Annotated in this window: 55 protein-coding genes (2 of these 55 cut by a window edge); 13 read left to right on the top strand and 42 right to left on the bottom strand. The window is 53.2% G+C overall.

The features are described 5' to 3' along the window. Both pseB and pseC read left to right on the top strand, forming a co-directional pair. Positions 1 to 370, top strand: the final stretch of a protein-coding gene (gene pseB / locus AB5Y73_RS04260) for a UDP-N-acetylglucosamine 4,6-dehydratase (inverting) (protein ID WP_040067219.1). Its footprint begins 635 nt before the window's first position; 370 of the gene's 1,005 nt are visible here — the last part of the coding sequence; its start codon lies beyond the left edge, outside the window; it ends in the stop codon at positions 368 to 370. Next, complete coding sequence (gene pseC / locus AB5Y73_RS04255) at positions 367 to 1,506, top strand: UDP-4-amino-4,6-dideoxy-N-acetyl-beta-L-altrosamine transaminase (protein WP_118853666.1); 1,140 nt, start codon at positions 367 to 369, stop codon at positions 1,504 to 1,506. Before pseB ends, pseC begins: the two co-directional genes overlap by 4 nt. 605 nt (positions 1,507 to 2,111) lie before the next feature. Here pseC and AB5Y73_RS04250 read toward each other — a convergent pair. The 13 genes from AB5Y73_RS04250 to AB5Y73_RS04190 all read right to left on the bottom strand — a co-directional run bounded on the left by AB5Y73_RS04250 (position 2,112) and on the right by AB5Y73_RS04190 (position 18,100). Beyond that, on the bottom strand, positions 2,112 to 4,475 hold the full coding sequence (locus AB5Y73_RS04250) for a carbamoyltransferase C-terminal domain-containing protein (protein WP_052447146.1): 2,364 nt from the start codon (positions 4,473 to 4,475) through the stop codon (positions 2,112 to 2,114). Between the two features lie 97 nt (positions 4,476 to 4,572). Next, a complete protein-coding gene (locus tag AB5Y73_RS04245; protein WP_052447145.1) occupies positions 4,573 to 5,757 on the bottom strand; it encodes a hypothetical protein in 1,185 nt (394 codons plus the stop codon). Positions 5,758 to 5,769: 12 nt separating this feature from the next. Next, on the bottom strand, positions 5,770 to 7,035 hold the full coding sequence (locus tag AB5Y73_RS04240; RefSeq protein WP_236292696.1) for a hypothetical protein: 1,266 nt from the start codon (positions 7,033 to 7,035) through the stop codon (positions 5,770 to 5,772). 25 nt (positions 7,036 to 7,060) lie between these two features. Then, positions 7,061 to 8,257 (bottom strand): radical SAM protein, encoded by a 1,197-nt coding sequence (locus AB5Y73_RS04235; protein ID WP_040067213.1) that lies wholly within the window; start codon positions 8,255 to 8,257, stop codon positions 7,061 to 7,063. A 121-nt stretch (positions 8,258 to 8,378) separates the two neighbouring features. Then, positions 8,379 to 10,652: an HAD family hydrolase gene (locus AB5Y73_RS04230; RefSeq protein WP_337464700.1), complete on the bottom strand. Its 2,274-nt coding sequence runs from the start codon at positions 10,650 to 10,652 to the stop codon at positions 8,379 to 8,381. Between the two features lie 5 nt (positions 10,653 to 10,657). Further along, entirely contained in the window at positions 10,658 to 11,827 is a 1,170-nt protein-coding gene (gene glf / locus AB5Y73_RS04225) for a UDP-galactopyranose mutase (RefSeq protein WP_118853662.1), read from the bottom strand. Beyond that, entirely contained in the window at positions 11,824 to 12,777 is a 954-nt protein-coding gene (locus AB5Y73_RS04220; RefSeq protein WP_040067209.1) for a glycosyltransferase, read from the bottom strand. The genes glf and AB5Y73_RS04220 overlap by 4 nt, the downstream gene beginning before the upstream one ends. A gap of 168 nt (positions 12,778 to 12,945) precedes the next feature. After that, a complete protein-coding gene (locus tag AB5Y73_RS04215) occupies positions 12,946 to 14,151 on the bottom strand; it encodes an acyl-CoA reductase (RefSeq protein ID WP_118853661.1) in 1,206 nt (401 codons plus the stop codon). After that, positions 14,130 to 15,185, bottom strand: a complete 1,056-nt coding sequence (locus AB5Y73_RS04210) for an acyl-protein synthetase (RefSeq protein WP_040067207.1) — start codon at positions 15,183 to 15,185, stop codon at positions 14,130 to 14,132. The genes AB5Y73_RS04215 and AB5Y73_RS04210 overlap by 22 nt, the downstream gene beginning before the upstream one ends. After that, the gene (locus AB5Y73_RS04205; protein ID WP_080764925.1) at positions 15,182 to 16,540 is read right to left on the bottom strand and encodes an AMP-binding protein; all 1,359 of its coding nucleotides are present in this window, start codon (positions 16,538 to 16,540) and stop codon (positions 15,182 to 15,184) included. Before AB5Y73_RS04205 ends, AB5Y73_RS04210 begins: the two co-directional genes overlap by 4 nt. Beyond that, positions 16,537 to 17,286, bottom strand: a complete 750-nt coding sequence (locus AB5Y73_RS04200) for an SDR family NAD(P)-dependent oxidoreductase (protein ID WP_040067205.1) — start codon at positions 17,284 to 17,286, stop codon at positions 16,537 to 16,539. The genes AB5Y73_RS04205 and AB5Y73_RS04200 overlap by 4 nt, the downstream gene beginning before the upstream one ends. Further along, complete coding sequence (locus AB5Y73_RS04195) at positions 17,286 to 17,519, bottom strand: acyl carrier protein (RefSeq protein WP_088869658.1); 234 nt, start codon at positions 17,517 to 17,519, stop codon at positions 17,286 to 17,288. The genes AB5Y73_RS04200 and AB5Y73_RS04195 overlap by 1 nt, the downstream gene beginning before the upstream one ends. After that, complete coding sequence (locus AB5Y73_RS04190) at positions 17,516 to 18,100, bottom strand: GNAT family N-acetyltransferase (protein WP_040067202.1); 585 nt, start codon at positions 18,098 to 18,100, stop codon at positions 17,516 to 17,518. Before AB5Y73_RS04190 ends, AB5Y73_RS04195 begins: the two co-directional genes overlap by 4 nt. A gap of 106 nt (positions 18,101 to 18,206) precedes the next feature. Here AB5Y73_RS04190 and pseF point away from each other — a divergent pair, with 106 nt between their 5' ends. Genes pseF through AB5Y73_RS04165 form a run of 5 tightly spaced genes read left to right on the top strand, consistent with a single transcriptional unit; the run spans position 18,207 to position 22,719 of the window. After that, complete coding sequence (pseF, locus tag AB5Y73_RS04185) at positions 18,207 to 18,902, top strand: pseudaminic acid cytidylyltransferase (RefSeq protein ID WP_118853660.1); 696 nt, start codon at positions 18,207 to 18,209, stop codon at positions 18,900 to 18,902. Further along, a complete protein-coding gene (gene pseG, locus AB5Y73_RS04180) occupies positions 18,892 to 20,148 on the top strand; it encodes a UDP-2,4-diacetamido-2,4,6-trideoxy-beta-L-altropyranose hydrolase (RefSeq protein WP_118853659.1) in 1,257 nt (418 codons plus the stop codon). The genes pseF and pseG overlap by 11 nt, the downstream gene beginning before the upstream one ends. A 6-nt stretch (positions 20,149 to 20,154) precedes the next feature. Beyond that, positions 20,155 to 21,201, top strand: a complete 1,047-nt coding sequence (gene pseI / locus AB5Y73_RS04175; protein WP_118853658.1) for a pseudaminic acid synthase — start codon at positions 20,155 to 20,157, stop codon at positions 21,199 to 21,201. Continuing rightward, positions 21,194 to 22,486, top strand: coding sequence for a motility associated factor glycosyltransferase family protein (locus AB5Y73_RS04170; RefSeq protein ID WP_236095715.1), 1,293 nt, complete (start codon positions 21,194 to 21,196; stop codon positions 22,484 to 22,486). The genes pseI and AB5Y73_RS04170 overlap by 8 nt, the downstream gene beginning before the upstream one ends. Further along, a complete protein-coding gene (locus AB5Y73_RS04165) occupies positions 22,483 to 22,719 on the top strand; it encodes a hypothetical protein (RefSeq protein ID WP_236095714.1) in 237 nt (78 codons plus the stop codon). Before AB5Y73_RS04170 ends, AB5Y73_RS04165 begins: the two co-directional genes overlap by 4 nt. Here the strand turns inward: AB5Y73_RS04165 and AB5Y73_RS04160 are convergent. From AB5Y73_RS04160 to flaB, 11 genes are all read right to left on the bottom strand, one after another. Next, positions 22,716 to 24,044, bottom strand: coding sequence for a DUF4910 domain-containing protein (locus AB5Y73_RS04160; protein ID WP_337927040.1), 1,329 nt, complete (start codon positions 24,042 to 24,044; stop codon positions 22,716 to 22,718). The genes AB5Y73_RS04165 and AB5Y73_RS04160 overlap by 4 nt on opposite strands. Continuing rightward, on the bottom strand, positions 24,028 to 24,435 hold the full coding sequence (locus tag AB5Y73_RS04155; RefSeq protein ID WP_236095712.1) for a VOC family protein: 408 nt from the start codon (positions 24,433 to 24,435) through the stop codon (positions 24,028 to 24,030). Before AB5Y73_RS04155 ends, AB5Y73_RS04160 begins: the two co-directional genes overlap by 17 nt. Next, the gene (locus AB5Y73_RS04150) at positions 24,432 to 25,187 is read right to left on the bottom strand and encodes an AAC(3) family N-acetyltransferase (RefSeq protein WP_279499550.1); all 756 of its coding nucleotides are present in this window, start codon (positions 25,185 to 25,187) and stop codon (positions 24,432 to 24,434) included. Before AB5Y73_RS04150 ends, AB5Y73_RS04155 begins: the two co-directional genes overlap by 4 nt. Further along, a complete protein-coding gene (locus AB5Y73_RS04145) occupies positions 25,184 to 25,417 on the bottom strand; it encodes an acyl carrier protein (RefSeq protein ID WP_236095710.1) in 234 nt (77 codons plus the stop codon). The genes AB5Y73_RS04150 and AB5Y73_RS04145 overlap by 4 nt, the downstream gene beginning before the upstream one ends. After that, on the bottom strand, positions 25,410 to 27,035 hold the full coding sequence (locus AB5Y73_RS04140; protein ID WP_236095709.1) for an HAD family hydrolase: 1,626 nt from the start codon (positions 27,033 to 27,035) through the stop codon (positions 25,410 to 25,412). Before AB5Y73_RS04140 ends, AB5Y73_RS04145 begins: the two co-directional genes overlap by 8 nt. An 83-nt stretch (positions 27,036 to 27,118) precedes the next feature. Continuing rightward, positions 27,119 to 29,200, bottom strand: coding sequence for a 6-hydroxymethylpterin diphosphokinase MptE-like protein (locus AB5Y73_RS04135; RefSeq protein WP_236095708.1), 2,082 nt, complete (start codon positions 29,198 to 29,200; stop codon positions 27,119 to 27,121). 6 nt (positions 29,201 to 29,206) lie between these two features. Beyond that, entirely contained in the window at positions 29,207 to 29,506 is a 300-nt protein-coding gene (locus AB5Y73_RS04130; protein WP_236095707.1) for a hypothetical protein, read from the bottom strand. Next, positions 29,503 to 29,925: a flagellar export chaperone FliS gene (gene fliS, locus AB5Y73_RS04125; protein WP_236095706.1), complete on the bottom strand. Its 423-nt coding sequence runs from the start codon at positions 29,923 to 29,925 to the stop codon at positions 29,503 to 29,505. The genes AB5Y73_RS04130 and fliS overlap by 4 nt, the downstream gene beginning before the upstream one ends. A gap of 25 nt (positions 29,926 to 29,950) precedes the next feature. Continuing rightward, positions 29,951 to 31,360 carry a flagellar filament capping protein FliD gene (gene fliD / locus AB5Y73_RS04120; protein WP_236095705.1) on the bottom strand — a complete coding sequence of 470 codons (1,410 nt, stop codon included), beginning with the start codon at positions 31,358 to 31,360 and terminating at the stop codon, positions 29,951 to 29,953. Between the two features lie 27 nt (positions 31,361 to 31,387). After that, complete coding sequence (locus tag AB5Y73_RS04115; protein ID WP_019446041.1) at positions 31,388 to 31,828, bottom strand: flagellar protein FlaG; 441 nt, start codon at positions 31,826 to 31,828, stop codon at positions 31,388 to 31,390. A 33-nt stretch (positions 31,829 to 31,861) separates the two neighbouring features. Further along, a complete protein-coding gene (flaB, locus tag AB5Y73_RS04110) occupies positions 31,862 to 32,773 on the bottom strand; it encodes a flagellin (protein ID WP_236095704.1) in 912 nt (303 codons plus the stop codon). A 146-nt stretch (positions 32,774 to 32,919) separates the two neighbouring features. Between flaB and AB5Y73_RS04105 the strand changes: the two genes are divergently transcribed. After that, positions 32,920 to 33,126: a hypothetical protein gene (locus AB5Y73_RS04105; RefSeq protein ID WP_139400544.1), complete on the top strand. Its 207-nt coding sequence runs from the start codon at positions 32,920 to 32,922 to the stop codon at positions 33,124 to 33,126. A 230-nt stretch (positions 33,127 to 33,356) separates the two neighbouring features. On the opposite strand, the gene flaA is transcribed toward AB5Y73_RS04105, so the two are convergent. Next, the gene (gene flaA / locus AB5Y73_RS04100; protein ID WP_201912628.1) at positions 33,357 to 34,271 is read right to left on the bottom strand and encodes a flagellin; all 915 of its coding nucleotides are present in this window, start codon (positions 34,269 to 34,271) and stop codon (positions 33,357 to 33,359) included. A 372-nt stretch (positions 34,272 to 34,643) separates the two neighbouring features. Here flaA and AB5Y73_RS04095 point away from each other — a divergent pair, with 372 nt between their 5' ends. Both AB5Y73_RS04095 and AB5Y73_RS04090 read left to right on the top strand, forming a co-directional pair. After that, complete coding sequence (locus AB5Y73_RS04095; RefSeq protein ID WP_005333975.1) at positions 34,644 to 35,276, top strand: trimeric intracellular cation channel family protein; 633 nt, start codon at positions 34,644 to 34,646, stop codon at positions 35,274 to 35,276. A 100-nt stretch (positions 35,277 to 35,376) separates the two neighbouring features. Next, positions 35,377 to 35,769 carry a hypothetical protein gene (locus AB5Y73_RS04090; protein ID WP_005333978.1) on the top strand — a complete coding sequence of 131 codons (393 nt, stop codon included), beginning with the start codon at positions 35,377 to 35,379 and terminating at the stop codon, positions 35,767 to 35,769. Positions 35,770 to 35,845: 76 nt separating this feature from the next. On the opposite strand, the gene thiI is transcribed toward AB5Y73_RS04090, so the two are convergent. Continuing rightward, the gene (gene thiI / locus AB5Y73_RS04085; RefSeq protein WP_118853645.1) at positions 35,846 to 37,294 is read right to left on the bottom strand and encodes a tRNA uracil 4-sulfurtransferase ThiI; all 1,449 of its coding nucleotides are present in this window, start codon (positions 37,292 to 37,294) and stop codon (positions 35,846 to 35,848) included. 945 nt (positions 37,295 to 38,239) lie between these two features. Between thiI and AB5Y73_RS04080 the strand changes: the two genes are divergently transcribed. Continuing rightward, entirely contained in the window at positions 38,240 to 38,602 is a 363-nt protein-coding gene (locus AB5Y73_RS04080; RefSeq protein WP_368147314.1) for a helix-turn-helix domain-containing protein, read from the top strand. A gap of 375 nt (positions 38,603 to 38,977) precedes the next feature. Here AB5Y73_RS04080 and AB5Y73_RS04075 read toward each other — a convergent pair whose 3' ends face one another. From AB5Y73_RS04075 to AB5Y73_RS04060, 4 genes are all read right to left on the bottom strand, one after another. After that, complete coding sequence (locus tag AB5Y73_RS04075; RefSeq protein ID WP_256689441.1) at positions 38,978 to 39,109, bottom strand: hypothetical protein; 132 nt, start codon at positions 39,107 to 39,109, stop codon at positions 38,978 to 38,980. Continuing rightward, on the bottom strand, positions 39,106 to 39,354 hold the full coding sequence (locus AB5Y73_RS04070) for a hypothetical protein (protein WP_106843047.1): 249 nt from the start codon (positions 39,352 to 39,354) through the stop codon (positions 39,106 to 39,108). Before AB5Y73_RS04070 ends, AB5Y73_RS04075 begins: the two co-directional genes overlap by 4 nt. Next, a complete protein-coding gene (locus tag AB5Y73_RS04065; protein WP_106843048.1) occupies positions 39,351 to 40,184 on the bottom strand; it encodes a phage antirepressor protein in 834 nt (277 codons plus the stop codon). Before AB5Y73_RS04065 ends, AB5Y73_RS04070 begins: the two co-directional genes overlap by 4 nt. Before the next feature lie 82 nt (positions 40,185 to 40,266). Further along, positions 40,267 to 40,434 carry a hypothetical protein gene (locus AB5Y73_RS04060; protein WP_368147312.1) on the bottom strand — a complete coding sequence of 56 codons (168 nt, stop codon included), beginning with the start codon at positions 40,432 to 40,434 and terminating at the stop codon, positions 40,267 to 40,269. A gap of 182 nt (positions 40,435 to 40,616) precedes the next feature. Here AB5Y73_RS04060 and AB5Y73_RS04055 point away from each other — a divergent pair, with 182 nt between their 5' ends. Together AB5Y73_RS04055 and AB5Y73_RS04050 are read left to right on the top strand one after the other, a co-directional pair. Continuing rightward, positions 40,617 to 40,934 carry an Arc family DNA-binding protein gene (locus tag AB5Y73_RS04055; protein ID WP_279499539.1) on the top strand — a complete coding sequence of 106 codons (318 nt, stop codon included), beginning with the start codon at positions 40,617 to 40,619 and terminating at the stop codon, positions 40,932 to 40,934. A gap of 75 nt (positions 40,935 to 41,009) precedes the next feature. Beyond that, a complete protein-coding gene (locus AB5Y73_RS04050; protein WP_368147311.1) occupies positions 41,010 to 41,504 on the top strand; it encodes a hypothetical protein in 495 nt (164 codons plus the stop codon). A gap of 131 nt (positions 41,505 to 41,635) precedes the next feature. Here AB5Y73_RS04050 and AB5Y73_RS04045 read toward each other — a convergent pair whose 3' ends face one another. The 12 genes from AB5Y73_RS04045 to AB5Y73_RS03990 form a co-directional block, all read right to left on the bottom strand. After that, entirely contained in the window at positions 41,636 to 41,839 is a 204-nt protein-coding gene (locus tag AB5Y73_RS04045; protein WP_069556139.1) for a hypothetical protein, read from the bottom strand. A 73-nt stretch (positions 41,840 to 41,912) separates the two neighbouring features. Then, complete coding sequence (locus tag AB5Y73_RS04040; RefSeq protein ID WP_368147310.1) at positions 41,913 to 48,215, bottom strand: LPD38 domain-containing protein; 6,303 nt, start codon at positions 48,213 to 48,215, stop codon at positions 41,913 to 41,915. A 134-nt stretch (positions 48,216 to 48,349) separates the two neighbouring features. Beyond that, positions 48,350 to 49,750, bottom strand: coding sequence for a hypothetical protein (locus AB5Y73_RS04035; protein ID WP_279499535.1), 1,401 nt, complete (start codon positions 49,748 to 49,750; stop codon positions 48,350 to 48,352). Between the two features lie 11 nt (positions 49,751 to 49,761). Then, positions 49,762 to 50,019 carry a bacteriocin gene (locus AB5Y73_RS04030; RefSeq protein ID WP_279499534.1) on the bottom strand — a complete coding sequence of 86 codons (258 nt, stop codon included), beginning with the start codon at positions 50,017 to 50,019 and terminating at the stop codon, positions 49,762 to 49,764. After that, the gene (locus tag AB5Y73_RS04025) at positions 50,019 to 50,393 is read right to left on the bottom strand and encodes a hypothetical protein (RefSeq protein ID WP_279499533.1); all 375 of its coding nucleotides are present in this window, start codon (positions 50,391 to 50,393) and stop codon (positions 50,019 to 50,021) included. Before AB5Y73_RS04025 ends, AB5Y73_RS04030 begins: the two co-directional genes overlap by 1 nt. Before the next feature lie 10 nt (positions 50,394 to 50,403). Further along, complete coding sequence (locus AB5Y73_RS04020; RefSeq protein ID WP_368147309.1) at positions 50,404 to 51,045, bottom strand: hypothetical protein; 642 nt, start codon at positions 51,043 to 51,045, stop codon at positions 50,404 to 50,406. 8 nt (positions 51,046 to 51,053) lie between these two features. Further along, positions 51,054 to 51,425: a hypothetical protein gene (locus AB5Y73_RS04015; protein WP_279499531.1), complete on the bottom strand. Its 372-nt coding sequence runs from the start codon at positions 51,423 to 51,425 to the stop codon at positions 51,054 to 51,056. Next, complete coding sequence (locus AB5Y73_RS04010) at positions 51,404 to 51,817, bottom strand: tail fiber assembly protein (RefSeq protein WP_279499530.1); 414 nt, start codon at positions 51,815 to 51,817, stop codon at positions 51,404 to 51,406. Before AB5Y73_RS04010 ends, AB5Y73_RS04015 begins: the two co-directional genes overlap by 22 nt. After that, positions 51,814 to 53,295, bottom strand: a complete 1,482-nt coding sequence (locus tag AB5Y73_RS04005; RefSeq protein WP_279499529.1) for a DUF1983 domain-containing protein — start codon at positions 53,293 to 53,295, stop codon at positions 51,814 to 51,816. Before AB5Y73_RS04005 ends, AB5Y73_RS04010 begins: the two co-directional genes overlap by 4 nt. Beyond that, on the bottom strand, positions 53,292 to 54,902 hold the full coding sequence (locus AB5Y73_RS04000; RefSeq protein ID WP_368147306.1) for a hypothetical protein: 1,611 nt from the start codon (positions 54,900 to 54,902) through the stop codon (positions 53,292 to 53,294). The genes AB5Y73_RS04005 and AB5Y73_RS04000 overlap by 4 nt, the downstream gene beginning before the upstream one ends. Positions 54,903 to 54,982: 80 nt before the next feature. Next, positions 54,983 to 55,369, bottom strand: a complete 387-nt coding sequence (locus AB5Y73_RS03995) for a hypothetical protein (RefSeq protein WP_279499526.1) — start codon at positions 55,367 to 55,369, stop codon at positions 54,983 to 54,985. A gap of 820 nt (positions 55,370 to 56,189) precedes the next feature. Then, positions 56,190 to 57,671, bottom strand: partial view of a hypothetical protein gene (locus AB5Y73_RS03990; RefSeq protein WP_368147305.1) — the 3' portion only. It continues 48 nt past the right edge of the window; only the last 1,482 of its 1,530 coding nucleotides appear in the window; the start codon falls outside the window, past its right edge; its stop codon occupies positions 56,190 to 56,192.

The raw sequence follows: 57,671 nt of genomic DNA, 5'->3' as shown, positions 1-57,671 counted from the left end.
TGATAATTTTGGACGGATGAAGGGGGGGGAAATATTCGTTCCCAAATTGCCATCTGTTCGCATCACAGATTTGGCCAGTGCGATGGCACCGAACCTGCCACACAAGATCATCGGCATTCGTCCGGGAGAGAAGCTCCATGAAGTGATGTGCCCTGCCGATGACTCTTATCACACCTTTGAATTTGATGACTTCTTCGTGATCGGCCCAACAATCAACTTCAATAATCGCAACAACGACTTCTCCAAGACAGCTGCGGGCGAAAAAGGAAAGATGGTCGAGCAGGGATTTGAATACAACTCTCAAAGCAACCCTGACTTTTTCTCCATTGAACAGCTACAGAAGATGAACCAGAGCAAGGTAGCAGAATGATCCCCTACGGCCATCAATCTATCAGCCAGGCAGATATCGATGCTGTCGTGGAAGTTCTCAAGTCCGACTTCCTGACCCAAGGGCCGGTCGTTCCCCGCTTCGAGCAAGCGGTTGCCGACTACTGTGGAGCTAAATTCGGGGTGGCAGTCAATTCAGGTACTGCAGCACTCCATATCGCCTGTCTGGCGCTGGGCGTTGGCCCCGGCGACTGGGTCTGGACATCCCCCATCAGCTTCGTTGCATCCGCCAACTGTGCTCTCTATTGCGGTGCACAAGTCGACTTCGTCGACATTGAGCCAGATACCGGCAACATGTGCGCTGTGGAGCTGGAGAGGAAACTGATTGCTGCCAAGGCGGAAGGAAAACTCCCCAAGGTGGTCATACCGGTGCACTTTGCCGGCCTCCCCTGCGATATGAAAGAGATCCATCGGTTGGGGCAAGAGTATGGCTTTCGGATCATCGAGGATGCCTGTCACGCCTTGGGGGCTCGCTATCACAATGAACCCACCGGCAACGGCCGCTACAGCGACATCACCGTCTTCAGCTTCCACCCGGTGAAGATCATCACCACCGGCGAAGGGGGTATGGCGATGACCAACGACCCTGCACTTGCCAAGACCATGCGGCTGCTTCGCAGCCACGGCATCACCCGGGAACCGGAAGACTTTATCAACGAACCGGACGGCCCTTGGTACTACGAGCAGCAGATGCTGGGTTTCAACTACCGGATGACCGATATCCAAGCTGCGTTGGGGTTGAGCCAGATGGAGAATCTGGAGAACTGGATAGCCAAACGTGGCGAGATTGCCCGTCGTTACTTCGAAATATTGTCCCCTGAACGCTTGCCCCGTTATTTTAGTACTGAGCGGCGCAGTGCATTTCACCTGTATGTACACCATGTAGCCCCCGAACAGCGCAGTGACATGTTCCAGCGACTACGCGATCATGGCATTGGGGCCAACGTGCACTACATCCCTATTTATCACCACCCAATGCACCAGACTGTAGGTTGTGTACGATATTTCGCTCAAGCGGAAAGGTTTTATACCGGAGCCATCACCCTGCCGTTATACCCAACATTGCCAATCCTTAGTCATCATAAAATTTTTGAATCTCTTTCCAATGAATGCTCTTGATGTTCTCAGACCCACCAGATTGCTATGCTAGAAAAATTGAGGATAAATCTTTAGTGAGACATTTTGGAAGCGATATTCACATGAACCAGACCACTATTGAAAGTGGCAGCGGCAGACTCCCCTCATTAATCACATCAGCCGCCCAATAGGCGTTATCCAACCCATAAGGACTGTTCAATTTACTTGCTGGCGAATAAACCTATGAGCTTGTTCATGAACATTACGCCAGCCAAGATATCTCGCGCAATTGGGCGTTGTAAATCTGCCAACTAAGCTTCAGCCCAATGAGTTGCTTGAAACGTGTCGGAGGATAATAAAGTTTGTATAAAAATTCCGCCAAAATCAGACGGGTAATGATCCGAAATTCTGATCGTTTTTCATGAAGAAAAACGCAGAGGTGGTTGAAAATTTAATAATAAAGTTTGATAAAACTATGCGTTCATACAGGCCCCTTTCCACGTCAAAGAGGGGCCTGCTTATCTCTCGTTTCGATTATTTGGCAGCAGACAGGTTTTCAGATACCTGCTGGCACTGTTCGGCAAGCTCACGAATTATGTTTTCGTTGTAAGAATCCAAATCCCCCAACTCCGCCGACATATCGCACGTCACTTCACAGATGAGGTCATCATCGTAATAATGTCTGAAATACCAAACATCACGATCTGTTCTGTCGGCAACAACTTTTTTATCCTAGCTTTAAGCTCCGACTCAAAGGCCTCAGATGCAATAATAAAATGGCGTTCACCTTCGGCAATAGCTTGTTCGAGGGTTTTTACCGGTACTGAGAATCCTTGCATAGATTCAGCCTGTTTATCCACCAAACAACTAATCTGCATGCGGTTACGCAATGCATTTAGAAATACAATGCCGATCTCACCTGCACCAACAATACAGAATGCAGGATAAGGCATCGCCACCAGATGCCGATGGAGTACCGATGCCATACGACGCCATTTCATACGCCGCTCTTGTGCGTCGAGATCAGATTCTGACGCACTGACAGACCCCGTGTCAGAAGACCAAAACAACTGCCGACACCAACTCTGCTGGCAATAACGCTGTTTGCGTAATTCCAAGAATGCCGAGCGGGATAGTTTAATCCTAGCGGAAAGGTTATCAGTTTTACTAACCAGATAATCGCCTATGGCCAAATAATCAATATCAGTGTACAAAAAACACTCTATTGCATCTTGGGGTGATTCTACGATCGTTTCACCATTAACATTGAACGAGGTATTTATTACGACAGGTACACCAGTTATTTTTTTAAACTCTTCTATAATGTCATAAAATCCGGGGTTTTTGCTCTTATGAACGGCTTGCACTCTCGCAGTACCATCATTATGCACGACAGCAGGAATAATATCTTGCTTATCTGCCTTAACCTGCGGAATGATCAGCATAAATTCAGCATCATCCTCAGCATAGAAATAATCTTTTATATCCTCAGCCAAACAGGCAGGAGCAAAAGGTCTGAATCGTTCACGATGCTTTATTCTTGAATTAATAACATCCTTCATTTCCTGGTGTAGTGGACTCGCCATGATACTTCTATGCCCTAATGCTCTAGGTCCAAACTCAGATCGGCCTTCATATCTAGCAACAACTTTCCCTTCCGATAGTAAGGTCGCAATTTTAGCAGATATATTTTTCTCTCGAGTATAAATCAACCCTTTATCATCCAGAGCTAGCCTTATCTCTTCATCTGAACGTTCCACACCAAGGAACATATTTTGCAATCGACCAAACTTCGGATTTTCAGACTTGGAAGCCACCACACTGAATGCAGCACCAATAGCCGTCCCATCATCAGATGAAGCAGGCTGAATATAAATACTAGAAAAACCTGCCTCTTTCAAAATACGAGAATTCATTAAGCCATTAAGGCCGACACCACCAGCGATACAAATTTTGTCGACATGAGGATAGATACGCTTTAGATATTTGGCCATATAGACCCCACAGTCTTCAACGAATGCCTGTAGGCTTGCGGCAATATCAAAATGCCGTTGTTCGAACTCGTCATCGTGATGACGCCGCCCACCCAATAACTGTTCAAGAAGTGGTGTAAATGCGTACCATTGTTCTCCGGGAGCGCCAGGCACCTCATCTCTAGACATCAGATCTCCAGGAATAAATTCAAAGACTCCATCCTCTGTCACTCTGCCCAATTTTTTAAAAAGCGGCAGATACTTGCGTTCGCCATAAGCAGCCATTCCCATTACTTTATATTCGTCACCAAACCAATCAAAACCTAAATATTGGGTCACCATGCTATAAAGAAGACCGATACTGTTAGGCCAGCAACTTTTCGAGATAACTGAAATATCATGGCCACACCCTAAACCTAGGGTAACCGTATCATGCTCACCGTAACCATCAATCGTCATGATAGCAGACTCTGAATAACCAGAGCAGAAGAAAGCGCTGGCCGCATGACAGGTATGATGAGCCACTGGAATGACTTGGCATGCCGGAAACATAGCCGCAATATTATTAAGTATTTGTCGCGTATAAAGATAACGATTCAGAGACCACTTTATATATCGAAGCAGGTCTTGTGATACATCGCTATGAATCCCTAGGCGAATAATTAACTCTTGCAAAAAATTAAGCGGGTACATCCCTTGCCGACATACCCGCATTTCAGGCAATACAGCCAAAATATTATCCTTAAGCAGGGATGACTGTTCACGAACACAACAGCTGTCAATGTAGTTGAATAACTTATCGGTTACATATAGCTCAGGATCATGATTTAATGCTATATATCTCAAATCCCCAAGCGCATGCTGTTTGATCAAATCTATAATTGTATTGATAGACATGATAGGAAAAGCCCCATCATGCTTTATATTGGAAAAACGCTCCTCGGTTAAGCAATACAGAACGTCACCATCCATATTGACCAGCGATACGGCTGAATCATGCCCAAAATAATTAATACCAAGAACAAGTTCTTTCATCATTATAGTCCCCTAATAATATGGGTTTTATTTATGCCAGATCGCTGGTGTAAAAATGGCGCACCAGAATTCACGATGCACCAAGGTTACTTTACGCCAATTATAAAATAATGCCCATTCGCGGATCAGGCACGTGACCACACATCATTCGGTATCCATCCGTCAGGAAATATCTTGGTGGATGGTAATACTCCAGCAGTTCATCGGTTACCAAGAATTGTTCATCGATTTTATCCTTTCTCACAAAGATGGCATTGGTGCCATTGAGATTACAGCCAACCAGTTGATAATTTTTTTTGTCACCCAATTCAGCCAGTGCAGCCAGACTGGCCCCTTGATAATCTGTCAAATTCCAGATGTGATTCTTGTTATATTCTATTGACCATTTCATGGGAGGAGGGAATTTGGCGTTATACTCAATTACAACAACCCAAGGTTGCACAATATCAATTTTTTCCCAGACATAGTAATCATTACCATCAATATCAATACATAGCATGCCTATGTCACCATTGAAATGGTTACCAATCAATTGGTTGATATTATCTTTGTCGATGAACTGATGTTCAAAATATAACATTCCATCAGCAATTTGTTTGGCAAAACGCTCTTTTATCAAGGCAGCATTAGTATTACTTCCTTCAATCCATAAACCTTGCCAGCCTTGTTTTAAAAGTAATAATGAATTATTTTCCAAGCCATCACCGACACCAAACTCGACAAATGTATGTGGCAAGGTGGCCCCCAATCTACGAAATACCTCAGCTAACATACCGTCTTCATCATGCTGTGAGTAACATTTATAGCCAAAGGGCTCTAAGCGTCGTTTATCCTTGTATTTGTCATCAGCCAACAATGCACGAATCTCTGATGAACATAACAAGGCATTGACTTTATCAATATACGCTGCCGTTCTATCTTCCTTCCCGGCTTCAAAAAACTCTGACAAATCAACTAATTTTATATTCTTTGCTAAACAGTCAGCGAAAAAATCACTCATGATTTCATTATGGTATGAGAGCGAACAGATCAGAATGTATTCAGGCTTAGCTTGAAAAATGGATGCTCGGCTATACGTAGTGACATTAAGTACGGCATCGAAACCATCGCTGCATGATTTATCTGCAATGCCGATTAGATTACATTCTTTAAATACATTCTTTTGTATCAACTCTTTAGTCATGGCCCCTGCTGGATACAATAAAACTCGGTCTTGCGAACGAATTAGCTCCGGCAATAAACTGAATATTTTTTTGTATACACAATCATGAATAAAAGATGTCATATATACTCCGTGTTATTTTGTCTTTATCAGGGTATGCATTTCACGAATCAGCTCATCACAAACATGTTCTTGTGTAGCGGAAATACGTCTGTGCTGCCAGTTTGGATAATCCAGATGCCAATTCTCGCCATCATTGGGTACCCAAACAACGGTTTTGACACCATAACCTGCTGCTATATGTGCACTGGCTGAACGCGGTGTCATGACCAGTGCTGCATGACGGATAATTTTTAGCATATTCATTTCATCACCGATATAAGAGGCAATTGCTCCTGCAGTGACAAGTTCCTGATTGAATCGTAGCTTATCTTCGTCTGAGACATTATCTGTCGAGTTATTGGTAATATAATTCCCTGTCAAAACAACAGGTAAAGGGGCGCTCTTTATGATTCTTTTTATATTATCCAAGGAAAGATTCGGACTTGCCCAATTAGCCGTAGGCTGTAATGCAATATAACTATCGGGCATTAATCCGGCACAAGGTGGTACCGCGGGCAACTCCAGCCCAGGATTAGAATAAAAATTAATACCTAAACCAAGGTAATAACAGCCTAAATAATTTGCTGCTGGCGATGAATCCTTTTCTCTATGAAACAGCGCATAATTTTCCGGCAAAGGATAGGCCCCAGAGCCCAACTTCAAAAGTTCATCACTATAGGCTGAAACAATTTCAGGTAAGGTATTGTAATAAACCGACAGATTGGGATTACGGCGTGCAAATTCACGAGCAGCACTCAGTGCACACAATTTATCACCTAACCCCCAACCTGTCTCAATTACAATTTCGACGGCCATCACATCTGTATCGGTAATTGTTGCTGGCACATCGATACAACCAGGTCGTAATTGGCTTATTTTCCTGCAGTCCAGAAATTCAGCTAATTCCTGCCTAAATGCAGTATGCTCATAACCTTCACAAAGATCAACCAATTCAAAATTTAACGCCTCTGCGACTGTACGCAGGGCTACCACAATTTCATTGTGGTAGCGGGTATTGGCTACGACAACAATATCCGGTTTCAACTCGGTGAGACTGTCATAGCTATAAGCAAAAATACCATTACCTGTTTTGCCAATTTTTTTATTATTTTTATCCAAGGCACCAAGGACTGTGAAATGACAGAAATAGCCACGATACACCAGATTAAATACCAGTTCACAATGTGGTGCAAATACAATACGTTTACCCTGATTTTTTAATGGTGCAAGATATTTTTGATAGTTATCAAGCACCACAGAGGGAATAGGAGCAAGATAGCTCTGCATACAAAAAGGCATAAAGTACTCCTGCTATCATACCAGATTATAGAAATTCACCGAGAACTACTATCTCAATATTTTCTTCACGCCAATGTTTCTGTTGGAAGTATATTTCCGTACTGTAGGCTGGAGAGAAAATTAGTATCGCATCCGGCTTGATCCTTTCAATTTCTGAGTACGGGAGGACTGGAATATTAACAGGGGGTACTTTCCCTTCCGGATTAATATCGCAAAAAGCCGCTACATTCAGGTTCCGTAGTTGTGTTTTTTCGTACAAATCAAACATGGCCTTGCTGGCGGCAGCAAGCACAACCGTCTTCCCCTCTTCAATCCAACGTAAAGCATGGGCATTGACCTGTTCTCTCAACCCCATAATATTATCGCTGATAGGACCAGTGCATTTATCACACAGCGACAACACTCCTTCTTCGCCCTTATATAATTGTTGCTGCATTTTTTTATGTCGCTCACCCAGCCAGATATCAGCTAGTGATTCATCACGCACATCACCTATAATCTGCTCTCCGTCAGCATCCCAACAGCAGGGTACACACTCGCCAGTCCATAACACACACAGCTCCGAACGAATCTTAAAGCAAGTCCGTTTATGATTAAATTCGTCATCCAATGCTACAATAGTAATATCTCCACCTTTAGGATGCTTGTCCGTACGTTTTTCTATAAATCGAACATTATCATGTTGGCCAAAGTGGTCCATCATAATGGTCAAATCTTCATCCATATTATGCGCAGTACGTAAAAACTGTATCGTAATTACGGTATCAGAATTCCTGCGGTCACGTTCGGCGATGAACTTTTCAATATTACCTTTTACTTTTTCAAAATGATTATTGTTTCTTATTTTTTTATAAGCATCTGGATCCATAGTGTCAATACAACATAGTACATTTCCACCATACTCCAACAATATATCAATCTTGTCATCATTCAATAAAATTGCATTAGTAGAAACATTTCCTGGGCCATAACCATGGGCCTTGAAATATTGTAGAGCATCACGCAATTTAGGATAAATTAAGGTATCCCCAAAATGATGTAACCAATGGATCGGCATTTTATATTCACGGGATTGATCGACAACTTTTTTGAAAAGATCCAAGTCCATGTGTCCTATAGGTCTATTCAGACCTGCTGAACGCGCGCACATGGTACAATCTATATTGCAATAATTAGTCAGTTCAACCTGAAACAACCCAGGTGCCTTAATTGAATTAGTCATTTTAACTCCTTTTAGTGCACGACTAAAACAGTCATAACACTATAATAATTTGATATTATGAATACGAAAACATCACTATTTTCAATTCATTGATTCACTTTTTTATAAAACACCGACATTACTATCTGAAGACAATAATATTAGTGCCAGCGGTTTTATCATTGTACTGCAGCCGGATCTCGGCACTTATTTCGCTTGCAAAGGCCCGTGACGCGACCGTAAAACAGTCCACATCCCGTCTTTTGGCCTCTGCCAACGTGATTACTTGATGTTCACCCAATCGAATACAACTATTCAAGGCCCGACGATCAATCACGCAGCAAATATTGATACCATGTGCAGTAAGGAACTCATACACTTTCAATCCCAATTCACCAGCACCATATAACGCCGTTTTGGTAATACCTGACTGTCGTAACTTCTGTAACAACAACGGTGCAACCTTCTCATCATCCTGATAGGTAGCCAACTCACCGCACTGCTGTAATTGGTCAGGGAAAGCCAGAGCTACCAGTCCAGGATACCAAACCGTATTACGTAGAATCGGATCTGTGCCATCCAATAACAACTGATATGCCTGCTCACCGCTGCATACTCGTTCTTTAAGCCCGATCACGCGGCTATGTGGCAACAGTGGCAGGCTGCATCCCGGCGCCATTGGCAACGATAAATTGGCCAACTCACGCGCTTCATGCCACATAGGATAAAGAATCAGACGATAGAGAATTCCCACCAGATAGTGACGCTCGGCGAGTGACGGCCCTTCCTCCATCCAGCCAGCTGCAGATGCTTGCTCACCCCATCTCAGCAGGATGCCAACAAACGCCTCGCGCGATTGCCGACCGAGGATCGCATCATCAGATTGTGCAACTGGTTTGGTCGTGATCTGGCCATCATTCGTTATCTGATAGCATCGGGTCGAGCTGAGCGCACCATTGAGCAAGATCTCGCTTATTTCAGGATAGGCAGCTAATTGCTGAGCCCATGCTTGGCATGATGCGGGCTGAAATATCTGCAGTTTTTGGCTTAGCGCTACCCGGCTCGCACGCTGACTGGCATAGAACATGAAATAGGTGACATCATCTAGCCCTACCAGCTGATGGAGATTTTGCAACAGGCTGCCACCACATCCCCAATCGAGTATGGCGATCTCAGGGGCGTTTGTTACCCCCTGTTGCACCAGGTATTGCAGCAGCCACTGCCGCTGTTGCTGCAAGTGGGCAACGATCTGCGGCTGGACAGTCTCCAACCAGCTCAGCACCTCAAGCCAGAGTGGAGTTTGTACCAGCGCAGACAAGGTACAGAGCCGGTGCTGGAACCACACCGGTGAACACTCAAGCCCCAAATCCTCAAGCAATTCGGCCAGTGTATAGCCGCGACGCTGACAGAGAGGATGCAACAGCTCCAGCGACCACTCTCGGCTGGGTAGAAAGCTGGAACGACGGGAGACCGCCAGCGTCTTGACAGTTAGCGTGTGTCCGGGAATTTGTGCCACGAGACGTGCGATAACATCACCTTCGCGCAGCAGACAGAACAGCGTGGTGATCCCCTGTTGCTGACAACGCACAATGAGCCAGCGTGCAAAAGCGTAGAGAACCGGCGCATAGACATGACTGGCTATTCCAGAACTGGCCGAGCCATCACTCAGCCAGCGCCATTGCCGCCGCAACCGCTCCAATCCAGGGATGGCAAGAGGAAACAGACGCTGCTCGTACTTCAATTGCGCGAGGTAATCATCCCCTAACCCAACATAACAGGCGCTTAACCCGGAGGCCTTTGCCATCTGCAGGTCGGTAATTTTGTCGTCCCCAATGTGCAAAACCGATGCGGGCGACCATTGCTGCTCGGCCAGCAGGCGCTGATACAGACCCCCATCCTGTTTGCTGGCACGATATTCGCCAGAAACATAGATCCTATGCAGCAACAGCTGCGGAGCCTTGGTACTGAAGAAGCGCTGCAACAGGCTGGCAGGCAGATACATATCGGAAAGCAGCACGATCGGTAGGCCGCGCTGTTGCTGGCTGGCCAGCCAATCGACCAGTACCGGATTAAGCCACCAGTTGTCGTATTCCAGCTGCTGCTCCAGCTGGGCCAACTGCTCCCCCTGCGCGCTGGACCAGCAAGCATAGATGTGCTCTAGCCGCACCTCTCTGTGACCTTCTCGCTGCATCATCTGACGCCGCGCCATTGATTCAGCCTCTTTACGATATTCAACAAAGGCTTCGGGATCGTCATTGCACAGAATACCCAACTGGTAAGCTTGTAATGCCAGCTGTTGCCAGAATTGCTCGACGGTTCCGGCATGACGGAAGATCAAGGTATCAAATACATCACATGAAATGGCACGGATCGGCTGCGCTTGCAGAGCTCCATCCAATTTCGATAGATAATTCATCACGCTTATCTCCCTGTCATCGGCTTAGCCAGGTGTCGAAAGTGTTGCAGCGCATTCTCGACGGCATCATCCATATCAAAATAGCGATACTCGGCCAGGCGGCCCAAAGCTATCAGTTGCGGGAACTGTGCCAATTCATCGCGGCAAGCCTGATAATGCTGCTTAGCTGAGTCGGTAAACAGCGGGTAGTAAGGCTCTCCCCCCTGCTCAGGCTTATAGTCACAGGGATATTCGTACACGATACTGGTGCCGGGATGCTGTTGCCCGCTGAAATGCTTGAATTCGGTTATCCGAGTGAAGGTTTCTTCATTCGGATAATTGACGGTGGTGACAGGTTGAAATTGCTCTTGCGCCAGATGGCGATGTTCAAAACGCAGCGAGCGGTATGGCAGGCAATTCCCTTCTGCCGACATCAACTGATCCAGCATACCGGTATAGATCAGTGGACCGTCGAAAGGCACACCATCCAACATCACCTGCTTCTGCTGCCAATCCAATCTGACACGCTGCACCATGGGGGTAGACAGCCGCACGTCAATCAGCGGGTGTGCGAGCATGCGCTCAAACATGGCGGTATAACCTTCAGTCGGCACCGCCTGCCAGGAATCGGTGAAGTAGCGATCATCCCGACCCACCACCACAGGCACTCGCGCCGTCACCTCGGGGGAGATCTGCTCGGGCGATACCCCCCACTGTTTACTGGTGTAGTTGACGAAGGCTTTCTGATAGATGAAATCTGCCAATTCACCCAGCAGGGGATGCGCCTCTTTGCGCAGTTCCAGAATAGGCACTCTGGCACCATCACCAAACCGGGTACGCAGGGCCTCAATCATGGCGGCGGCTTTGTCGGTCTGAAAGCAACGTTCGATGCTGGTCAGGTTGAACGGGATCGGCACCAGCTGCCCGTCGATGCGTGACAACACACGATGCTCATAAGGCAGCCACTCGGTAAACTGCGAGAGGTAATCCCAGACTTCCTTGTTATCGGTATGGAAGAGGTGCGGTCCATAGCGATGGATCAACACCCCATGCTCGTCATACTCGTCAAAGCAGTTGCCACCGATATGATCGCGCTGCTCCAGCACAAGTACCTTCCAACCGAGCTGGCTGGCCATTCGTTCAGCCATGACGGTACCGGATAGGCCAGCACCGATGACAATCGCCTGATAGCTCATTGAGAAACCCCGAAAAGCAGTTGAGCCACAATGTTGGGTCGAGCACGATTCTCCCAGGCCAATTGATGCCGCTCATCGAAGAACCAGCCATCCACCACGGATTCATTGATGAAGCATTCGAAACGCGCTACATCACCCTGTTTGAGAAAATAGAGTGCCGTCGCGAAACGGTAGTGCGCCTTGCCTGCCGCGATAACCGATTCGGATATCCCAAATGGACGCGCGTTGTCACAGGCTCTGAGTTGATCAGCCAGCACCTGGTCACGCCGTTCTGACGAACGCTTGGTTTGTCCCCCAAAGCTGTGAGAGTGGATCCGGTAACGGCCATATACCACTGGAATAAAATCGACACTGCCCTTGCCATAAAGAGCATTGAGAATATGCCAGGGGTGATCGAGGATAATTCGACACCCTTCGTCGACCGCCTCCTGTAAATGGCCATGACGGCGGAATGCAATCGAGCTGGCATTCGGGAAACAACCATAGCGGATCAAATGCTCGGCTTGTGCTTGCTGCGGGATATAACGAGCGTTGTAGTAATCGCGCGAATAGTGAGAAGTCACTTCGTTACTATCAGAATCAAACACCTCAGCTTCGTGGTAGCAAAGCGTGCAGCTAGTGTGCGAATCAAGATAATCGGCCTGGCTCTGCAGCTTGCCCGGCAGAGCCAGATCATCCCCGTCGACATAGGCGATGTATTCACCGGTAGCCTCTCTCAGCAAGCGTTTCTGGGTCTTGGCCAACCCCATATTCTGCGAGTTCTGTAGTGCCTTGAGTTGCGGCCACTGCCGTGCCAGCCGCTGCATGATGGACCAGGAGTCATCGCTCGAGCCGTCATCAATGGCAATGACCTCAAAATCGAAATTGGTTTGCTGTTCCAGCAAACTAAGCAGACAGGGCTCGATAAAGCGCCCGAGGTTATACACCGGCACCAGTACGCTGACTTTCATAGAGAATCCAGAAGTAGAGTAAAAAAGAAGCGAATTGGAGAAAATGGACAAGGCTACCGCACGGTCTCTGTCAACCCTTCCTGCCCTTCATGGCAATTTTTACTGCAAGAGCCGTGCCTGACCAAGCTAATTCATTGATATGACTTGATTTATGTGACCTGGCATCCACTATTCAATGCGAGTAAGCTGACGGCTGCAGGCCACCAGCATGTCGATGCCGTCCCAGAGCCATTCGAATGCCAGCGCCTGTCCCGGACTTGCCACCCTATCGATACGGCAGCAAGGCGACAGCTGTAGCGCATACTCAAGCCGCATTTTATCTGGCCCAACCCAGACACAGGTCTGCATATCCCAAGGTTGTAACAGCAACTCATCAAGAGTATCGGCAACGAATTCTGCAACTGTACCTCCTCCGATGTGTTCAAGCCGCAAAGAGGCGGTGGGAGTCAATAAGGTGACGCCAGCAAAGGTCTCCTGCTGCATCTGACCATCGAGAGCGGCATTTTGTTGACAATTGATGAGGCGTTCCATCATCAGGGCAGGGCTGCCTGCAAAGGGGGCAAAGACGGCTTCGAGCAAACGACGTCGCAACACACTATCGGGAGTGCCCAACCAGCAAATCGTGGTGGGCGAGGCGCAGGCTTGCTGATTGAAGCGAGTAAAGTCTTGTTGCAAAGCCGCAACCAATTGCCGCCATGCGGCAGCATCCAGGTTGGCGAGCCATTGGCTATCCAACACCGCCATGGAGCGGCGATCCGGAAACACGATTTCCTGAGCGCGGGGTGAAAGCGGAATAGCCCGTACCCGACCGATGGTTTCATCACCGCCCCAAATGATGCGAAGGCGGCACCGGGCCGACAGCCAGGCGGTGACCCGTTCGTCATGGTCATACCGGATAAAACGGGTACGCGAGGCAATCTCTTGCCACTCGGGCAGAGAGAAAAGCTCGTTCAGGATGGTCAGCATGGCCTCTTGCACCGGGTCGATGCGCGATGAGAGGCGAACCACGGAACCATTGCCCATCAGTAGCGCCATGATCCAGGAGTAGAACGCGACGGTCGGCACGTTGGAGGGGACCAGATGAAAAACCATCCCCAGCGGAGCGCGTCCTGCCATGCGTTTGCGCTGTACCTCAATCTGGCGAGGCCGCAACCAAAAACCAAAGGCGGCCAGATCCGGGTTCTCTCGTCCCTCCTGCTGCAGACGTGCAGAGAGCGCAGCCACAAAGTCACCTATGACGGGCGCAAAGCTTGGCTGCGGGCGAGTAACAAAACCTTGCCAGCCAATGACGGGAGCCACGAAAGCGACCTCGGGCCCAGCTTGCCATATGGCATCTTCTGCATCTGACCGGATCACTGGAAAGTGTCGCTGCATCCCCTCACCTCGGCGCCTTGCTGACGCCCTGATACATGAAAATAACGGCCGAGACGTCCGCAGGGGCAATCATCCTCACCCAGCAGCACACCGAGATCCTCGCTGAGCAAACTGTGGCCTGGATAACTTTGGGGAATGGCAGAGATCACCTGCAACAAGCCTGGCTTGCCAATCCCGAGCGGTCGATGGGTCAGCGGATCCCGCACCAGCAGATCGGCAAAGAGGGGAGCATGAAGATGGCCCTGCTCGCACTCAACAAATACCGACCCCACCTGCTCCACCATGCCATAGAAGTTGTACACCCGACTCAGCCCCAGCTGTTCATGGCAGCGCTGCTTGAAGGCAGGATTATCCACCGCGAGGTGTTGCAGCTTCTTCCAGCCACCGCTGTGAAAAAGCGTGCCCTGCGTCAACGGCAGTTGCAGACCTCGCTCACGCAGCGGTTCCAGCAGACATTGCCAGACCATGAAGGTAAAGCCGAACAACAGGACCGGCTGGCCCGCATATTTGTCACAAAACGCCTCGATGACAGGCCAGTTGGGCCGCATCTGCTCGTCGAGGGCATAGGTATGGTCTCGGCCAAGGAAGGAGAGCCCCAGCGCACCGGCGCCGCGGGCGGAAAAACCGCTGCGGTTTTGAATCAGGGCGGGTTGCTCCACCAGCAGCATGGGCAGCCGCTGCTTGCCGACGAACTCTTGCAGGATCTTCACCAGCACCTTGCTCTGCAACGCGGCTGTATCCCGATCCAGCACGATCCGTGACGGCGTTCCGGTAGTGCCAGAGGAGGTGAGCACCTTGAATACCTCTTCTTGCGGCACGCTCTGCCATTGGGCCAATTTGAACAGGCGGGCGGCCAGATAAGGAAGCTCTTGATAGGTCGAGGCCTGACCCCAGCCAAACGCCGACAGAATATTGGCAAAAGCTGGACACCCCTGCGCATGGCGCTGCGTCAATTCATTCAGGCGAGCAAGGAGCAACCCACTTTTTTCATGTTGAGACAGCCCGAAAACCGGCGCATCAAACAGCCTGTTCATAGCTGCTCCAATTGTGTTAACAGGGCCGGATAATCGATCTTCATATTGCTGCGTCGTGGCAAATGATGCCGATAAATGCGAACGCTTGATGGCGGCACCATCAGCCAGCGGGCCAGCTCCAGCTGCAGTGCGTCACTGGGGCACGCGTCTGCCTCGATGGCCACCAGCAGGCAATCATCACGGCCGGTCGCAGCGCAGGAATAGCCCCTCCCCTGCAACCAGGTTTCCACTTCAGCCAAGCTCACCCGTTTGCCAAACAGCTTCAGGAAACGGTTGAGTCGTCCGGTCAGATAGAATCGGCCCGACTCATCACAACGAGCCAGATCGCCGGTAAAAAGCGCATCCATATCACGCCCCCGAGCCAGATCTTCAGGGCGCTCCGCATAGCCCAACATCACATTTGGCCCTTGGTAAACCAGCTCTCCCTCCCCGTCGGGAAAGCCGGACTCATGACGAAGAGAGAGGCACCCGCCCGGTACGGCACGGCCGATCGCATCCGGAGCAACAATCACTTCATCGTGAGCCAACCAGGCGATGCGCGGCGCCGCTTCGGTCTGACCATACATCACGAAAAAACGGCGTCCCAGCGCAGCTGCCTGTTCGGCAAATTGCTTTGCCAGTGCCGGCTCAAGCCGTCCTCCGGCCTGGGTCAGCGTCATCAGGCTGGGATAGCGGGTCCACTCAAAACGCAAGCGGTTAAGCATCTGAAAGGTAAACGGGACCCCCGCCACGCTAGTGACCTGATGACGATTTACCTCATCCCAGAATTGGCGCTCAAGGGGACTGGCAGTGCATGAAACCAGAGAGGCGCCAACCAAAAGATGGCTGTTAAGTACCGACATCCCGAAGGAGTAAAAAAGTGGCAACGAGGTGATGGCTCGCTCACCCCCGTTCAGCGCCAGATATTCGGCGATGGCCGCGGCATTGGCATCAAGATTGGTTCGCGACAATCGCACCCATTTGCAGGAGCCGGTACTGCCCGATGTCGGCAGCAGCAAGGCCAACTCAGGGTGAAACGAGGGCGCATCGCCAAGATGCGCAACTGCCCCATCCTCTAATACCCGCAGACTGACACCAAAGCGCTGGCACTGCTCATGGTGCAACTGGGCATCCTGTGCAGGATCGGCCAACATGATGGCGTGGCCATCACGCAGGGCCAGCAAGTAGTGAAGCAGATGCAGGGTGGACGTCACAAATGGCAGGTAGACCAAATGACGACCGACGGGATAGGTGGTAGCCAACTGCGCCACACGCCGAGCCAGCTCACCATAACTGAGCCACCCCTCTTGCGGGTCTCGCCAGGCGGGCTCGTCATTACTTTCAACCAGATGCGTCAACAAATCAGGCTGGCTCAAATCACCATCCCTCCATCGACCCCAATCACCTGCCCGGTCACATAACTCGACAAGTCGGATGCAAGAAACAGGGCCACCTTGGCCACTTCATCTGGCGTGCCAATCCGTCCCATGGCGATGCTTGCCACTCGCTCGGCAAACTTCTCTTCTGGGATGGAGTGCGCCATATCGGTATCAATAAAACCCGGGGCAATGGCATTGACCCGGATCTGGCTGGCAGCCAGCTCCTTGGCCAGTGACTGGGTAATACCGATCACTGCCGCCTTGCTGCCGGCATAGACAGCTTGGCCCGAATTCCCCACCCGACCAATAATCGATGTCATGTTGATGACACTGCCCCCCCCAGCGCGTTGCATCAGGCGAGCCGCATACTGGCTGCAATAAAGTGTGCTATAACTGTTGGTCGAAAAGGTGCGTTCAATCTGCTGTTGCTGGACCATGCCGATCAATGCGTCATCCAGAATCCCGGCGTTATTGACCAGCACATCCAGCTGACGAGTCTCGGTAAACAACCGCTGGAAAGCCTGTTTGACCGCCTTCGGCTCAGCCACATCAAAGCAAAGTGGCAAACAGGACACTCCAAAATCGGCATGCATAGCCTCTGCGACCCTAGCAATCTCGATATCATCACGGCCATTTAGCCATAGAGCCGCGCCTTGTGCGGCAAACTGTCGGGCTATAGCCAAACCAATACCGCGGCTGGCTCCGGTGATAAGTACCTTTTTGCCTTGCAGCAACCCGCTCATCAGAGCTCAACACCATTTTTTTTCAGGATCTCGCGAGCCTTGGCGACCGAACTCATGTCAATGATGTCATCGGTATCCAGCAAGATGCCGTAATGATCTTCCAGATGAGCAATCAGTCCCATATGGGCAACCGAATCCCACTGAGGGATCCCTTGATAACTCAGTACATCGGAAACCTGCTCAACAGGAATACCCAAGGCATCGGAAAATAACTGTTCAAGTTGCATTATCAGTACCTTATAAAACGAGCGATGTGAGCCCGAGCAGCCAGATAGGGTTCTGGTTCGAGCACATACAAACCGAGACCATCTTCTTGAGTCTCATAGTGACGGTAGCCACACGCCTCATGAAAACGGACGGATGGCTGATTGTTGGCAAAAATCTTGCCAAACAGCTGCGACACCCCCAGCTCTTCAAAAGCCAAGTCATTAAGCGCGAACGCAACACAGAAGGGCACTATGTTATTTCGATACTCATCGACATAGATATACATGCCAGGTTCGCAACATCCTGCGTCACGATTGACCTTGATAAGAGAGGCGACACCAATGGGTTGGTTTTTAAACCACACTAGGTAGTAAAATTGATCGGTGGCGTGCTGCAGTCGGTCAAACCAGCACTGCTGCATCTCGCTCGTGATATAGGTCTTGTCGAGCATCAGGTTGGCAATCTTGGGATCATTACGCCACTGGCGCACCATTTCAATATCATCTTGGGCCAGAGCCACCAACTTGACACCATAGCGAGCAAACTCTTTCAAATTCGTCATATTACCGTCTACCTCACTGAGGTTCTTGATTATCTCTTTTGCCATCAATGAGTTCAATCGAATATCAACCTCTAGGTGACTGTCAAAACGCGAGTTGAAAGGGCTACAATGCAGCCATTAATATCTTATCGGCTTTTGATGGAGAAACCGCATGGCCATCGCCATTATCCCGGCCCGGGGTGGCAGCAAACGCATTCCACGCAAGAATATTCGTCCCTTCTGCGGCCAGCCCATGCTCGCCTATGCCATCCTGGCGGCGCAAAAATCTGGCTGTTTCAGCAAGGTGGTGGTCTCCACCGATGATGAGGAGATTGCCAAGGTCGCCCGTCAACTGGGCGCGGATGTGCCATTTCTGCGGCCAGCCAACCTCGCCGATGATCACACAGGTACCACCCCTGTGGTGATCGACACCATCCAGCGGCTCGACCAGCTCGGCATCCAGGCAGAGCACTACAGCTGCATCTATGCCACCGTGCCGCTGATCCAGGCCGACGACCTGAAGGCCGCCTATCAGCAACTAATCGCAAGCAAGGCTCCATTTGTTTATACCGTGGCCGAGTTTGGCTTCCCTATCCAGCGCGCCGTGCGCATGGATAAGCAGGGCCGGGTCACCCCCTTCTGGCCGGAGCAGATGGCGAAACGCTCTCAGGATTTGGAGCCCGCCTATCAGGATGCCGGCCAGTTCTATTGGGGGACGCGGGACGCCTGGTTGGGTGGTATAAGCCCGGTGGGGGGAGAAGGGATTGGCCATATTCTGCCAAGACACAGGGTGGTCGACATCGACACGCCGGAAGATTGGCACCTGGCTGAACTGCTTTATCAGGTGCTGGGTCAAGATGGTGTTTAAGGTTGCCTTCCGGCTCGATGCCGGGGCCGAGATCGGGTTGGGCCATCTGATGCGCTGTCTGGCCCTTGCCGATCGGCTGAAAACGGCTGGCGCCGAGTGCCACTTTCTCTGCTATCAACTACCGACTCACCTGCTGCCACTGCTGCAATCCCACCAGCATTACCCTCTTTGCGCTCTGGACGACGCAGGCCCCTTGCCCACCTTGCGTCCGGAGTGGCTGGTGTGTGATCACTACCAGATTGATCGACAGATCGAGCAGACACTGGCGATGCACTGTGGTCAGTTGCTGGTGATCGACGATCTGGCCGATCGCCCTCATCATGGTCAGTTGCTGCTGGATCAGGGGCCACTGCGCAGCGCCGCCGATTACCAGTCACTCGCTCCTGCCGACTGTCGGCTGCTGCTGGGCACCGACTATGCCCTGCTGCGCCCCGCCTATCGCCAGCTTGCACGCCAAAAGGTCAGCCGGTGGCAACGTGGCCTCATCTGCTTTGGCGGCGCTGATCCGGCCGGAGCCTGCCTCATTACCCTCAACACGCTGGCTCGACTGCCATGGGCTAAAACCGTCAGCTGGACTCTGGTAGCCGGTGGGGCCAATCCTTTCTGGCCCGAGCTGGAGCAGAGAGTGGCCGAACTGAACGACCTCGATCTGGTGCTGCTACGCCAGAGCGACCAGATGGCGCAACTGATGCAACAACACGACTTCGCCATCGGCGCTGCGGGAGGCATGACCTGGGAGCGGGCCTGTCTCGGCCTGCCGACCCTGGCGGTGCCTATCGTCGACAATCAGCAGTTCAACGACCAGGTGATCGCCAGCTTCCAGTTGGCCGAGCGGCTGACCCTGAGCGAGCTGGCCGAGCCTGAGCGGCTGCTGCAAGCCCTGCAACGACTTGAACAACAGTCAGACGACTACCGCCGCCGTGGCCAGCAGCAGGTGGACGGGCTGGGGCTGGATCGCCTCACCGCTTGGCTACTACCACAACCCGATTATCAACTGATACCAGATGGCCAACAGTGGCAACTACACCATGATGACCAACTGCTGCTCACCCTGATTCTGGACGGTCAGCATCTGATATGGCAGGCCACCCGGTCACTTCAGCCCACGGAGTGGCAAGAGCTGGCACATCGCTTGCAGACAATATTTTCCCAATTTCCCCTCTATCTTGCCGAGCCACCGCAGATAGCGCCCCATGCCCCCTGGCAGCCGGCGCCGCAAGGCTGGCAACTTGGCACAGGAATCTGAACACAGATGCAGATCGATCATCGCCCCATCAACCAGGAACAGGCCCCCTATGTGATTGCCGAACTGTCGGCCAACCACAATGGCAATCTGGACCGAGCCCTGGCCATCATGACCGCCGCTAAGGCAGCGGGTGCCAGCGCCGTCAAGCTGCAAACCTACCGCCCGGATACCATCACTCTCAAAAGTGATCGACCGGAATTTCAGATCCACGGCGGTTTGTGGGATGGCCACAGTCTCTATGATCTTTATGAGTGGGCGCACACCCCCTGGGAGTGGCACCAGGCGCTGTTTGCCAAAGGGCGCGAGCTGGGGCTGACAGTCTTTAGCAGCCCGTTCGACTTCAGTGCGGTGGACTTGCTGGAATCACTTGATTGTCCTGCCTACAAGATCGCCTCCTTCGAGCTGGTGGACTTGCCCCTCATCCGCTACGCCGCCCAGACCGGCAAGCCGCTCATCATGTCCACCGGCATGGCCAACGAGGCCGAGATCACCGCGGCAGTCGAGATGGCACTCAAGCACGGCAACGGCCAGCTGGCACTGCTGCACTGTGTCAGCGGCTATCCGGCGCCGGCAGCCGAGTACAACCTACGTGCCATCCCCATGTTGCGCCAGCGCTTCGGGATCGAGGTGGGGCTCTCTGATCACACTCTGGGATCGGCCACGGCCATCGCAGCTACTGCGCTTGGAGCGACCCTCATCGAGAAACACTTCACCCTGGCCCGCGCCGACGGCGGGCCGGATTGCGCCTTCTCCATGGAACCGGCGGAACTTACCGAACTGGTAACCTCGGTCAATACCGCCCATGCCGCCCTCGGAGTGGCCGATTACCAGCTCACCGCCAGTGAACAGGGTAACCGCGCTTTTCGCCGCTCCCTCTATCTGGTCAAGGAGATGGCCGCTGGCGAGGTGCTCACCGCAGAGCATATCAAGTCGGTGCGCCCCGCCCTCGGCCTGCCCCCGGCCGATTACGATCGGCTCATCGGCAAGCGGGTCAGCCGCGACATGGCAGCCAATCAGCCTCTTAACTGGGAGTGGATTGCAGACGATGAATGAAGAGCTGCTGCGCCACCATCTGGCAATCATCGAACATCGTTGGCCATGGCTAGCAGCCCACCTCACTGTGGCCCAGCTGGGCGATCTGCAGGTGGAGTTGTGTGAAGGCCTCAGCAGCACACTGCTGGTCAATGGCATCCAGCTCACCAGCCGGCACGACCGGGTGAAGGAGGCCGAACTGCAAGCGGCAACTCTTCCCGATGTACCCGTGCTGCATCTTTATGGCACCGGACTCGGCGATCTGCAGAAGGTGCTGCTGGCACGCCCCCGGTTAGAAACCCTCCATGTCCATATCATGCACCACAATCTCTTCACTCTGGTGCTGGCCTTGCTCGAGCACGACGAGTGGCTGCAAGACCCCCGGGTAGAGCTAAGCCTCGCGGCCGATGAACAGGAAATTGTCCTCCCCTTCTTCGCCCTCCCCAGCGAACTGGAGGTGGCCGAAGATGCGGCCTGCCGCATTCGTGGGCGTTTGATGAGCGAGATACTGGCTGGGTACACTCGCCAACGCTTTGATCCTGCATCGCCACGGATCTTAAGCCGGCTGGCTGAGAATATGTCTCTGGTGGCAAAAGATGGTGACGTGAGCTCTCTATTTGGCTCTCGTCCTGATAGCAGTGCACTGGTCATCGCCAGTGGACCCACCCTAGCACAACATCTGCCAAAACTGACTGGCTGGCTGGCACATCATCCCGACTGGCTGGTGATTTGCGTCGATACAGCACTGGTTTCGTTACGCAGTTATGGCCTTGCGCCTCATTTAGTGGTCAGTATTGATGATGCTCTTACCCCAGACAGGTTGCCAGGGGCAGGGTTGGATACAGTCCCTCTTGTCTACGCGCCCATGGTACCATCCGACACTCTGAATGCTTGGCCAGGCCCACGGCTTACCACCTACTCAGCCAGTCCCATGTATGCAACGCTGGCTCGGAAACATCCCAAGGGAACCCTGCATCAGGGAGGAAGCGTCATTCATCCGACCGTCGATCTGGCAATACAAATCGGATGCACTGAGGTACTCCTGCTTGGTTGCGATTTTGCCTTCCCCGGTGGCCAGACCCATGCCGGCTGGCAAGACGGGGCTCTCGGCCCCAGCGCCAGTCAGGCACTGAGCTGGGTCGTGGATGGCCATGGGAAACGGGTCAGCACCAATCCCAACTTCACAACTTATCAGATTGAGCTGGAGCGCTATATGGCAGCCCATCCCGAAGTTCATTTCTGGAACAGCAGCCGAGATGGTGCTGCTCTGCTCGGCAGTGAATATCATCCGGACTTTGTATCATGACGCTCAAACACCATTGCATCACACTCGCCCACCGTTTTCGGCTCGGCCACTCTGTGGAGAGTGCCCTGACCCTTCCTGATTTACTCGAACAGGTATTGCTGGCACTCCCACAGGAACATCACAACGAGGCAGCCAGAATCATTGGCGCCTTGCTGGCATGTCAAGAGCGCCATGACTGGCTTGGGTTAGCCGATTGGCTGGAAGGTGAGCTGGCAGCTCTGTTAAGCACCTAGACCGGACTGAGCAAGTCCGCTTCAAGCAACATATCTGCCAGCTGGCGGGCTTGCCAGAATGAAATGTGGATCGTCTCGGCAATCTCGAACAGGGTCATATCTCCATCACTGTAAGCAAGCAGGTTCATCATGTCCCGCACAGCCCATCCTGACCAGCGGGTCGATAGATCCGGATAGAGACCGCGCTTGCCCATTTGCGGCTCGCAAAGCACCGTTACTCGATAACGTCCATCCAGCTCAATACATTCAATTGCCCTGCGCACTGCCATAAAGCCTCCTGCCAAGCCAGCAGGCGTTACGAGAGAGAGATCATCAAGCGAGGTGTGATACTCAGGGTAACAACCATATTTGGTGCGCATAATCGAGGCGATCGGCAGGTCAACCCCGGGAGCGCACAGCTGACGCTCATTGGAACCTCGATCCAGAAAGCTGAAACGATGAAATCCCGGGTCAATGTGGGCAAGAGCGTGCAATGCGGCTCTGTCAGCCAATGTGCCACCACGGCGTGAGGGCAAATAGGAGTAACCACGTTCATCCCCAAGACAAGAGAGGTTGAACCCCGCCAGCGTCTGTGCTTTCAGGTGTGCCAGATGGCGTGACAGGTACACAATGGCGCCCAACGTTTCAGGCACTAATATGAGGCGATAGCTATACCGGCGACGCGGCATACTGGCGAGCCAGGCCATCAAAAACACACCGACCAAGGGACCCGAAAGCTCGTTATTGGCCATGGATGGATGGCAAAGATAGCTTGACAGCAGGATCTCTTGCTTGCTCTCTCCTGCCAAACACATATCTGCATAAGTCAGTGACCCCGGAGCAAGCGTCGCATCGATCACTACCCGGTACTGCCCTGGCTGCAACTGTTCACGAACCCTGTGAGTCAGACAAAAGCCCCACCGACGCCGGTAGTAGGAAGTGACATAAGGAATGGCATCAGGCAACTCCGGTAACGAGTGCAGGTGCAGCTGCAGTTCTTCCAGGGACAGAATCGTATCAACAGGCTCTGAATACCCCACCAGATGCAGATTGTGATCGCGAAAATCGACGACCCGACGCCCATCCGGCCCCACTATGTAAGCCTCGCGTACGTTCCATTCTTCAGGCACTTGCCAGTCAAAACACTCAGTACCGGTCGGCACTTCGTGAACCTGCAACTCAGGCAGGCAATGGCACAACAATGCCAGGCTTTCTCGCACGCCATTACCGGTTAGGCTTCGATTGATAGGATAAAGGCGCGCCGCCAGATCATACATAGCCTGGCCAATCTGTGCCGGGTCTTGCCAGTCTGCAGGTAAAAAATCCGTGTCAGGAGTCATGGGTATGCTGAACCAATTCGATAATGTGCCCAAGTGGGCTTAGGAAAAATTGAACGTGGGCGCCGCCAAACGCGATAGCGGGCTGGCTGGGCCCGAGGGGAAGATGACGCTGAACCCGAAGTCGTTCGGCTGCCATCGCTATATCTGCCACTTCATAGGCCAGATGATTGAGCAGGTTATGGCGCGTACGTAACGCCTGGCTGACCGGGCTATCTTCACCGGCCGGGGCAATCAATTCGTAGCAAATCCCGGCATCATCGTATGCAAAACAGATATGTACCCGCTGCAAGGGATCGAGCACCAGCTCGCTAAATCGGGAAATCCCGAGGGTCTCGCGGCAATAGCAAACCCCGAGCTCAAGTTCGGATACCACCAACCCGATATGATGCAGTTTCATGCCCCCTCCCGGATGAGAGCATGAGGATGCTCTGCTATCAGTTGTTTGGCCACCGCGGCAAAGTCGGCGCAACGAACCGCCCAGACCGGTAACCGGCCAAATAACCCCTGATGCCACTTGTTTTGACTTTTAAGAGCTTCAACCAGACGGGAAAGATCTATCTCGCTGGCCAGATCGAGTTTTCGCACAAAGTAGTCACAATACCAGGGGCGCACAGCACCGCCATCGCAGACTTCACCCTCAAATCGCTTCATAAAGCGATAATCGACACCAAGTTGCTGCTCCACATAGTGGGTGAAGGTAATGCGATCGGGATGGCAGGCAAAACCGGCAATCCAGCCATCATGGGCAGCCAACCAGGCAAAGGGGCTATCTTGACCAAAACAGTCATGACCGCCAGCGGTAATAATCTCGTCCCCCCCCGCACCCCATACGGCCATGCTGAAGATAGGGTCGCGGGTACGCCCCACATCAGGCAGAGTGCGAAACAGTTCCGTCATCAGGCCCACTTCACTGGGAGACGTCGCCCAGTCGAAACATACCTTGCGTGTCAGGCTATAAGTGAATGTCGGCACCAGCAGAGTGCCCTTGTCTCCAAGCCACTCCTGTATGCCGCGCCAAAAAGTGTGCATTCCAGCGTTATTACTCTGACCAGGAAACTGGGCTACAGCCATAGCGTCAGAGTGAACCATCAAGGCACTTCCGCGCGCGATCCCTAGCGTGCTCAGAGTATGAGATAGAGCCTTAATCACAGGGCAAGACCACGACGCAACAGCGCATCACGAATATCCTGAAGTTGCTTCATCGCCGCCAGCTCTTCAGGCTCGAAGCGTACCGATAAAGTCTGTTCAACCAGTAACAGAAAATTGAAATGACCGAGCGAATCCCATTCCGGAAATGCCCCAAGTCCCAACTGATAGTCGCCTCGCGTGACGGTTGCAGAAGGAAACTGCTGTTCTAACAGAGTGAAGAGATCAGTCATGGTGATAAAACTCCAAAAAAGGCAAATTCAGCTGTGCAAGCGCCAGACTATGGAAATGCTCATGAGAGAAACGGGTGGGATCCGGATTATCACAGGGGGATAACGACAGGGATGCCAACCATGTCAGCGCAGGTTCATTACGTTCACAACGGTTCGAGCCAATAACCAGATGCTCGATCCCCACCTCACGCAGTTCAGCCGAGACACGATCCAACAGCCAGTATTCCAGACCTCTCGACAGAACTCTGCAACTCAATGCCAGCGTATCGAGAAAAGCTGTCGTTGAATTGACAGGCTGGATCAGCACAATCCCCACCAAGCCATGATCTGCAAAACAATCCCGCAAAGACACCAACCCACAGAACCCATTTTTAGCCAACAACTCGAGTGTGCGAGCATCATGGCGCAAACAGGAGAGATTAAACTGATTAGTTTTTTTAACAAGCTGTTCTGCCCGGGAAAGATTATCCGGCGCCAGAGGATGAAAATTCGCACATAAGGACAAATGGCGCAGATAGTCGCTTTCACTTCTGGCTTGCTCACGCAGTCGCTCACCTTCGGCCAGTGCGCGGTAGGAAGCCTGGCGCAAGCTGTCATCCTTTGTCAGCCCTTGGGCAAAACCACAGTACGAGAGCAGACTATTGGGCCAATCCCAGATCTCTTGCGGCGGTTCAATCACGTCCACCTGCGATAAAGCCGCACGAACTTCGGCTCGTTCCAGAGGGGAATCATCCCAAAACACCAGTGTATCAAGACCAAGGTTAAGAGTGCGTGCGATATGGCGCAAGCCATCTGATTTTCGTCCCCAACAGATTGCCGAAGCTGCGATTTGTGCTCGCGACAATTTCATCGCACCATGCTGTTCAAACACAAGCCAGACATCGTCAGGGCTATTCTTGGAACAAAGAGCCAGCAAAACCCCGCGGTTGTACCAGTAACGCACAGCCTCCTGGAAAGATTGATATAACTTGCCAGCCCCGTCTTGTCCCAACTGCAACCCACTTACGCCATCTTCACCGACCACGCCCCCCCAAAGGGTATTGTCGCAGTCAAGTACCAAGACTTTGCGTCGAGGTTCTTGATCGCGTTTCCAACGCTCGGCAATCCATGTTGCGAGAGAGCTAATCCCTGGAGCAGAGAGAGGACAGGAGAGCAGGAATTGGTTACGCGGGTCAAAACAGTGTTGTGCACCTTCTTTCATCAACCAGCGAGGTAGATCAAGATTAATGAGGTGAAGCTCGGCAAGCCGTTGGGAAAAGCGAGCATCAAGGTTTTTCACCCAAGGATATAGGTCGGCACAAGCGCTAGGGGCAGTAAAAAAACAGGCTCCGAGGTAAACCGGTGTGCCACCATCCTCATGAAACGGAAGAAGCAACTCATCCAACCAGATATCAATCTGTTGCTCGAGAGATACAGATTCGAGGCTCGACCAATGCTGACAACGCGTCTCCGTAAGTAACTGCTCCCAAAACCAGATTACGACCCGAACATCACCAGAATTGCAGCTATACCATTGTCCTTGTTGCTGGAAGTGGAGTGCAGCCAATTTGGCCAGCGGAGCCCAAGCAACATTGCCAGGCATCAGAAAGGCGGTTGACGCTAGAGAAAGCGAAGCCATTAGCATTCCCTATGATATGAAAAACTTTTTATATCATACAGTTACAAAGTGGGCGTGAACAGTGTCACACCCCTGAGAAGATTTTACTTAAACACATCGAGACCAACGAAGTAGGTCGTATCGTGCCGTTCAAAAACATCGGCGTAGATTTTCTCGGCATCAGAAAAAAACTTGTCCAGCAGCACGATAGCTGAATCGAGTTGCTGAATAAAATAGTCATCATCTTTCTGAAGTAATGCCATCATCAAAGTAATGATATTGGCATAAAAGTAATTAATTGAACCAATCAACATTCGATACAAATGCGCTTCAGTGCTTGTCAAAAGGTAGAGCAAATAATCATGATGACGCTGCATCATAAGCTGGACCGCATTATAGTCACGATTAACATCACGCCAATCTGAGCGAAACTTTTCGATCACCTGATTAAACAGAGGGACATTGAGGCCAGACTTGAAATCAACCAAAGTGAGGTCGAGTGGCTTAAAGCATGTATCCATTAGCCCATCAACTATATGACGCTTATCAATATCCCCCCAGACAGGGCTAATCGCTTGAACACGCTGTGCCACAGCACCTTCAATATAAGCACCATCACTAGCGTTGACACAATTAACATCATTATGATCTTTCAAAACACGAGCCATATTGTGGATTGAAAGCCCAAAGAGATGATTGATTAGAACCTCTCCACCAAAATTACCTGGAGCAGGAAATGTATCGTTAAGGTCTTGATGATATTTTGCCTCCTGCTTTTCATTGTAATACAGGCTCAATTTTGAGTGGTGTTTATCTGCACTTTTATAACCATTATCAATACCAAAAAGGTATATTTTTTTGAAACCCAAAAGTGCCGCATAATTTAAACCCGTATTTCCAACAAAGGGATTTGAATACTCTATGGTATCGAAATCGAATTTATCCCCCAAGCGAGAACTCAATAATTTATACATTGGTTCATTTGGTTTAAATGCTAAACCGGTTCTACGGAAAAAGCTCTTACAGTCGGGGTGTATAACATCTACACTCAGGAACGCACACCCCTTGAGAAAATCTCCCGCATTCAAAATGTGCAGGAAATCCGCTGAACTTTTAGTTCGTTCAACAGCGACATAAATATCTGGCTTGATCCCAGCCTTATAAAGAGCACTTACTGCTGTGCCACAGGCAATAATTACTGCTTTATTTTGATGTTCTGCAATAAAATCTATCGTTTGATCAAGTGATGGCCCGTTACCCACAACAAATACCGGGATATCAGCAGACAGAGTCATATCTCGAGACTGCTTCAGAAATGGAGTTCCCTCTTGAAGATGAGAATGGCTATGTGCCAAGGCATAAACGTTATCATCAAAGAATCCCCAGCCAGTTCTCAACAAGTAGAACTCGGTCTCTACCTTATGAACCAATTTGTCAATCTGGGGGGAACGATAGTGGCAAAATGAAAAGTAGGATGCAGACCAGAAAGCACCTTTACGATGGAGAGCCTCCATCATATCAGCCGCAAGCAATTGCTCATCGACACCAATAAAAAGATGAATACTGAGCGACTCACTATCCATATATTCAAACAATGAATGCCAATCAAAGCAGAATAGTGATGCATAAAAAACATCCAAATCTGGTTCGAATGCAAATAAATTTCTAACCTTACAACGCTCGTACAGATAACCCAGTTGATAACCAAGACCAACACCATACATAAGCGATAGCGGAATATCCATAGTCAAAGCATCTTTCAGTTGCAGGCCCTCAAGATCAGTATATTGCTTCAACTGTGATATTTCATTATTGTATTTTATGTGAATTTGGCCATCAATATACCATTGAGGCGCAAAGTCAACACTTTGTAAAACACTATTCTCGATTATTTCGTCTATCTGTTCTTGAGCTTCTATAAAAGGATCTTTCCCGTATATCGAAACTTTATCATCAAGCCACAATATATTAGGGATGCCATTCTCATTGCAAAAAAAACGGAATGGCCGTACTGGTTGATATGATTCAAAAAAGTTATATATACTTGGCATGAATTTTTTAAAGGCATCCATGTTCATTGCAAAACGAACAGGCAATACCTCCAACATAGCAATTTCCTGTTGCTTTTGCCTATCAAGGCGAACAAGTTCACTCTCGATATTTGTAATTTCTTTTTTAATATCCATGTATGCCTAACCTGCGTTCAGCTTGTACATATCAGATGCTCGACCTGCTTTTGAAAATTTCCACAAAGCTGCTTCTGTCTGATTCTTTGCATGTTCTATCAGCTCATGTAGGGTTTGAAACTGCACCAATGCTTGTTGGTGCTCCATGTCAAGAGCCACATGTGGCGGGATATTCTGGAAAACAGCATCAAGGAGAATGAGATAATGGTCGATCAACTGTTCAGCCGTTTGCACATCCTCCTGTTCGAACAAGGTCAGTAACTCCTGACCTGCTGCAATTAATTCTGGCAAACGGTTATTGCTCATTCGGTTCCGCCCACTTTTTGTTGAGTCAAGGCCTTATCTCGCTCCTCGACAGGAATAGCATCCCAACCGCTTTTAACTGTCAGCATCAGATTCATAACCTCATCGACAGCGGTGATATCCATATCACGGCTGGCATCCATCATCCTAGCTTTCATGTAGTCATAAAGCGCAGAAAGGTCTTCGGGAACCTTACCATAAGAGAGATCAAGTGAATCTTGCAGCCCGTTGATAATGGCCATTGATTTAGAGATAGACTGGGATTTTTGCTCAAAATCTCGACGTTCGATAGCACCACGAGCCTGAGCCAAGCGCTCCAGGCAACCTTGCATCAAAAGTTGAATCACGCGGTAAGGATCGGCTACTGCCAATTCGGATTGCAGATTCTGGGTGGTATAGGCCTTTATATTTTTATGATACATATGAAACACCACTCATGACTTCACATTAACTGTTGTTTGTATTTAGCATACTTAAATATGAGGCAGACTTATTCATCTTGGCCAACATAGCATCCAGACTTCCGTAACGGGCCCGCAAGGTCTCTTCATACTTAGTCAGCTGAGTGGCAACATCGGACTCCTTACGACCCACTTCGCGCAGATCGGAATTCAAAGAGTCTTCCCGTTTCGCCAACAAACCACCGGTCTTGGAGTAGGTTTCCAGCTGGCTGGCCAGCTGACCGGCGATCCCATCCTTACCGCCAAAAACTGCTACTACCTGATCGAAATTCTTGTCGATGGCCTCGTTGAACTTGGTATCGTCGATAGACAATACCCCCTTGTTATCCATCTTTATGCCCATCTGAAAAATCGTTTTATAAGTAGAGGAATTTTTCGAGGGTTCGGTGATGATGCCATTCATCATATTGACTACGGCACGCGTCGTTGCATCGCCCGCCAGAGCCCCACCATCATTCTTGCTCTTCCCTTCGACGATCGTATTACGCTTGCCGAGGTCATTGCTCTTCTTCACCAGCGCGTTGTAACCGTCGACAAAGCTTTTGACCATGTCCTTGATGCCAGCCTTGTCGGTGGTCACGTCAACCTTGTTAGAGCTGTAGGTCTTGACCGGATTACCGCTGGCATCGGTAGAGGTTGTGCTATCCGACTCCCGCAACACGGTCAGTTTAAGTCCGACAATGGTGCCATCGAAGGTATTGGATGAACTGGTCAGAGTATTTCCATCAACGGTGATCTTGGCATCTTGAGCATCTTGGCGCTTGGTCAGTTTGGATACGAGATTATCGGTCAGGTCGGTAGTACTGCCAGTGATCTGCAGGTCCTTGCCGCTGCCGCTTACCCCGGAATCGATCATCAGCTTGGATTTACCATCGGAGGTATTGACTATGTTGACGCTCAGACCGAAATTGTCGGCGTCATTGTTGATGCGTTTACGGATGGACTGTAGTGAATCCCCTGCTTTCACATCGACATCGAAGGTCTTGTCACCAGCCTTGAAGGTCAGCTTCCCATCCTCAGTGATAAGGGGAGTCGTCGATGAGTCGAAAGTACCGTCAAATTTACTGGTCTTCGCCAATTGTTCGACGCTGATATCATATTGCCCGTTGGAAGCCCCCGCCTTGCTCTCCACCTTGAGAACGGGTTTGTCCTTGTCCTGGGTAATATTAATCGAGCGTTTGTTGAACGCATCATCTTTGGACATGGCCTGAAGTGTCGTCACAAAAGAGGCGATGGCCGACTTCAACTGTCCAACCCCGGAGAGAGTGATCTGGGCATTGGTCTTTTTGGTGGTGATGGGCTGCATCAGTTGCGCCTTCTTGGCATTGACGCTCGCGGCAATGACAGACTCCAAGTCCAGCTGTGAACCCGCACCAGCAGACGTAATAGTGGCCATTCTCACTCTCCTCGTAAAACTTGCGTATTAAATCTCTTTATCAAGCAATAATCCGACTCTTGAGCCGCCACCTATAACATCAACTTCACGCAGATCCTTGAGCCGCTTGCTGATAGCCAGCAACTCTTCACTTGGGATCTGACGGATCATTGACTTGGTATTGGCGTCCATCACCTTGATAACAACTTGCTCGAGATCCTTTTCGACGCTGAAGTTGACGGTCCATCCCTGCAACTTGCTGAACTCTTGCAAGTTTTGTACCTCTTTTTCAATATCCTTATCTGAGACATCGGATTTGCGAACCTTCTCTTTGGCTCGCTCCTCTTGTTGTTTTTCCACATCCTGTGTCATCACCCGCTGCTCTTCCGCCATGCCAGATAGCACTTGAGCGGCCGATTGGCCGCTCTTGCTACTTGACTGAAGAGAAGAAGGAGTGACCGATGAGGGAATTCCAATGTCATTGGCCATATCGTCGCTCCTTTTCTATCTCATCACTACCCGTTAACCCAACAGGGACAGCGCAGATTGCGGTCTTTGGTTGGCTTGCGCCAGGATACTTGAAGCTGCCTGCTGCAGGATGTTCTGCTTGGTCAGGTTAGCGGTTTCTGTCGCAAAGTCCGCATCACGGATACGCGAACGTGCTGCACTCAAGTTCTCGGACACGTTGGACTGGTTGCGGATAGTCGAGTCGAAACGGTTTTGGACCGCACCAAGCTCTGCACGTTTGCTATCAACCGCCTTGATCATGAAGTCAAGGTTGGCCATCGCAGACTGTGCAGCACTGGCTGTTTTGATACTGTTCATGTTGGCAACAGTTACAGCAGTTGTCGCAGCGGTTATCTTGTACGGCTCTTTACTACCAGTAGTACTGGTGGCAATGGTGGCACTACCTTTTGATGCGCCAGCAATACCGCTAATGGTAAAGGCACTAGTCATCTTGAAGGTAATGGTCTGGGTGGCATCCGCACCGACCTGGAATGAGCCCTTATATTTACCGTCCAGCAACTTCTGACCACCGAACGTGGTATCACTGGAGATGCGATCGATCTCGGTTGTCAGTTGATCGTACTCTTGCTGCAATGCAACGCGATCATCCGTATTGTTGGAACCGTTAGCTGATTGCTGCGCCAGAGTACGCATCCGCTGCAACATGGAGGTTATTTCATCCATGGCCCCTTCTGCAGTCTGGGCTACCGAAATACCATCGTTTGCGTTGCGGTTACCCTGGTTCAAGCCGTTAACCTGTGAAGTCAAACGGTTGGAGATCTGCAAGCCAGCAGCATCGTCTTTGGCGGTGTTGATGCGAAGACCGGATGCCAATCTGGTATAGGAGGTATCCAGAGACTTGTTGGTATTCATCAAGTTACGCTGGGCGTTCAATGATGAAATGTTGGTGTTGATATACATGGCCATAAAAAATTCTCCCGAAGAACATGCGACTGCAGGTTGCGTCGTCTAAACAAAACGACGTCCCACCGTTTGAAGAGCTGGTTGAACATGCCTGTCTCTTCTGGCGGGTGTCTGTTTGAACGAACAGGTCACCCGCAGTAGTGCAAACGTTGGATTCCGAACACCCCTCGATTGCTTCACTTTATTTAACGGCAGCGCAGATACAAGCTTTAGGAAAATTGTTGCCTAAAGCGGCAAGTTTTATCCGGCAGGCGGCAACAGAACATGAATTGAGCAGCATCACCATGCAAATCACCGCTGTTGATAACCCAGTTTACGGGATAAGATGCGTTGGCACGGTTCATGCTTTGAACTGACAGAGTGACGTCAATTTGGCGACACAATAAAAAGAGGCCGGTAAACCGGCCTAAAGATGAGCATATGCTCAGGAGAATATGACCAAGCGTGACAGAACTGAACAGCTGGACAACACTTGGCATGACTAGTAGAGATTATATCTCTCCCGATAGAACAGAGTGCGACCCGAACACCCCTTTGTTCCATCTCTTGACCAGGGCGGCCTGAACAACCGCCCTGTTTTCTTTTGTTAGCCTTGCAACAGTGACAGTGCAGACTGCGGGCGCTGGTTTGCTTGAGAAAGAATTGTCGATGCGGCTTGCTGCAGAATGTTCTGCTTTGTCAGGTTGGCGGTCTCGGTCGCGAAATCTGCATCGCGGATCCGTGAACGCGCGGCACTGACGTTTTCTGAGACGTTCGCCTGGTTGCGAATGGTTGAATCAAACCGGTTCTGCACTGCACCCAGTTCAGCTCGCTTACTGTCTACAACTTTAATCATGTAGTCAAGGTTGGCCATAGCAGACTGGGCCGAACTCGCCAACTTGATACTATTCATGTTTGCCACAGTCACTGCGCTAGTTGAGGCCGTTACTTTGAAAGGCTCTTTGCTACCAGTTGTACTGGTAGAGATTGTTGCATTGCCCTTGGCAGCAGAAGCCATACCTGCGATGGTAAACGCAGTGGTCATTCTGAAAGTAATGGTTTGAGCAGCATCAGCACCAACCTGGAAAGAGCCGACATAACCACCGTTAAGCAATTGCTTACCACCGAATGTGGTATCTTTTGCCACACGATCAATTTCGGTCATCAGCTGGTCATACTCTTGCTGCAACGCGGTACGGTCATCAGTGTTGTTGGAGCCGTTGGCTGATTGCTGAGCCAGGGTACGCATACGCTGCAGCATGGAGGTCACCTCATCCATTGCACCTTCCGCAGTTTGCGCTACCGAAATACCATCGTTGGCGTTGCGGTTACCCTGATTCAAACCGTTCACCTGAGACGTCAAACGGTTGGCGATTTGCAGACCCGCAGCATCATCTTTAGCGCTGTTGATACGCAAGCCAGATGCCAGTCGAGTGTAGGAAGTATCCAGTGATTTGGTCGTATTCATCAGGTTACGCTGCGCGTTGAGTGATGAAACGTTAGTGTTGATATAAAGGCCCATGACTATTCTCCTAAGCTATTAAATTTACTCTTCTATTTGCTCAGGCTTTATTATTTTCCGTGCCCGATGCGTCTTATTTAACGGCCCGTTTTTGGATGTCTTTAGCATTTTTTCAACGCTTCATCGCATTAACGCCGCTTACCTTATATATCGGCGGGTCGGGGGGATACTTAAGGAAAAAATCGGGCCAAAACCAGTGACAAACTCAACCTTCTGAAGCTCGCCAACGGCAGGGGGCAAACGAGACACTACCGTTCATGCTGCGAGAAAAAATCCGTCCCGACTCTCAATTTTGTCGAGCACTGTTGGCGATTGGGCTCACCAGCCCCTAAAATCGCGGCCCCATCAACAATTTGACGTGAGTTGTTCTCCATGCAGACACTGGTTGAGCAGATTGTTTACATCAGCGACATGTTTGGTACTGCGGTATTCGCGTTTTCAGGGGTATTGGTGGCTGGCCGACTCAGAATGGACGGGTTTGGCGTCATGGTTTTGGCGGCGGTCACTGCCATCGGCGGCGGCACCATCCGTGACATGATCCTGGGAGCCACCCCCGTGTTCTGGGTGCGCGATCCCCTCTATATCTGGGTCGTCATTGCGACGGCGTTGATCGGTATGTGGATGGTCAAACTGCCCCGCAGAATGCCTTGGTATGTGCTGCCGGTGGCGGATGCCTTCGGACTGGCCCTCTTTACCGTGATCGGTGCCCAGAAGGCCCTCAACTTCGGCACCCCGGGGCTGATTGCCGTGATCATGGGCACCATGACCGGGGTAGCCGGTGGCATGATCCGCGATGTACTGGCGCGGGAGGTGCCCATGGTGCTGCAAAAAGAGATCTATGCCACCGCCTGTATCCTCGGCGGCATTCTCTATACCCTGGCGCTGGAGGCGAACATGGACAGGGTAACGGCCATGCTCATCTGCATGACGGCCGTGTTTGGCCTGCGAGTAGCTGCTATCTACTGGCATCTGTCGCTTCCCACCTTCTCGCTGCAACGCAATTGAGAGCAGGCCCACAGCGTCATCATGTCGCTGTGGGCCGCGCGTTGAACCAAATAGGCTTTTCTGTTGTCATAGAAGCAGTCGTTGTTAGCCGGAACTTCTCATGCGCAAAATCGGTATGCTTACCACCCTCCTCCTGGCGAACGTGACGGCAGCCCACGCCGAAGCACAAGTGGTATTTGGACGACTGGCCTCGGCGCCGGTGCAGCAGTTCAACCAGCAGATACGCCAGGCAAGCCATCAACAGCAAAACTGGGTTAATGACTACCGTGAGGTCGCTCTGCGATTCGTCGGTCATGGTGACACACCCAGCCGCATCCATGCCCAGCAGTTGGACAATGATCTGGTGCTCTCGGTCGCCCTCGACGGTAGCAAGAGCGACATGATCTACATCCTGACCCTCTATCGCAGCAACAACCTGTGGCAGATGCGGGAGGCGGAAATGGGCTGGCGTTGTCAGGGGCAAGACTCTTTTACTCCGGTTCCCTGTCCCTGATAGTCATTGCTCACTCTGTGAAATAAAAAAATCCGGCACATTGGCCGGATTTTTTTATTGAAGGTAAAAAACACGCTTACGGGCGGTACACCTTGACGTTGTCAAAGCCCTTCTCTTTCAGATACAGCGCCTGCAGCTTGCTCATCACGCCGCGATCGCAGTAGAGCAGGTAGGTCTTCTCCTTGGGCAGATCGCCAAAGGCGGTGGCCAGCTTGAAGAAGGGGATATGCAGCACTTCACGACCTTCCACCACCAGCGGCTTCTCGTCGTGTTCGTCGGCAGAGCGGATATCCAGGATCACCTCGTCAACGCCCAGCACCTGAGTCGTTTCCACCTCTTGCACTTCAGCGGCAGTCTCTTCACCGATACGGCGGATATCGAGGTAACGGGCCTCGGAGACCACCTTGTCCAGAATGGAGAAGTCAAAATTGGCCTCTTCCTCTTCAATGCGGGATAGCTCGGCCTTCACGGTCGGCTTCTTGGAGATGACGCCACAGTACTCCGGCATGGTCTCAGCAAACTCCAAAGTGCCGATACGGCGGGCTTCGCTGATGATGTCCGGCTTGTCCCAAGTAATGAGCGGGCGCAGGATCACCTTGTCGGTCACCCGGTCGATGACGTTCAGGTTGGTGAGGGTCTGGCTGGAAACCTGGCCCACACACTCGCCGGTCACCAGCGCCGGGATCTGGAACTCGTCGGCCACCTTGGCGGCGGCACGCATCATCATCCGCTTGAGCACCACCCCCATCTGACCGTTATCGATCTTCTCGAGGATCTCGGCAACCACCGGCTCGAAGTCCACCGCAGTGAAACGTACCCGATGGGAGGAGCCAAAGCGGTTCCACAGATGATAGGCCACCTGCTTGACGCCGATTTCGTGGGCAGCACCGCCCAGATTAAAGAAGCAGTAGTGCACGCGGCAGCCGCGCTTGATGAACTGGAACGACGCCACACCGGAGTCAAAACCGCCGGAAATGAGGCTCAGCACATCTTCCTGAGTGGCGATGGGCATGCCGCTCAGGCCCTGATGGATGGCGCTGACGATGAAGAGCTCTTCGCCGTCAATCTCCAGGTTGATCTTCACATCCGGGTTCTTGAGGCGCACGCCGTTGCTTTCGCAGTGCTGGTTCAAACCACCGCCCACGTAACGCTCAATCTCGAGGGAGGAGAACTCATGCTTGCCGTGGCGCTTGGCGCGCACGCAGAAGGTTTTGCCCTTGAGCTGGTCGCCCCACACGGCTTTCACCTGCTCGAAGATGTCGTGCAGATCGGTAAACTTGCTGGCTTGTACCTCGAGGAAGGCCTGAATGCCGGGAATACAGGCCAAAGCTTCGATAGCCTGCTCGCGGAACTGGTCATTGCGGGAGCTCACGATCAGCTTGTCCCAATCCATCCGTACGCGGGCATCGTCGTCGAAGCGGCGCAGGACATTGCGGATATTGCCCTGCAGGATCTTGATAAAGCGCTGGCGAACCGACTTGCTCTTGATGGTGATTTCCGGGAACAGCTTGATAATGAACTTCATGGTAATGACTCGGGTGACCTTGATTTAAGGGCGCGAATTATATCAGAACTTTGTGGCCAGCGCCTACTGGATGAGCGTTTGCTCACATTACCCCACACAGTGTTTGCCGTGCAGCGCCAATCTTGCGTATATTCCCGACCCTGCGCCTCGCCAGATTTTTGACAACAGACGGATCCGATGAAGACCTATATCTACTACCCCGGCATGGTAATCAACTGGAGAGAGACACACCGCAGCCAAACCCGCGCAAACCCTTGCATCCGTTGATATAGCAGCCTTTCGAGAAGAATAACCCCCACCTCATAACACCTCATTCCCCCGATATTTTTGCCCCAAAATTGCCCCAATTCGAAAAATCTTGCCCCAAAATTGCCCCAGAAAAACCCCAGCCTTTACCTGTCGAACGCGCATAGAAAAGCCCGCTCAATGGCGGGCCAATCCGATCCGGCTGCAACAACTATGAAGCAGCGTTCAGCTCATCGCGAAGTCGTTCAAGAATGCGCGCGATCTTCTCTTCCTCCACCCTGCTCAGGTCCAAAGTATCAAGAATATTCTCAAGCTCAGCTAGTGATTCCATCCGGTCAGGTCCCCGCTTATCTGCTCTCAGTCTCTCGACTGTGAAACACTGTATGCCCATACAGTACCGAAGCGAATTTACCACTTTTTGCAGACCGAGTGGAGCACTATCTTTGCCCACCCCTCCTATCCACATCCGTTCAGAAAACAAATCCCGTACTCTATTGCTCATCATACAACCGCTACACTCCGTCGTTACAGGTGATGCGCGGTGATCTCGTTGTGCGTTCAACTCGTTATTATTAACCTACAATTTACATGACCTGTATGTGCCATTACTGAGCAATTGCACTATAGGTGTTCCAGATTTGGGACAAACATAAAAACATGATCTAGAGCACGGTTGGCCACCACAGATAAGGAATGCCTATGAAGCGGTATCTGACCAGCTCTAGCCTCGAGTATGTCCATCGCACCAAGAAGAAGGTGCGCAAGCTGATGGCGGAGAGAAAGCTCAGCCAGTCCAAGATCAGCAAGCTGACCGACATCCCCCGCTCCAGTATCAGCAGATGGCTATCGCTGCATCACGACGACTTCATGGGGTTGGCAGAGGCGGTCATGCTCTCGTCAGCAATGGGCCTATCTGTCCAGGCCATCCTTGCAGATCCTGACTGGAGCGTCTCAGATGATGAACATATGGGGCTGATCAACCGCGCAGCACGACTGCCGAAGCCACACCTGGCGTCGATGCTGAATTGCTATGCTGAAATTCTTGGTGTGAGAGTTGGATAGCTTCGCTGCGAATTGCAGCAAGCAGATCATCAGTCCGACGGCGTTCTGTATGTGACAGGTCGAGATGAAGCAGCATGTCTTCGAGGGAGGAGATGTTGGCAAGAATGGTCATCGTGAAAACTCCATAACGCAAGTTACCGCCGCGTGTGGATAGGCCACTTGCAGGCAGTTGATTAAAGGTTATGGTTCACGTTTGGCACACAGGTGGCGCCATAATTAAGTAAATTAGGTACTGCTTACCATAACCGGAAAAGGCAATCTCTAGGTTATGGTTTTAAAAACCCACTCATCCGAGCGGAATCATTCGATTCCTGCGCACATTACGCCCGGCGTTGGTGTGATGTCAACAAAAATGGGGCCGAAGCCCCACCGTTATTACTCTGCCTGTTCAGGCATCATCCGCTCTATCCGCGCCGTGATCTTGGCCCGCTCTACTCGCGTCATATCGAGACCTTCCAGCTCGTCCAGCAAGGCGGCCAGCTCTACCATCAGTTGGGCTGCGCTCATTGCTTCACCCCGAGATTTGCCTGCTCTTCCTCGATCCAGCTGTTGATATAATCGATCGCTTGCCTCACCTGATCATGAACAAACTCACGGCACCCTTCACTACGCGCATCCGCCGTAACGATCGCGACCTTTCCAGAGGCCGTATCCACATCTTCGAGAAGCCCAGCAAGATCACAGAGCGCTTCCAGCGTGTCGCTGGTTGGTGCGGGCCTGGCTTGGAATGGGATGATCTTTGAATCGCTCATGCTGCCCCCTTGATCACTTTATCCTGGGTGAACAGACCATCCCAACTAGCCTTCATCGGTAGCTCTCCCTTCATGTAGAGCTGATAGAGTCGTACCGCCCCTGCCTGCAGAAGGACTGCCGTATATTTCACAAACGACTCGTGGCCGTGCGAGCGAATCTCCTGCTGCTCCTCAGTGAGGTAGCGATCTCTGGCATACGAGGCAACTCGCCAGCGCTTGTTCAACCCAGAGCGACTTTCATTGAATAACCAGTGTCGTTCGTCAGCAAGATACTCTGTCACCTTCATCACATTGACCCCGTTGAGCATCTTGCAGAACTGCGGGATGGTCATGCCTTGGCGGAACAGGCTTTCGAGTGAGTGAATCTGTTCCTGTTGCTGCTTGTTCTCGATGGTCAGAATGGCCACCTTCTCAGCCTGCTCGGCCGCTAGGCGCAGAGCTTCTGGCAAAGTCTGGGGGATGGCCCATTGCGGTTGTGCCAGCTGCCCCTCCAAAGCCTTAAGCTTGGCCAGAACTGCGCGGCGCACTGCCTTTGATTCGCGCATGCCGATCAGCATCATTTGATCAAAGTTGAGCGTATACCCCTTTACTTGGCGTTTCGCGCCCTGAGAGGTGGTCGTGCAGAAAGTCTGCATGACCCCAAGATCATCGCACTCATCCTCCAGTTTACGCAGAAGCTCGGTGTTCCGGAGTGGCGACTCGCCCTCATCAGCCCGCGCTGGGTTGATGATGTTGTTCAGAAAATCAAGACTGGTCATGGTGATGGCATGGCCACCATTCTGCGGCCCTGCCAAAACTTTGGTTTGCTGATACTGTTGTTGTATAGTCATACCGTAGTCCTTAACGTGGTTGTTTGGGTTTACATCCTCGGCCCGAGCTGCGCCAACAGCTTGGGTCGTTCTATTTATGGCATCACGACATGCAGTCATGATCCAATCCACCATCTTTTTTCATCTCTGAGTACAGGATGGAAATCACCTCCTTTGTCAGACTCACACCGTTATCAACGGCACGGTGCCCCAGCCACTTTTTCAGATCTTCCGGTAACCGGATTGATGTCGGTGGAATTTGGTTGCTCACTTAACTCTCCTTGCTTGTTGCTGATTTGTTGGTGTTGCAAGAGTTGACACTGCCAGCTCTTCTCTCAAGGCTAGAATCAAAAAGATTCAGAGTCAAATAGAATCTTTGCTTTGTGATTCTATCAGAGCCATCATTACCACTGATAATGCTTAAATACCCATATAGAAACACCGGAAAATGCCATGAGTCAGCCGAAGCCATACCCACTACGAATGTCGGATGAGATGCGAGCCAGCCTACAGGAAAGCGCAGACAGATCTGGCCGCTCCCTGAACGCCGAGATAGTGCATCGACTTCAGCAGTCAATTGATTCCAGTCTCACCGGCGAACTAAATGGTGGGCCGGGATCGCCACGAATGATCGCATCTGTAGAGATAACAGACCCTGGCATAGATAAGGACGACCCACGTTACAATGTGACCGCCATAGCCAAGCAGATAAAAGAAGTTCGGGAGATGATGGAGGTGATCGCCAAAGAAATGCTAGACAACAAAAGATGATGTGATCTTGTTCACTGACACCTAATGATAAATAGCGCAACATTAAGCTTTGCGTATAAATCTTTTGGAGCTTTGATGTTAGCTAAAAAAATATTTTCCGCAGCAATTATGATTGCTCCTCTTGTTCTGTCTCATAATGTTCTCGCTGAGAGCTATGAGCTTACGCTGACAAGGAAAAGCAAAAACATATATAAGGTAAGCGGCAACGATATATTGGTTCAAACAAGATATTGCTACGCATACGCCTACTCTGAGCAAGCTATTTTCAAAACAGATGGATATGGTGGTGAGCTAATATTCTTGGATAGTGATGACCGTTGTGATGTGAAGGCTGTTTTTAGCAAGGACGAGTATAAGCCAGGGAAGTACTCCGTTAAGGTTAGCGTGGATGATGATGATTGGTTTGAGGTGTTTGGCAGTAATGCTTACATACATACTTCAAACTGCCTTTCTTTGGCAATGGTTGAAGATTCGCACTTGGTGATATCATCATCAGGTTATGGACAACTAATATTCAGAAACGGAAGCAAATGTGCTGTAGAGGGGGTTTACTCTAAGGCTAGGATTTGAGTAAGCGCGTAACGAAACGTGATACCACCACATCAATGCAGTTGTTAATGACATTGCAATTAAATAAATCCGCATTGAATCTGATTTATATTACGCTAAATCAGTAGCTCACCAGCAAAGAAATGACTCAATCAAAACAGCTGATCAAGCGCCGCAATAGCAAATCCAACCAGGACAAAGAAGAAGCTGAATGCCATAAAGTCATCCAGATCGCTCCGGCTGGATTTGCTAAAACACCAACACCCGGCAGCAAAGGGGATCAGGGCCAGCGTAAAGCTGAAACTGAACGCCTTGAGCGCCACCACCATCATTATCAACGCAAACAGTATCCACATGGTCAGGGTCCTCACATATTAAGGCCCTAGCTTACCCCCTTCGCATGGGCTCAGCCAGGGCCGCTATTCTCCCTTACTCCCAGTTCTCCCTGTTCTTGTTTACCGCCTGATATACCAGGTCGTTGCGGCGGGCCAGTAGCTCATCAATGCGCTTGCGCTTCTCCTCTGCGTTCATGGTGCGGTCACGCTGGATCAGCTCAATCTTGTTGCGCACCACCCTTACCTGCTGCTGGGTACGGCTCAGGCTGCGGCGTGACTTCAAGATGCCGCCCTGCTCCTCGAGCAGCTCATTCGCCTTATCGTCCAGCCCTTCACTGCGGTACTGGTCAACGGTGCGCTTGAGCTGGTTCACCTCGCTCAGCATCCGGTAGAACTCCTCCATATGCTGGGTGGACTTGGCCGGGCCAGTGCCGCGGTACACGGCTTTCACCAGCGGGATCTCGTCAGCGCGCCAGCTGGCCGACTCACCCGGGCGAGATGCCCTGATCAGGCCATCAGCCGTGGCCATCACATAACCGCCGATGGTGCCGGTATAGCCAATCACCAAGTGCTCAAGCTGCTTGGGCGAGAAGCCAGACAGCTCGCCAAGCTCGCGCATCAGCAAGCTGGTCTGCTCGTTGTAGCGGGCCTCCGCCTTGACGGCCAGATCCTGCGGGCTGTCGATGGGGCCGCCGCGGAAGGTGTCATAGTTGAAGGCGGCCTCTACCAGCGGCTTGATGATCTGCGGGGTGGGGTTAAGGGCAAAGGTATCGCCAATTGCCCGGGCCACAGCCTTGCCGAACTGGGCGCCGGTGTCCTTGTCTCCCATCGCGCGCACCATGCGCTCCGGGATGGTGCCGAACATCACGCCAATCTCGAACGGCTTGGGGATCCGGAAGTGCTGATCGCCGACAAAGAAGTGCCAGTTGGCGTCCTTGTCCCAATCCGGCAGCTCTTCGTATCGCTCATCGTCCCAGTTGGCGGCCAGCAGACCGAGCGACATGGCGGTGATCATGCCAGCCCGCTTGGCGATTTCACGGGGGTTGTCGCGCAGTTCCCGGCTCAGTTTGCCCAGACCCTGCAGGCGAGCATTGAAGAACGGCAGCACCAGGGACGCCCCCTGAATGGCTCTGGCAGCCCCGAGCATGGAGAAGTCCATCAGGTCTTTTGACTCGAACGCCGCCTGTGCGTGGCTCTTGCCCGCCTTGATGGCAGCGGCATAGACCGCCTCGCGGTTAGCGTTCTCAAGCGCCTCGCCATAGCGGCTGTACTTCTCCCATGCGTCAGCCACCACACCTTTAGCGTGTGCCGCATTGCGGATGATGCTCTTTTCGTAGCGGGCAATCTGCTCCGGCGTCATCCCCTTGCGGCGCAGTGACTTGCGCACGGTGTCGGCCATGGCGCCCGGGTCGTTACCGTTGACATAGCCACCCAGGAAGCTGGCGCCGCTGAACATCACATCAATGGTACTGCCGTCCATCGCCAGGGTCTTTTTCACCCCCTTGATGGAGTCGATCACCGGCTTGAAGCCGTCTTTGCTGATCGCCCAGCTGGAGAGTGAGTCGCGCAGGAAGTTGCGCAGCATAAACTCAGGTGATGCGGTCACCCCGGCTGTCAGCAGGCGCTTGGCCTTTGATGCCATGTTGATCATGGTGCCGAATGGCTGGCGGTCGAAGAATGTCATGGCCCGATACAGGTCAGGATCTTCAACCCGGATCATGTAGTCCTCACCTTCCAGCTTGACGGTGATCAGGTCCTTGCCGTTCTTGAGCGCCCGCCAGTCCATCATATTGGGCTTGGCGACCACCTCGATTAGCCCGGTATCCGCCAGATTCCAGACAGTCTTTTGCGCCGCCATGTTCTTCATAGAGGCGTCAATCAGCTTGGAGGTCGAGGTGAAAATGTTCTCGAGCAGGTCGTTGGTATTGGCCTCCCCGCCCTTGAGTTTCTTGATCCCTGCGTTCTGGTTGGCAATCCCCTTCGGCTTAAAGGGGGCGATCACATCACCATCCTCGGTTTCACGGAAGAACGGGATGTACCACTCGCTTTCAAACTCTGCCCGCGCCTCCTTGGTGAACAGGCCAGCCTCCTGTGCCAGATCCAGAGTTGCGGCATTGAGGCGGTTCCAGCGGGCTTTGGCATCAAGGAATTTGGCCTCCTTACCCTTGCCTTGCCCCTTGAGTGCCGCAATGTCATTGGCATCGAGCAGGTTCTCTCTGCCCTGCGCCATCAGCAGTTCGGCCCGGTGACCGGCCATCCAGCCCAGCCAGTTGTGCAGATCGGCCCCAAGATCGGAGAAGATGCCCAGCAGCGCGTCTTTCTCGCCGGTACCCGCCTTGCGCTGGATCACCCCGTCCTTCCACTCCGGCAGACCATAGAGCATGGTCGCCTGCATGGTGGATGCAGCCCCGGTCGCCATCCGCGCCGCAACATAGCCGGAATCGGCTGCATCGGTAATGCCTGCCGCATCCTCTGCGTACTTGATGGGGGCCAGCGCATCGAGCACTTCGGTGTTGGCTTTCTTGATAAAGCGGTCTACCCATGACTCAACCACGCCGCGATCAACCTTGCGCAGCTTGTCCAGATTGGCCTTGGTTTTGTCGATGATGTCAGGCTTGGGGCCTAAATTGAGCTTTTCCATGGCTTTGTCAGCAGCCGTATTGGCTTGGCTCATCTTGAGCCCGCCCTTGCGGATATCATCCTTGGTGAGTACATTTGAATCAGAAACCCGTTCTGGTGAACCACGCTTGGGCAATTGGAGCCCTTGGGTCGTACCGAGCGGGTTTTTATATTGGCTGGTACGTCCATCCTCCTGACTGAACTTCTGACCACCATCCGGGCCGCCATTGTCAGGGCCGCCGCGCTTCATCTTCTTGCCCAGCCCCTCAATCAGCACTCTGGTTTCAGCTGCGGTAATGCCACCAGGCACAAAGCCGACAGTGCGCAGCGCCTTGGTAACCCATGCCACCACTTGATCCCAGCCGCGACGCCAGGCGCTCTGCTCCAGTTCGGCCAGGTGGGCGATCACCTCCTCGGCCTGCACCCCGACATCCTCGCCAGCGTAATGGGTATCTACCCAATCCCACACCGCCTTCATGCTGGGGGCGCTCTTCGATTTGATGATGCGGCTGATCAGCTTGGTGTACTCGCCATCGCCCAGCACATTGGCTAGGCCATAGTGGGCCAGCACCTCATGGCGCAGGATTTCGCGCATCCGCTTGGGGTGGGCGATGGTGTCGGCGGCCACATGCAGTGTGCCATTGTCATCATCGAACGCGGCGCGGCGGATCAGGCCATCTTTGGCTGCCAGCCCCAGCGCCCGCTCCAGCTCGGCCTGTGTCGCGTGGATCTGCACATCAATGCCACTGGCGCCACGGTACTGCTTGAACCACTCCTTGGTGACCAGTTCCGCCTCTTTGCGGGTCAGGTGCTTGGCTGGCTTCTCGCCCTGCGCCATGGCCTGTTTGGAAAAGGCTATAACGCGCTCAGGCTCCTTCGCTGGCTCAGCCTTCTGCGCCTTGCTCTGCTCTGGCCCCTTGGCGGGCGCAGCATCGGTAACCGGCTTGGTGGTATCACCTTCCTTCACCCAGCGCTTGAACTCCGACACCGGCATCGCCTTGATGGAGCCAAGCCCCTTCCACCCCTTCTCGTAGTTGGCAAGGTAGCCATCCCGGGCGGCCTGCTCGTCGGCAAAGCCCATCATCACCTTGTGCTCATCAAACTTGCCGGTCTTGGGGTCTACCTGATCCACCACGTAGACGGTTTCGCTATCAGGCTGTTCACCGATGAATACATCGACATGATCCCCGTCCGCCCCCAGTGTGCGCTTGATATAGCCGTAATCGTGGGCCATGGTGGATTGCCACGCCTTGCCATCCTTGTCAGTGCCGGAACGGGTAGAGCCCTTGGGGTTCTCGAGCGCGATATCAAACCCCAGCAGCTTGAGGTGACCTTTCTTGTAGTTGCCGGCCTCCTTCTGAGCGTCGGTTGGTTCAGGCGCCACCTCGGCGCGGGCCGCCTCGATCTGTCGCACTGGCTCTGGTTGTGCCCCATCAGAAGCAGCAACCCCGGCATCAGTGGCCGGGGCTGTCAGTGTCTGGTCATCTTGCTGCTGTCCATCAGGTACAGGTGAAGCAGGAGTGTTGTCTGCCGGATTTCCGGGTCCAGCTCGGTCTGCGAGTCCGGCAATGGTTGGTCCAGTGCCTGCTGCAGCCGGTTCGCCTGCGCCAGGCTGATCGCCTTGTCCTTCACTGCTGATTGCAGGTACTGGGGTAACTGGCTCATTGCTCACCTCTGCCTGGGGTTGGTTGACGGGGATCACCTCTCGGTATCCGGTATCGATAGCTGGTGCTAGTTGGCTGGCCTCGCCCGAGGTGACGGACGGCGCCGGAACTGTTTCAGCGCTTACGCTTGCAGCTGGCTGATCAGATGGTTGGTTCTGGTCTGTGACACTGATGTCATCGAGTTGCGTGGCGCTTGGTTGCGTGGTTGCAGCAGCCTTCACCTGCTCCACTTCGGCGATCTCGGCCACCCCAAAGCCGCCACCATTGAGCGGCACCGGCATCTCCTTGCCCTTGCGGCTGGCCATGGCAGCCTCTTTCTCGGTTGCGAATGGCTTGCCTTTGCGGGTGATGCGGAGTGTCTGGAGCGAGCCAACTACTGCATCCAGTGCAGAGGGCGCTGGATTCTGCTCCAGTGGTTGTGCTTGAGCCGCATCGTCAGCAACAATCCCTTCTGCTGTATCTGTATCTGTTGCTGTTGTAAGTTGCTCCGCCGCATTTTCTTCCTCCGCTTGCTGCCGGCTTGAAATGGCAGGAGCTTCGATAGTATCCACCTGCTGAGACGCGGCCTGAGAGAGAAGGTCATCAACTGTTGGCGCGGACGTTCCGGAAAGCGCCTCTTGCACCGGGCTGCTCTCGGCCATGCCCTTGAACCGCTCCGCGGTATCGTCGCGGCGCAGGTAGGCTGGCACATCACGCAGCTCGTCAAACTGGCTGGCGCTAGGGCCGAGCGGGGATTGCTCGCCAGAGGGTGCAACCACCGGATCGGCCATGGCGTCGGCGGCAGGCGCCAAGTCTGGATCTGCCGGTGCGGCAGTGGGGCTCTCCTGCATCGGATCACCAGGCTCAACAGGTGCGACATCCTCCACAGTGGCGGGATCTGCCTGTGCGCCCCCTTCGCTTTCTGGCTGTGACTTGCTGCCACGCAGCCCGCCAGCGCCACCCAGGGCGCCACCGGTACCCATGCCGATCAGGCCGCCTTCCAGCGCACTGGACACCACTCCTTTCATCGGGTCGATATCGGCAGCGGCCACCTCGTTAAGGGATTCGTTGATGGTGTATTGCTGTACCCCCTCCTCGAGGGTCTCGCCAATCCCCTCACCTACCGCCCCCTTGGCTGCCCCCTTGAGCACGCCACCGGTCGCCGCCTTGCCAGCCAGCATCTTGAACAGCATGGCATCGCCCATCACAGAGCCCATGGCTGCAGCGCCCCACACCTTGGCGTCGCTCATGGTGGCTCGGCTGGCAACGTTGGCAGTCTCCTCCCGGGCCAGCGACAGCTTTTCCTCATCAGAGAGGTGTTGCGTCTGCTGATCCTGGTCGATGCGAGTGAATGCCTGGCGGAAGGTATCGCTCCGGGACAGCTCATCAAAGCTCATGCCCAGCACTGACTCGCGGGTATTCACCCCCGCGCTACCCACCGAACCGGTCGCGCCAGTGGTGACGGCTGCGCCGGTCGCCAGCTTGGCCACCGTCTTGGCGGCGACAGCCTCGGCCACCTCCTGAGTAGCCCCACGCTTGAGCATGGAGGTGGTAACGGCGCGCCCGATACTGGCCTTGGCGGCGGCACCGGTCACACCGCCAGCCAGCAGGGTCGGCACCATGGAGCCCACGCCCTGCGCCATCTTCATGGCCCATACGTCGAGATCCCCAGCGCCATCCCCCATGGTGAGGCGCCCCTCTGGCGTCTCATCAATCAGGCTGCGGCCGATCGCCTCTTTGGCATCGCCGCTCATCCCATCGGTCAGCGACTCGGCGCCTGACTTTGCCAAGTCGCCAGCGCCAGCCACCACATCAAGCACCGGGCTCAGCTTGCTGGCCATATTGGCGCGAGCCTGCTCCAGGTAATCGCCTCCCTGCTTGCCAGCGTTCTCCTTGCCAAACTGGCTTGCCTGCCGGGCCAACTCACCAATCCCGCCAACCAGTTCCAGTGCGCCAGCGCCCACGCCGCGCGCCACATCCCCCAGGCCAACATTGAGGTCGCGCTGTGGGGTTTGGGCGGCGGACGGGGCAGCAGCCGCAGACAGGCTGCTATCGAGATTGCTCCAGAACGGGTCTGTGCGGGTGTCGGATAGTTTCGGTTGTGGCAAGGCGTCGCGCAGTCCAGGCTTGTCCATGGTGTCCTCGGCTTTTTGTGCAAAAGAAAAGCCCCGACCGGCGAACCGATCAGGGCTTGATATGGGGAGTACTGGCCAATAAGCAGACTGGCCGACTATGGAGAGATGCTAACGCTGGGGGGTTGGAAAGGCAACTAGCGGCGCGCTTGCGCCAGACTGATGGCCTGATAGGCACCAGCCTCCGCATCACGCAGCCTGCCGGCTGTCACGGTGGCTTGCTCCTCTTTCTTCTGCTTGGCCGCCTGCTGGCGCCACAGCTCGAACGCCGTGTTCATCCGTGCCGGGTTATCCATCAGGCTGCTCAGCTTGCCGTGCTGGTTGGCCTCCTTGATAAACTGCAGGCGCTCGGGATCGCCCCCGGTCCACGCCTTGAGTGGCGCCTCCTGCTTTGGCTCATCCGTTTTGGTGGTCAGACCGTAGGTATCAGCCAGCGCCGCCTTGCTCTGTTCAAGCTGGGCATCCAGCGCATCGAGCTGCAGGTCTTTATCCTCCGCATTGCTGGAGGAGATCTTGGCGCGGTTCTGGCCGTGCTGCTTCTCAAGGTCAGCAACCGCCTTCTTGTAGCCTGCCTGATCCGGGCCTGCCGTCAGGCCAAGAGAGGCGCGCAGCTGGTCGGCGTTGCCGATCATGTGTTTGGCCAGTGCCGCCCGCTGATAGGCCGGTTTCAGGAAGTCATTGATGGGGATCACCTTGGGGGTGTCATCCGGCGCAGAGGTCCGGTTATTGGTGACCGGGCGGACTGCCTTGCTGCCGTCGTCGTAGGTCACCTCCACACCCAGCACCACACCGCGCCCGTCGGGGGTGATCATGATGTTGCTCAGCTGCTTGCCGGTGATGGTCTTGCCGCTATCCGGGTCGATATCGCCAACCCCCTTGTTTACCTCATCCTGATAAAGGGTGCCGGCTGCCTTGATAAACTGCGGGTTGTTCACGGCCGCATGCCCTTCCGGTGTGGTCGGGTCGAGCTTTCCTTCCTGAGCCTGGCGCATCAGATTGCCAGCATGGGTAACAAAGGTCTTGCCAGCCTCGGCATAATCCTGCTGCAGGTAGCGCTCCGGGTTAAAGGTGCCAGCCCGAGGATCCCGCACCACGTTCCAGAACTGCTGGCCCGGGTCTTTGCCCTCCGCCACAGCTTGCCAGCCAGACTGGATGATGGGCAGATTCTCCTGTTGGTATGCTTGCTTCTCCCTGTCCTTTACCTGCCACTCATACTCCTGCTTGCGGCGCCCCTCTTCTGCCTGGGCAAGGCCAAGGTTGGCATTTCTGTAAGCCTGCATCCCCTCAGACTCTTTCTGCCTGAGGCCGAACTCCTGTTTCCACTGTTCTTCAGCGGTCTTCGTGCGCTCTTTGTCATGCTCGAAGCTGGCCTGCCTGAGAGAGAAGTTACGATTTGAATCCTCTATCCCCTGCTTGACCATGGTATCGCGCAACCCAAGCTCTCGCTCTTGTCGCTCGTCCTCTTTCTGGCCGCGTTGGTAGCGATCCATGGTGTTGAAGCCAGCCAGAAAGCCCTCTGCCAATCCTGATACGCTCATCTCAATCCCCTTTAAAACAGACTATCCGCCAGAAAGCCAATGCCAGCGCCAGCCAGCGCACCAAGCGGGCCACCCAGTGAGCCAGCCATACCAAGCACCGCCCCCATCGATGCGCCAGTGCCAATGGTGCTCAGGGATTGCCCCTTGCGCGCCGCCTTGAGGCTCTTGTTGGCAGATTCAATCTCCTGCTCCCGATTGGCCGCATCGCGCAGCCCCATCATCCCCTGCTGGCGCGTCTGGGCGCCAATATCAAGCAGTCCGTACCCCATTACATACCTCCACCGGTTTTGATTGCCTCACGCAGCCCGGCATCAGCGCCGGTCAAGATCCCCATCTGGCGTGCCTGCTCCTGCTCGCGCAGGCCGTTTTCAGTGCCTGCCGTCATCAGGGCAGCCCGCAACCCCTGACTGTTGTCGTTGACGCTGTTGCTCACCCCCATGCGGGCGTTGCGGTTTGCGGTGGCCTGCTGGGCCGAGCGCAGGGCGTTGACGTTGTTCTCATCCACCCGGCCGAGCTGCCCCTGCAGCAGCTGGCCGTTGGTGGCCAGCTCCATCAGTTCCTTCTGCTTCGGGTAGAAGCGATTTTTCCAGTCCTGATAACCCTCGCGAGTGACCTGTGCAAATAAATCTGCGGCGTATCCCATCGCTTACCCCTTAATAGCCATTGCCTTGCAGCACGCTGGCTGTCGGGCTGATCTTCTTGCTCACAGTTGCGGTTGTTGCTGGCGCCTTAAGCTCCCTGAGCCCATACGCCGTGCCCGCCCCCGCCAACGTACCAACCAGACCAGCGGTCGCCTGCTGGCTCTGGAATGAACTCTGGGCGTCACTGGTGGCCTTGCGCAGGCTGGTATTGGCCACATCCCCCATGGCCGCCAGCGATTCAGCCTTCTGCCCGGCGCCAATGCTCACCACATCCTTGAGGCCAGCCACATACTTATCTTGCTGGCTGGACTGGGCGCGGTTGGTGGTGTCGGTCTGGCTCAGCGCCTGGTCCGTCTCCAGATTGGACATGGCAGCCTGATACTTGCCGCTGGTCGGGTCAACGCCGCCAGCCGCCATGGAGTCGGCCAGCCCGGCGCGCGCCTCGCCAAAGGATTGAGCGGTACCCAACGCAGCCGTTCCAGCCAGCTTGTCGTACTCGCTCTCGCTGTTGAGGTCATCCATCTTGTTCATGAAGATGTCCTCATACCGCTTAAGGTCGGAGTTGTAGAGCTTCCACTGCTCCATGGCGACCTCTGCGGCAGCTACTTGAGCCTCCGTCTCCTTGATCTCGTTAGAACCACCCCCCTTACCCATCGCTCACCTCACAAGTTGATCTGAAACACAAAGAGCCCGTCAGCATCATCTGGCTGACGCACCCACCCCATTCTTGGCGCCACTCTGAGCCACCCTCTGCGCGCAGAGTGGAAGCGCAACCAGCGGGCACCTATCATGCGGGCCAGCCGCTTCACCTCCGGCAGGTGGCGCTCTGGCGCCCCGCCATCACCCCAACCGACCCATACCAGCACGCCGGTAGCGCCCTGCTCGCTGATCGGCTTCAACACAAAGCCGTCAGCACCACGCACAAACAAAAACGCCACCCGGTTACGGATGGCGTCTTGCAGCTCTGATGGCAGGTTTTGGTTGTCGGCATCGGAGGCAATTCTGGCAATAGCTACACCGGCCGAACTGGCCATACAACCTCCGGAAACGCTGGTTGATTGGTGATATCTCTCAGGGATTGTCGGTAGCAAGACCAGTCAGCAAATTGCTTATCGGTCATGCGCTCTCGATTGCTTGGCAGCTCCACCCAATCACTCTGACTGAGCAGCACATCCCTTTGAGCCCTTACTCTGGCAGATGAGATCTCGACATCGATAACCCACCCATTAATGCCGGCCTGAATGTAGTGCTCACCTGGCGATGCCCCTGCATCGCATACAACGCCAGCGTTGTTCAGGTAGTGCCTTCCGATGGTGAAGTCGCCAGGCACCATTACGCCAAACGTAATTTCAGGGGTTGCCCCCTCCGGGATGTCGCCAACAGCCTTAAGTCGCCCGTCCTTTAAGTCGAACACGCCAAACTTCATCGCTTAACTCCGATTACCATCATGGATACATGGCGCAAGTCATAGCTACCATCTGGCCAGTTGTTGCCAGCCTTGACCTCTATGCTGTACGTGCCGGGTCCTACGGTGAGGGACGTGGTGAACACACCTGACGAACTGCCGCCATTACCTACCGTAACAGCCTGATATTTAGAAAACACAAGTGTCCCGCTCGAGTTATACACCTCAAGATCCAAGCCAAGGTTTGTATAGCCGTTGCCCTGCGCCAGCCCGGTGTAAACGACCATGCACTTGGCAGATTCATTGAATGCAACCCCGTTTATCCTGCAACCAACACCCATTGGAGGGGTATTTGCTGGTACGTTAATGCCAACCGAGACCTCATAAAACAGCGGAACGGTAACAGCCTCACCACGAATATTGAGCGTATCAACGAATACGCCTGACGCTTTCAGTCGGTTGGTATAGATAGAGCCATCGGCGTAAATTACCGTATTCCACCCCTTCCCCCATGCCTGGTATGGCCCGCCAAGACCAAAAGCGGCATTGCCATCTGAAATAATGGCGCTCCCCATATCAAGCGCGCCACCAGTAATCAGCGGGGCGCTGATGCTCACCCCTGCCTTGATATAGTCAGCGGTGATCTTTTCGGAGTGGATGATCTGGATGGTGGCCTTTCTGATTAACGCCTCTTGGATGACGGTCTTACCCTGATCGATGGCTAAGAGTGGAGCTGTACTCCCATTTGGATTGTTTGGGTCATAAACAAAAACTTGGCTGGCTGAGAGAAACACCTGGCTGGTACCGTCTGACTTAGCCACCAGGCCAATGCCGGCCTTAATCTCACCAGCGCTCGCTTTAACAGCCCACATACTGCCAACGCCACTCTCCAAGCTGGCCGCCGTTTCCTTTACCCCCTCATAATCCTGCTTTAGCCATGCATCAAAATGGCTGAGCTTTATTTGGCCATCGAGCTCGTCAATGATGTCCTGAATATCCCGGCTGGTCTCGGCATAAAGGCCACCTGTGCTATGGTAAGGCCCCTCCATGCTGTTCTTGTTGACAAACCTGACCCAGTAAAACGCCTTGAACCCTTTGCCTACCGAATCGGAATAAACGTTAGCCAGCGTGGTGCCCACTCGCACGGCCGTTGATACGTTGTTCTTGCTGGATCGCCATATCTCAGCAAACGCATGCCCCTTGTAGGAAGGGGCGTCCCATGTGAGCGTAATGGTATGAAAGGCACCATCAGCGGTGACATTCACCGGGGCAGTTGGCGTTTGAACCCCAGACCACTCTGGATCGGTTGGCTTGTCTGGTGGTAATTCTGGCACCACCACCCCGCTCCCATTGCGACGCAGGTTGATCATGCCGATGGCTGCAGCTTCTCGCAGCGTCAGCGCTTTATCCAGCCGGTCACCTTTCTGACCGGTCAGGATCTGCATGTTTTCAGTCAGCCCCTGCTGGGTGCTGCTGGCCCGGAACGTGGCACTGCTCATTGCAACGACACCTCCGCTATGCTTCCGCCAAGGGTGATGCGCCCCACTACGCTACTGCCCTCCACCTCAATTTGCCAACGATCGCCACGCAGTGGAGGAAGGCGAAAGCCGGTTGAGGGAACCTGACCAATCGGCAGTCTGAACACCTCCTCACCATCAACCCTCAGGGCAACCCCAACCTTGGTAATGTCATCAGCGGTCACCTTGGCGCAACTGATCCGTTGCCATCGCGGCAGAACAAACAGTTTTGAGCGCCATTGCATCGTCAGCGCCTTGCTTCCGCCGCGCCACTTAAAGAGATCAGCCCCCTTGGCGATCATCAGCGCATCCATCTGCATATCAGGAACCGCGGCATCCCATCGCCCAGACAGCCAGCGAAAGTCACCTGATTTGGGGTCGAACACAAAGCCGTGGCTATCAGTCAGCGCGACATACTTGCCTTCGCTGTACCATGCCCTCATGGTTTCAGGCTGCAACGCCTGCCACTGCTCGCGGGTGATCAGGCTTTCAGTCACCAGATGGCCGCCATCAGCCCCAACGCCCACAAGACCATCCGGCGAGGCATACAGCACCAACCCATCGAGTGCCACCATGGAGCGGGCGCTCACACACGCCTGCTGCACCGATGAGAGCTTTTGACCGGTAATAGATGAGGGTGACGCCCCCTGAAACAGATAGGGATAACCCTTGGTGCCCACCACCAGAGCGGTATCGATTGCCGCAATAGCCACAATGTCATGCTCGGTGGTCAACTTGTACTTTTCAGGCCACGCATATGGCAGGTAAGGCTCGGAGAACAGCACGGTATTGCCGACAAACCCTGCGCATATCCCGTTTGCCATCTGACAGATGCCCCGCATCTTGTCTGGCGGCATGGTGTAGCCGTAGGTCTCAAGTACAGGCCCGAGCTCGCCATCTTTTTTGCTGTCGATATACGATGCGGTAGAGATGGGCAGATCGGCAACCAGGAGGTAATCAGCTATCCCAGCTCCGGACACGGACCGATACAGACGCCTGCGAGTCACGTTGCTATTGTTGGTTGGTGCTGGAGAAAGTGACACGGCGACAGTTGAGCCAGGAATGGTAATGGTGGCTTTACCGCTGGCAGGGCCAGGGGCGCCCTCCTCTCCCAGCCCGGTGACATAGGTTTCGACATAGAACCGAGTTTCATCATCGGTAGGATCATCATCCTTGCCGCCAGATGGCGGGGTAATCGACTGCACACCTGGCGGGGTTGTTGGCGCCGGAACCCCAAGGCGGTACCAGGCAGTAGGCTTGTTGCTACCACCAGTGGCGATCGCGTCATACGTCAGCTTCGGATAAGCGCCATCGGTGAAGTAGACCCGGTTGTATTGATCCTGTGCGATTGGCGAGCGCATTACCTCAACCAGCCCGCTCCAGGCAAACCAGAATTCGCCGTAGTAGTGGAAAATTGTCTTTGGCGTAAATGGCAACTGAACACCCAGGCCAAGATCGTCACGCAGCGGGGTGATAATCCCGCGGTCGAATGCGCAATCCTGCGCCAGCTCTGCAGCTTCATCTGGCAATAGCTGGCCAGCCACGCGCGGTATCATGCCTCGCATGGTCACAATATCGATAAGTGGCATTAGATGCTCCGGCAAACGGAAACAAAAAAGCCCCACTCGTGAGAGCGGGGCCATGATTGGAATATCCTAACGCTGGGAGGCTACCAAGTAAATGCCAACACATCTTCTACGCTTACCAGCGTAGCTACCGCCAGCTCGGCGGCGTTGCTGGCCTGCCGGATCTGCTCACGCAGGGCGAGCACATCAGCCACCGTCTCGAACCCTGTCTCACCTAACTGCTCACGCTCCTGCGCCCGTTGCAACCGCCAGTCGAGCGCAGTAATACGGCGCTCGGCCTCGGCTTTTATCTCGACGACTTTAGCCGCCTTCGCCTCGTCCAGAGTAATGGGCTGTGGAATGGGCTCTGGCTCTGGTTCGGGCTTTGCCTTCTCGCGCCAACTATTCGGATAGAATTCATCAGCGAAATCCGCATCTGCAATGATCGTATTGATGACAGTCCCAGAGCTGTCTAGGATTTCAATTTCCATTATCCCACCCTCCGAATAGCAACGAGGCCCTCACCGTTAGTACCAGATGACTTATAGCCGGGAATTCGATTAAGCCATCCACCCTCGCCTGCTTGCCCGTGAGTCGCTGTTGACGCACAGTCAATCGATATGTTAGTGCCTGACAGCATTTGAACAACAGGTACACCCGCTGGGCCGCCTGCTCCGCCGAATGCCCCTCCAGCCCCACCGATTGCAGCGTAAGAGAAAATACCAGACACAGACGGGCTCGCGACCCTAATGACCACTCCGGGTTGGCCGTTAGAGTTAAAAAGCCCACCACCACCACCGCACGCGAAGATGTCGCCATTTGTAGCGGCCTCCGCCCCATCTCCACCTTTTTCGTTTATGTCTCCGCCTGAAGCACTGCCCCCAGTTTTTGATTTTGCCCCATTCGCTATCATGTTCAGCGCAGCATCAAGGCATACAACTGTCGAGTCGCCTCCAGAAGCCCCTACAGTAACGACTACGCTCTGCCCCTTCTGCATGGGGCGAGACAGGCATATAGATATACCACCTGCGCCACCACCCGCGTCAGTACTGCTAGGCGCGCGAGCTGACGCAGAGCCAGCGCCATGCCCTCTCCTTGCATTTTGCGACGCATAGCCGTTGCGAAACGTTGAGTGTCCGCCACCGATAACGATAATCTCGTACTCGCCGTCATCAGGTACAGTCCACGAACTACTACTAAAGAAAACAAACCAAGGGTATTCGATAGGCCCAGAAGAGCTGGAACTCGCCAAATCAGCAATAGCCTTCTGCGTCAATTTAACTTCGTTGAGAATGACTGGTTCTAGTGCACTCATGCGCCCCCCTCTGTAGCCGTGAAGCCGGTCAATATGCCAGCCTGATAGTTGTATGTGGTGGTTCTGACAAGCTGCCCCAGTGTCTCCACCGCGCTGGTCAGCCGACCGTCTGTGTAGCTGTACGCCGTCACCCGCTCACCGGCAGGCAGTTGCTCGGTCATTTGCGTCAACGCCCCGGCCTCATAAACAAACGAAGCTGAACCGGCTGGTTGCAAGGCATCCACCGACCCGCTTGATGCAGCCCCTATTTCTTCAAGGCTCGGCAGCCAGTCACTCGGTCTGGCGCCAACTTGAGCGGCCGTCGGCATCCAGTCGGATGGTCGAGCCCCCACATCTGTAGCCGTTGGGGTCCATGAGTCAGGCCGAGCACCGATACTGGCTGGCGTCACTCCACCTATCGCTTCGCTGATCGCTTGCGCAAGCTGACTTTTTGACGGCACATCAAGGTGAGTGCGAGCGGCCTCTTTGTTCGGCACATCCCCCAGGTTCTGGTCTTTCAGCAAGGCTCCGCCTGTAGCCTGGTCAACCAACTCCTCTGCCCGCTTGGCAGCTGACTCGGAGCGAGTGGCGGATTCGCTACTGGCTTGCTCGCTAAGGGCAGCCTTGTCGGCATGTGATTTAGCCTGAGCGATCTGCTTGGCCCCCTCTGTCGCGATACTATCAAGCTGGCCTGCTGCGGCCTGCTGGATCCGCTGCTCAGTGGCAATAGCGCTATCAGCCTGCACCTTTGCCTTGGTTGCCTCATCGCCAGCCATGGCGGCGCTGTTACCGGCCGCCGTACTGTGCTGCTCTGAAAGTGCAGCGCTTTGTCCTGCTGCGGCAGCTGATGCAACCGCAGACGCTTCTTTCTGGCTGGCTACGCCCGCCGACAGTGCCGCGTCGGAAGAGGCTTGTTCGCTACTACTCTTCGCTACCTCTGCACGATGGGCATCAGCGGCGGCAGAAGTGGCATGCTGCTCACTGGCTACTCGATGCTCTCCTGCCACCCTTGCCGCATCAACTGCGCCTTCTTTTGCCGATGCGGCCTCACCTGCAGATACTGCTGCTTTGCCAGCATCCTCCGCTGCGGCAGCGCGATCTGTTGCAGCCAGCTGAGCGCTGCGTCCCGCTGCCTCTGCGCTCTGCCAAGCCAACTTTTGAAACTCATCAGCACTCTTGGCTGATGCAATAGCTTGCTGCTTTGCCAGCTGAGCCTCATCTCTGGCCTCAATGGCGGCATCCAGCATTGGTGGAGTAAGGTCGATACCCCCATCAACAAGGATGGCGTTCAGTGGCCCGGGGGGAGTGCTAGCGGAAACCTTGCCAATACCCAGATAGTCCATGTCGCCACAGCGATCATTCTGGGCGTAGACATCGTAGGTGCCAGGGGCAAGCTCAAAGTCATAGGCACCCAGCGCATCGCACTTGATGGTAACAGTGGAGCCATAAAGAGACTCCATCTGACTCTTGATTGCTCGTAGCTCTATCATCGCACCTGG

Origin of the sequence: Aeromonas sp. s7(2024) (genome assembly GCF_040907825.1) — a bacterium.
Taxonomy (GTDB): Bacteria; Pseudomonadota; Gammaproteobacteria; order Enterobacterales; family Aeromonadaceae; genus Aeromonas; species Aeromonas veronii.
Note: the sequence above shows the minus strand (reverse complement) of the source record. Positions and strands in the feature narration are given on the sequence as shown.

Bases quoted from the DNA above. Each gene is read 5' to 3' on its own strand.
- pseC (WP_118853666.1), top strand. From the start codon at position 367: ATGATCCCCTACGGCCATCAATCTATCAGCCAGGCAGATATCGATGCT.
- AB5Y73_RS04250 (WP_052447146.1), bottom strand. From the start codon at position 4,475: ATGATGAAAGAACTTGTTCTTGGTATTAATTATTTTGGGCATGATTCA.
- AB5Y73_RS04245 (WP_052447145.1), bottom strand. From the start codon at position 5,757: ATGACATCTTTTATTCATGATTGTGTATACAAAAAAATATTCAGTTTA.
- AB5Y73_RS04240 (WP_236292696.1), bottom strand. From the start codon at position 7,035: ATGCCTTTTTGTATGCAGAGCTATCTTGCTCCTATTCCCTCTGTGGTG.
- AB5Y73_RS04235 (WP_040067213.1), bottom strand. From the start codon at position 8,257: ATGACTAATTCAATTAAGGCACCTGGGTTGTTTCAGGTTGAACTGACT.
- AB5Y73_RS04230 (WP_337464700.1), bottom strand. From the start codon at position 10,652: ATGAATTATCTATCGAAATTGGATGGAGCTCTGCAAGCGCAGCCGATC.
- glf (WP_118853662.1), bottom strand. From the start codon at position 11,827: ATGAGCTATCAGGCGATTGTCATCGGTGCTGGCCTATCCGGTACCGTC.
- AB5Y73_RS04220 (WP_040067209.1), bottom strand. From the start codon at position 12,777: ATGAAAGTCAGCGTACTGGTGCCGGTGTATAACCTCGGGCGCTTTATC.
- AB5Y73_RS04215 (WP_118853661.1), bottom strand. From the start codon at position 14,151: ATGCAGCGACACTTTCCAGTGATCCGGTCAGATGCAGAAGATGCCATA.
- AB5Y73_RS04210 (WP_040067207.1), bottom strand. From the start codon at position 15,185: ATGAACAGGCTGTTTGATGCGCCGGTTTTCGGGCTGTCTCAACATGAA.
- AB5Y73_RS04200 (WP_040067205.1), bottom strand. From the start codon at position 17,286: ATGAGCGGGTTGCTGCAAGGCAAAAAGGTACTTATCACCGGAGCCAGC.
- AB5Y73_RS04190 (WP_040067202.1), bottom strand. From the start codon at position 18,100: ATGGCAAAAGAGATAATCAAGAACCTCAGTGAGGTAGACGGTAATATG.
- pseF (WP_118853660.1), top strand. From the start codon at position 18,207: ATGGCCATCGCCATTATCCCGGCCCGGGGTGGCAGCAAACGCATTCCA.
- pseG (WP_118853659.1), top strand. From the start codon at position 18,892: ATGGTGTTTAAGGTTGCCTTCCGGCTCGATGCCGGGGCCGAGATCGGG.
- pseI (WP_118853658.1), top strand. From the start codon at position 20,155: ATGCAGATCGATCATCGCCCCATCAACCAGGAACAGGCCCCCTATGTG.
- AB5Y73_RS04170 (WP_236095715.1), top strand. From the start codon at position 21,194: ATGAATGAAGAGCTGCTGCGCCACCATCTGGCAATCATCGAACATCGT.
- AB5Y73_RS04165 (WP_236095714.1), top strand. From the start codon at position 22,483: ATGACGCTCAAACACCATTGCATCACACTCGCCCACCGTTTTCGGCTC.
- AB5Y73_RS04155 (WP_236095712.1), bottom strand. From the start codon at position 24,435: ATGAAACTGCATCATATCGGGTTGGTGGTATCCGAACTTGAGCTCGGG.
- AB5Y73_RS04145 (WP_236095710.1), bottom strand. From the start codon at position 25,417: ATGACTGATCTCTTCACTCTGTTAGAACAGCAGTTTCCTTCTGCAACC.
- AB5Y73_RS04140 (WP_236095709.1), bottom strand. From the start codon at position 27,035: ATGGCTTCGCTTTCTCTAGCGTCAACCGCCTTTCTGATGCCTGGCAAT.
- AB5Y73_RS04135 (WP_236095708.1), bottom strand. From the start codon at position 29,200: ATGGATATTAAAAAAGAAATTACAAATATCGAGAGTGAACTTGTTCGC.
- AB5Y73_RS04130 (WP_236095707.1), bottom strand. From the start codon at position 29,506: ATGAGCAATAACCGTTTGCCAGAATTAATTGCAGCAGGTCAGGAGTTA.
- fliS (WP_236095706.1), bottom strand. From the start codon at position 29,925: ATGTATCATAAAAATATAAAGGCCTATACCACCCAGAATCTGCAATCC.
- fliD (WP_236095705.1), bottom strand. From the start codon at position 31,360: ATGGCCACTATTACGTCTGCTGGTGCGGGTTCACAGCTGGACTTGGAG.
- AB5Y73_RS04115 (WP_019446041.1), bottom strand. From the start codon at position 31,828: ATGGCCAATGACATTGGAATTCCCTCATCGGTCACTCCTTCTTCTCTT.
- flaB (WP_236095704.1), bottom strand. From the start codon at position 32,773: ATGGCCATGTATATCAACACCAACATTTCATCATTGAACGCCCAGCGT.
- flaA (WP_201912628.1), bottom strand. From the start codon at position 34,271: ATGGGCCTTTATATCAACACTAACGTTTCATCACTCAACGCGCAGCGT.
- AB5Y73_RS04095 (WP_005333975.1), top strand. From the start codon at position 34,644: ATGCAGACACTGGTTGAGCAGATTGTTTACATCAGCGACATGTTTGGT.
- AB5Y73_RS04090 (WP_005333978.1), top strand. From the start codon at position 35,377: ATGCGCAAAATCGGTATGCTTACCACCCTCCTCCTGGCGAACGTGACG.
- thiI (WP_118853645.1), bottom strand. From the start codon at position 37,294: ATGAAGTTCATTATCAAGCTGTTCCCGGAAATCACCATCAAGAGCAAG.
- AB5Y73_RS04080 (WP_368147314.1), top strand. From the start codon at position 38,240: ATGAAGCGGTATCTGACCAGCTCTAGCCTCGAGTATGTCCATCGCACC.
- AB5Y73_RS04075 (WP_256689441.1), bottom strand. From the start codon at position 39,109: ATGAGCGCAGCCCAACTGATGGTAGAGCTGGCCGCCTTGCTGGACGAG.
- AB5Y73_RS04070 (WP_106843047.1), bottom strand. From the start codon at position 39,354: ATGAGCGATTCAAAGATCATCCCATTCCAAGCCAGGCCCGCACCAACC.
- AB5Y73_RS04065 (WP_106843048.1), bottom strand. From the start codon at position 40,184: ATGACTATACAACAACAGTATCAGCAAACCAAAGTTTTGGCAGGGCCG.
- AB5Y73_RS04055 (WP_279499539.1), top strand. From the start codon at position 40,617: ATGAGTCAGCCGAAGCCATACCCACTACGAATGTCGGATGAGATGCGA.
- AB5Y73_RS04050 (WP_368147311.1), top strand. From the start codon at position 41,010: ATGTTAGCTAAAAAAATATTTTCCGCAGCAATTATGATTGCTCCTCTT.
- AB5Y73_RS04045 (WP_069556139.1), bottom strand. From the start codon at position 41,839: ATGTGGATACTGTTTGCGTTGATAATGATGGTGGTGGCGCTCAAGGCG.
- AB5Y73_RS04040 (WP_368147310.1), bottom strand. From the start codon at position 48,215: ATGGACAAGCCTGGACTGCGCGACGCCTTGCCACAACCGAAACTATCC.
- AB5Y73_RS04035 (WP_279499535.1), bottom strand. From the start codon at position 49,750: ATGAGCGTATCAGGATTGGCAGAGGGCTTTCTGGCTGGCTTCAACACC.
- AB5Y73_RS04030 (WP_279499534.1), bottom strand. From the start codon at position 50,019: ATGGGGTACGGACTGCTTGATATTGGCGCCCAGACGCGCCAGCAGGGG.
- AB5Y73_RS04025 (WP_279499533.1), bottom strand. From the start codon at position 50,393: ATGGGATACGCCGCAGATTTATTTGCACAGGTCACTCGCGAGGGTTAT.
- AB5Y73_RS04020 (WP_368147309.1), bottom strand. From the start codon at position 51,045: ATGGGTAAGGGGGGTGGTTCTAACGAGATCAAGGAGACGGAGGCTCAA.
- AB5Y73_RS04015 (WP_279499531.1), bottom strand. From the start codon at position 51,425: ATGGCCAGTTCGGCCGGTGTAGCTATTGCCAGAATTGCCTCCGATGCC.
- AB5Y73_RS04010 (WP_279499530.1), bottom strand. From the start codon at position 51,817: ATGAAGTTTGGCGTGTTCGACTTAAAGGACGGGCGACTTAAGGCTGTT.
- AB5Y73_RS04005 (WP_279499529.1), bottom strand. From the start codon at position 53,295: ATGAGCAGTGCCACGTTCCGGGCCAGCAGCACCCAGCAGGGGCTGACT.
- AB5Y73_RS04000 (WP_368147306.1), bottom strand. From the start codon at position 54,902: ATGCCACTTATCGATATTGTGACCATGCGAGGCATGATACCGCGCGTG.
- AB5Y73_RS03995 (WP_279499526.1), bottom strand. From the start codon at position 55,369: ATGGAAATTGAAATCCTAGACAGCTCTGGGACTGTCATCAATACGATC.